Genomic DNA, 44334 nt, shown 5'->3' with positions numbered 1-44334 from the left:
GAGGCTTTCATAAATATGGTTGCCAAAGAATGAACCGTTGGCTCGGCCCTTTTTGCTCATATCAGCTCCAGAAAAATTATTTCCTTGATATTACCATAGGTTAAGCATTTTGGGAGTCTTTTTTGTATTAATTTTTAGTAATATTTACGTATCGTTTTGCAACAGTCTCAATTTGAGGGGAGGGCGGGGGACCGCCGACCACCCTCTCCATACCGCTGTTTTTTTCTAACCCAAATTCATTCATTTTATGACCTGAGTAATAGTTAATAAAAAACCCCGAGATTAAGGATGCAGGTCTTGCATTTTTGAAGATGGTGATTAACCTATAATCAAAGCAGCCCGAGGACCGGAAAACCTGTCCCGGCACGCCTTAAGCAATCCATCCAGGGGCCATTGATGTGGAGTTAAAACAGTCCCACCGGGCTGCTTGAATATATGAAAAGCCATGCGCCAGGCATGGCTTTTTTAGGTTAGAACGTGGGTCTACCATGATGGGGAAAATTTTATGGCCTATCTGAAAGGGATAAAGTTCAACGGCCTGCTCGGATTTTTTATATTGGCCCTGTCAGCCGATCTGGCACAGGCCGGTAATTAGCAGCACAGCAAGTATTGTATTCCCCCCGTTCCAGGTGTAACGATAGTCTTTAAGCCCGCCAGTCAAGCAGAACTCCTTCAGGCCCTGGGTCAGACCCGGGACCTTCCCAAGACCTTGCAAATAGCTTTTCATTTCAGCAAGGAATTTCACACCATGCCTTCCCCCCAACCAGAAGTGCGGATTTGAGTCCGAAGCCCAGTGGGTAGAAAGGCGTTTGGAACAGATAGCCGCCGACAAATAAGCCAGTCTAAGGAATTAAATAATCACTAATCCTGACCGGCTTAAAATCGCGGTCTAGCTAATGGTCATCCGGGCATCGAGGACCAGCATTCCCTGTCCCTGCGGGAAAACCCGGATCGGATTGAGATCCAGCTCCTCAATCTGAGGAAAGTGAAGCATCAATGATGATAGCAACATTAATCCCTGGATTATGCTTTCCCGGTCTGCCGGGGGTTGACCCCGCCGGCCCTGCAGCATGGCGCTGATCCGGGTCTGGTCGATCAGCCGCCCGGCCTGGGCTTCGCCCAGGGGAGCGATGCCCAAGGCCACGTCTTCCAGAATTTCTACCCAGATGCCGCCGGCGCCGAATACTACCAGGGGGCCAAAGGTGTGATCCCGCCGCGCCCCCAACAGGATTTCCACCCCACCGGCTACCATGGGCATGAGCAGGGCTTGCCAGTCCTCCCCGCACGGAAGCCGATTTTGGGCCACCTGGGCCAGCTGATCAAATGCCTGGGCCACGGCCGCAGGGGTCTCCAGGTCGAGGACCACCCCTCCCAGATCAGATTTATGCACGGCACTGGGGGCCACCAATTTCAGGCATACCGGACAGCCCAGGCCAGACGCCGCACTAATTGCCGCGGCTTCCGAGGTTACCAGATGCCACTCTGGCACTGCCATTCCCAGACTCTGAAAAACCTCTAAGGCCACCGGCATCGGCAAGGGGCCGGGGGTAGCGAGGTAGGGGGCCAGCACCTTTTCTACCCCGGCTAGCTGAGGGGGCGAGCCCACCGAAGCCGAAACCACGGCTGGCGGTCGGGAGGCTTGCCGGGCCAGGGCCAGGCCCTGAATGGCCTCTTCGGGGAAATCAAACACTGGCACCCCCATTTGCCGCCGAAGGAATTGTCGTTCCTCTAGTTCGCCGATGACCGCGATCACCAGAGGTTTCTGGTAGTGCTGAGCCAACCTGATCTGATCCTGCACCGTATCCCGGGCGACGGCCTTCTCTTCATCGGATAACGGCTCATAATTCAATAACACGGCGTCAAAAACCGGATCCCGACAGAACTCCAGCATCAGGTCCCGATATAGCGAGAAGTCATAAACATCACCCAAATCCACCGGATTAATAGGTTCAATAATTCCGGCCCGGGAGCGACTGCGGATTAAATTCTGGATGCGCTCCGACAAGGGCGGCAACTCAAAACCCCAGCGCTGGCAGGCATCGGCCACCAGCACTGCCTGGCCGCCCGACCGCGACATTACTGCTAACCGGTTCCCTTTTAAGGGCGGCTGTTCCAGGGCCTTGGCAGCCAGCAGAAAATCGGCCTGGGTATGTACCCGACACAGCCCGGCCTGGGCACAGGCGGCATCCACTACCCGATCATCCACCGTCAAAGCCGCGGTGTGGCTGCGGGCGATAGCAGCGCTGGCGCTGCCAATATTGGCTTTGTGCAGCAGGATCGGTTTGGTGGCCGATTGCCCCAGGTCCATTAATCGGCGGCCGTCGACGATGTCTTCCAGGTACAGGTAAATGACGTGGGTCCCATCATCCTCCAGGAGATAGGCCAGGACATCGGTTTCGTTAATATTTAATTTATTGCCCAGGCTGATGAACTTATTCATCCCCAGCCCTTCCTGGGCCAACCAGGAAATCAAATTAGCGCCCACTCCGCCGCTCTGGGCCACAATGGATACCCCTCCCAGCCGAGGCCGCAAGGGAATCTGGGCGAACGGCAGGCAAAGCCCGACTTCCAGATTAATCAGGCCCAGACCGTTAGGCCCTACCAGGCGGATGCCATAATCCTGCAAGCGCTGGCGGACCTCTTCTTCCAGAACCCGGCCGGCCTCGCTGCACTCGGAGAATCCGCCCGACTCTACCACCACCCGGGTAATTCCCCGTTGGGCGCAGTGGTCCAAGACCTTGGGGACTACCAGCGCCGGTGCCAAAACTGTCACCAGGTCGACCGGCTGCGGCAGTTCCAGCAAGGATGGCAAGATTTCCAGGCCCCGCACCTGTCCGCCCCGTGGTCCGATAGGAAAGATCGGGCCTTGGAAGCCGAACGCGAGCAGGTTATTAACAATAACCCGACCCAAATTAGTGGGATATTCTGAGACCCCCACTACCGCCACACTACGGGGATAAAAAAATTGTTTCATCGGCTAGGGTTGCTCCTTGATCAATTTGGTTATATTTATATGATAAAAGTTCTTTCGAGATCAACACCTAGGCCTTTACAGGACTAGATTTATCAGGAAGATGACAGCTATTAGGAAAAAACCATGGCAGATTGTAAAGGCGATATTGCTACCGACCCGGAAGCCAATGTCTTATACGAGAAATGCTCAGATGTCGATGCCTACTTCTGGCAGGACTTGCTTGCTCGTCCTTACGAAGAGGTTACCGGTCGGACCGGGGCCTCGTTCATTAACGGCACTTATCAGTTGCCTTTTCTGAACCGGAGGCTGGTGATTGCTCCGGCTCAGCACCGAGCGTCCTACATTGGCGAAGAAGACCGGGACCCTGGATTTCAGCTCTGTTTAGTAGCTCTGCTTTTCCTGTTGCGGGTAAACCCCGCCGCCCTGCCCGGCTCTCAGGTCAGTCCCCGCGAATTCAAGGGTGGTACCACCTTTTTCCAGGGTCCCCACGCCCTGCCGGTAACCGGCCTGGAAGAGCGTTTTGGTCGAGATGCCACGGGTTTTCTGCGAGTCGGACAGCAACTCGGCGGTCAGTCACAGGATTTGGGTGACGCGGCCCTCACCCTGCCGGTATTTCCTGGTTTGTCGGTAGGTGTCATCCTGTGGGAGGCGGATGACGAGTTCCCGGCCCAGGTCAGTTTAACTGTCCCTGCAGGGCTAGATCAGTACTGGCCCCTAGACGCGGTCTGGGCACTGTTAAACGTAGTCACCCGGGAACTGTGGTGCGCCGGCCTTTCCACCTTCAGCCCCTGAGGATCACCTACCCTCCCACGGCACTGGCTTTTTGATAAATTGGACTAAATTCCTGAGTGACTGTCAAAAACCGAGGACCATGGTCAGGGGTTTGGCTTGTTTATGTCATGTTAAAAACTTATTATATCCTATCGTCTTAATCAATTAAATACAATTGATATAATGCGAGGCGTCTGAGATTCGGATATATTATCAATCGGAGCATTTAAAAGGTTAATTTACGGGGAGGGCGTAGGGCCTTTTGATCCCCCTTGCCCCTCTCCCAAGAGCCGTTTTCTTTGACCTAAGAATATTTAGTGTTCCGCGGTCAGGCCATTGCTCTGGCCGCTATGCTGAAGGCAAGCCCTCTGTTTTGGAGCATGAAATGCAAAAATTAACCATTGTTGAGGCCATAGAACTGGCCATTGCCCAGGAATTACAAGCCCAGTATAGTTATCTGGAGATGAGCAAACAGACCGATGACCCAGAGTTAAGGAATATCCTAATTGAGATCGCCAACGAGGAAGCCGGACACGAGGCCTCCCTCCGGAGTCGCCTGCGCTTATACAAAGAGAAGAATCAGTTGCGGGAGACTATCTCTCGCTATGTCAGCCCGGCGGTATGTGATGAACTCATCAAAAACCCGGATTTGTTGCAGTTAGGGGGGCGACGCCGCCAAGTAACGGTACTGTTTGCTGATATCTGGGGATTCACCGCCATTTCCGAGCAACTACCTCCCGAATCTGTGGTCGACATACTCAACCGGTATTTTACCGCCATGGTGGATCTGGTCTTTGAGCATCAGGGCACCCTGGATAAGTATCTGGGAGATAACCTGATGGCAGTTTTTGGAGCGCCGCTGGAGCTCCCCCAGGCGTCCCATCGAGCGGTTGAATGTGCCCTGGCCATGCACCGCCGCTTGGTGGAGATGCAGGAACAGGGAGAATTTCCGATTCGCCGCATCGGCATCGGCATTAATACCGGGGAAGCGATCGTGGGTAACATCGGCTCCGCCCGGCGGATGGATTATACGGTAATCGGGGATACGGTCAATGTGGCGGCTCGGCTCCAGGAACTGACCAGGGAACTGGAAGCTGATACCATAATTGGACCCTTGACTTACCAGGAGGTGGCCAGGAACTTTCAGGTGAAGGCCTGTACCCCGGTTATCCTGCGCGGCCGCCGCGCCCCCACTCCGATTTATCAATTGCTAGACTCCAAGGGTTAAGCCAATCGATGAGGTGTGATCCATGGAATATTATGAACTCCGGCCCATAGGCTGGGTCCGCAAAATAGATACTCAACCGGCCATCGAGGTCGATCCCAAATACGCCCCAGCTTTGGACGGCCTGGCTGGTTTTTCGCACCTCTGGGTGCTCTATTGGTTTCACGAACATGATGATCCCCAGAGCCGCAGTCTTCTCAAAGTTCATCCCCGCAATAATCCCGCTAATCCCCTGACCGGAGTCTTTGGAACCCGCTCTCCCCGGCGGCCCAATCTGATCGGTCTCAGCGCCGCCCGGATATTGGCAATTGATAACAACTTAATTCGAATCGATAAACTCGACGCCCGGGAGGGGACCCCGGTAGTGGACCTGAAGCCCTATTTGCCTGGCATCGATCTGCACCCCGAGGCCACCACCCCGGAATGGATCAGCCGCCAGAGTCCTTCCTCAGGGAAAACTCTGACTGGCTGAGACAGCACAACAGGCTGGCCGCGGCCCGCAGTCCTATTGCCAGCGCTCCTTCGTCCGGGTTTAGATCAGGGGTATGTAAGGGGCGCCCTTTAGTCCCTGGCGTCCGAGCCCCCAGGAAAAAATAGAAGGCGGGGACGCGTTGGGCAAAATAGGAAAAATCTTCGCTGCCCATCACCGGACGCATCCGATAAAGACGGGTCGGACCCAAAATGTGTTTGAGGACGGTGAGGGCTTTAGCAGTCAACTCGGGTTCATTCTTGAGGATCGGGTAAATCGGCTGGCTAATCAGACAATATTGGGCACCATAGCCTTTAGTAAGGCCAGATATTAGAGCATGTATGCGGGTCAATAAATTGTCCCGGACCGCCTGATCATGAAACCGCAGAGTGCCCTCCAGTTGCACCCGATCAGCCAGGATATTGAAACGCTGTCCCCCGGCGATGGTGGTAAACACCAGCACCGCCGGCTCTCGGGCATCCTTCCCATGGACTAGCAGACTCTGGAGCTGAATGAGCGCCATGGCCGCCACCAGAATGGCATCGACCCCTTTGTGGGGGGTACCGGCATGGACCGGCTGGCCGATGATCTCCAGCCTGAGGCGGTCGGCCCCGGCGGTGACCACCTCGGGACAATAACCGATCACACCAAGTTCTATCAGCGGCGACAGATGCAGAGCCAGGATGGCGTCCACCGGGGGATTCTCCAGCACCCCGGCCTCAACCATTATCTGGGCCCCGCCTTGTTCTCCCAGGGGGAGACCCTCCTCGGCAGGCTGAAAGATAAACCGGATCTGACCCCGCAGCTGATCCTTAAGTTCGGTCAGCACCCGGGCCGTGACCAGGGCAATACTTAAATGAAAATCATGGCCGCAGGCGTGCATGACCCCGGGGACCTGGGACCGCCAGGGACAATCCACCGTCTCGCTAATCGGCAGGGCGTCCATATCAGCCCGATAGGCAATAACCTTTCCTGGGGCGGCTCCGGTTAAGGTTCCCACTACCCCATGGCCGGCGATACCGTTAGTGACCTCCAGGCCTAAGTCCCGGAGATAATCCCCTACCACCCGCCCGGTGCGGACCTCGTGGTTGGAAAGCTCGGGATATTGGTGAAAATCCCGCCGCAGCCGCTTAAGTTCGGGAATCAGATTCAGGGCACGAGACTCGATGGTGCTCAGCAATTGGTCCACTCCGGCCATAATGATACTCTCCGGTAGAAATACACTTCATAAAAAAGAAAGATATGGGGTTACCGGAGGGGCTGCATGCCCGGGAACCCGGATTTCCGTTAAACGACCGGCTTGCAGCCGTAAGAGGCGGTCGGCCAAGGGCCGGGCCGCTTGCAGGTCTGGGCCGGCCAGTAATACGGCACCTCGATGCTGCTCCCGGTAATCCCTTAACAGCGATAGAATTAGATGATTATTTTTTAGGGTAATGGGCGAGCTGAAGGGTGCCGCCAGGATTAATTCTGGTTTCTTGATCAAGGCACAGGCCCACAGTACCCGGGAATAAATATCGGCCGGGAGTTCCGCCGGGTAACAGGAAAAATAAGGCGTCAACTCCAGCCGCTCAATCAGATCGGAGTAATCCCGGACAATTTCTTTCATAGTCCGCTGCTGAAAATAGCGCGCCGGCAGCGTAATATTTTCTACTACGGTCAGACGCCCCAGCAGAACCTGTCCCGGACTGATATAAGCGATCCGGCGGCGCAGTCGATAGAGTTCAGGCCTGGAACCCTGGGCTGGCTCCTGTCCCCAATACCGGACCCGGCCCTGGGTGGGGAACTGCAAAGTGGCGGCCAGGGATAGCAATTCCTGGGCTCCTGCTGGGGTCAAACCTTCAATTATTAAAAATTCTTTCAACCCCAAGGTCAGGTTCAGAGGAATCGGCCAATCGGGCGGGTGCCGGGGTAAAATCACCTGGTCCAGCAGCAGGCTGTGTTGAATCAAGGATTCAGTCCCTATCCGAAGTGATTTGGTCTTCATAAGTAAAAAACCGAGCTCAGAAAGGCGTCCACGGCCCCGCAGAACAGCAGGCTCAATACTGCCCCTTGAGATGTCTGACGAACCACCGAATTTAGTTGCCTCCCGGCCTGGAGACCGCAATACAGCGAGACCGTGGCGATCAGCATACCAAACAGGATGACTTTAGCCAGGCCTACCATCAGGTCCAGCCAGCCCAGGGCATTGAGCAAAGATAGCCAAAATCCCTCCCAATAGATTTCGGCGAATATTTGCGCGAAGATAAAACCGCCTAATACCGCGGTAATAGCAGAAAGGATAAACAAGGCCACCATGCTGGCGGTTAAACCCCAAAACCGGGGCAAGCCCAAAAAGCGTTGGGGGTCAATGCCCATGATCTGAAGAGCCTCCAGTTCCCGGCCAACCGCCATGATGCCGATTTCGACAATGATGGCAGTGCCCGAACGCAGTAAGACAAAAAAGGCAGTGAGCACCGGCCCCACCTCCCGGATGACAATGATTACCAGAAGTTGCCCAATAAATTCCTCTCCCTGGATTTCGATCAGGTGTGGCGTGGTGTGGACAATCACCAGCAGCCCTAAAATGAGGGCGGTAAGACCTACCAAGAAACCACCCTTGACCGCAGTAAGATAAACCTGCCTTGCGCTTTCCCGCAGGAGCAAAGGAAAACCGGTGCGGCTGGAAAAGGTGGCCAGCAATAAGCGGTAAAACAAAGCAAAGATCTCCAGTATTACGCTCAGATGACGGCGTAATCCGGTCCACCAGCGGGCCAGCGGTTCAATCGGCACATAACGTCTTTTGGAGGCGGTGGCGGTTAGGCTCATTCTGCACCGGCAACTGGAAGTTCAACCCAAAAAGTCACCCCGCCGGTCTCCCGGAGCTTAATGGCAAGGTCTCCGCGGTGCTGGCGGAAGATGGCTGCGGCCAGTGCCGGACCCAGGTGAGTTGGGGGTGGGGTACCGGTCTGGAAAGGAGCTAACAGTCGGTTGATATCGACTTCGGATTTGGGCGGCCCCGAGAACGCCAGGCTGAATTGCACCAGATGCGGTGAGGGCTGGTTAGCCTGGATATTTAACTCCCCGCCCGGCTCCAGTTCTTGGCTGGCATAATCCAACAGAAAAAGAAAGGCCTGGGCTAGGTCAGCCTGGCAGCCCCAAATCGATGGCAACCTTCCCAGCTCTCGGCTGATTGTTACTCCCGGCGGCAAGGCCGGCGCAATCAGATGCAAGGCCTGAGTCAGACTAACTTCAGGGCGGAAGGGTTTCCATACCGTCTCCGGCGGCTTCAGAAAGCGCCCTAAATCCTGGAGTTGGGAATCGAGGGTATGCAGGCCGGTGGCTAGATCGCGCCATTTTTGGAGTGAGAGTCGGTCGCCGCGAACCTCCAGTTGCTCCCGCACCTGACGCATTTCCTCCCGCTGGCTGGCGCTCAAAGAGGGTAGGGATTCGTAAACCTTTAATAGATTGATCAGGATCTGGGATTTTTCCATTAACATAGCCTGAAGTTCCAGGCAGTCCTGGCTCTGGGCCTTTAACGTCGGAAAAATTCCGGTTGTTACTCGCCCCAGGCAAGCCTGACGTTCAGCCGTGACCAATTGCTGGCCCAGTTTCTGGATTGCCTGGGCCAGGCGCATCAACACCTGACGCAGATTGGTCACTTCAACCTGCCCCTGAGGATCGACCCGTTCCAGATTGGCAAGCCATAAATCCAGATCCGCACTCCGGTCGGTATCCAGGGCATAAGCCACCCGGCTGAGGTGGGACAGCGGTTCGGTTATCTTGCGGGTCCAAAAATAGACTACTATCAGGGCCAGCAGGCCGGAGCTCAGCAGGCTCAGCATAATCTCCAACGCCACAGTATTACGGATCTTACTTCCCTCCTGGCTCTGAAAAAGTTTCAGGCGACGTAGACTATCGACCTCAACGCCGATTTTAGCTACCCCCCAGTAGAGTGCTCCCCGGTCTGGGAGAGGCACATATATGGGGAAGTAGCGGAGCAACATTTCTCCTTCCTTTTTCGGACCGCGGTTGACTGATTCCAAGAGGTTTTTATCGACCCATTGTTGATCATTAATCTTATCGATCAATTTTCTTTCCGATCCCGAGAATTTTTTCAAACCTCTTTCGGGACCAGTCATGGGCTGCAATTCCGGCTCTTCCCGGCGATAATACCAGTAAGTCAAATGACGGCCTTCGGCATCCCCTGGACCATGAATAAGTTCAATTCCTTCGATGACCTCATTGAAGGTGACTTTTTCCCATAACAGCCTTTTAACCAGCTGATCAATCTGTTGTTCCCCCCCAGGTTTGACTTTTAACAATTCCCTCAGGTGAGAAAACTCCAGCACCATGAGCCGGGCAATAGTAGTAGCCTCATTCTCTTTCTCTTCCTCAATGGATTTGATGGTGCGGTCCAACAGACCCTTAAGGGTAAAATGCAGCAAAGGAAAAAACAACAGCATGACGCCGAGGTAGATAATAAAGGCGGCAGCGCCTAACGACAGGAGACGGTAACCAAGGGACTCCCGGGGAGGAAGCAAAGGTTTGGCCATTTTACTCTTTCCTCACCACCCCTTGAAGTTCAACGCTGGCGGCGGTCAGAGCTGCCTCAGGAGAACTCTGGCCATGCAGGGCCTCTAACAGATATTTTTCCAAGATATTATTGACTATCCGGCTCTGGGGCCGGGGACGCAGCACTAAATCGACAAGGGCAAAGGTCGCCTGGTATACTTGCCAGACCTCTTTGTTTTTGACCTGCGTCAAGGCACTCTGCAGAGCTGGAATCTGACCCAGGGTCTCAGCCGCCAGCACCTGAAAGCGGTCATTGGTCACCAGGTTAATAAACTGCCTGGCGGTGGCCATGATCAGGTGATTGGTGATGGCAAATCGATTGATGCCCCAGCCAAAGGAACCGACATTAGAATAACGGTGGGGATGACCGGCGCGACAAGGAATGGGGGCTACTCCCACCTGGTTGAGATCGGTTAAGGAGTAAGGGGTTGGCCTGTCGCCTTGCTGGATAATCTCCTTCAGGTCTTGCATGCGGGTGTTCCAGTTAATCATGAACAACGCCTCACCCCGATAAAAGGCCTGACGCAGGCTTTGGGGAGCCTCAAATTCTTTTAACTCCCTGATACTGGGGGCCAGAGTTCCTGACATTTTACAGATTTCCTGGAGGGCCTCGATGCCGGCAGCCAGGACTTCAGGCCGATTGAGGACCAAATGACCCTGGCCGTCCAGGATGGCACCGCCAAACCCCCAGAGGATCGGATAGAAATCATTGATAAAATTTGTCGCATGGAAGATTAACCCATATTTCAGCGATGGTTCCTGCGGCAGAATTTTCTGGCAAACGGCCTTTAGCCCGGCCCAGTCTCGGGGGGGCTCCTGGTGGTAGCGACTCAGCAGATCCTGTCGGTAAAACAGAATATTGCCCTTTATGGAAATGGGAACTGCCATCAACTCCGCTTTCGACAGGCCGGTGATTTCGGGCACTGAGACCGAAAAGGCTTCAGCTACGGCCGGGACCAGGTCGTCTTTGGAAAAAACCCCGGTCCGCTCCATTTCATAAAGCCATCCGGCCATAGCGTAACGACGAACCCAGGGGGCATCCAATAAAAGCACGGTGGGAATCTTGCTTTCGGTAGACAGAGCCAGCACAAAAGGCTCGTAGGGGAGCAGATTTTCAGGCACGAACAGCCCTTTAAAGCGGCGATCAAAATCCTGATAAGCCGGAATCTGATGCTCTTGGGCCAGATGGCAGATCAATTTCTGGATCTGATTATCAAAGGTATAAGTGATCGTCTCCCGCGAGCCAGGAGCTTGGGGAGTTTTACAACCCAGGAAGCAAAGGATGATTATCAGGAGGAGCCGAAACATTCGGTCACCGCTGATGTTCAGGATTTTTGGTGATTTTGGCAAACTCGGTAAAATTATCCGGTTTATTAGACCGGCTGGCAACCAAAAACGTGTAGCGTTGCCAGTACCTTTCTCGATTTAAGGGAATTAACAGGGCTAAACAACTCAGCAGTCCGACTCCTTCCAACAGGAAAACCAGGCCATAAGCCCAGTGGACACTTCCCAACCTCTGCACACCCTGGTCTCTCAAAATCCCTCCGGCCATTTCCCCACCTGCCAGTCCAAGGCCGCTTACCAGATTCCATAAACCCATGAAAACCCCGCTGCAAGCAGCCGGGGCCAGACTCATGGTCAGGTAAGAAATGCCCACGTTAAACAACCCCCGGGCCAACCCCAGCAGCCACAAAGAATAGATCCCCAGACTCAACTCCGGCCAGAAAGAGGTCAGGCTAAGCAGGCCAAAAGCCAAGCTGCTCAAGATCAGACCGCCGGCCAGGATGGTCTTATCTCCCAGGCTCTGCCAGCGACGCATTAGCAGGTTAATTCCCACCATCCCGATGAGGATGCCATAGGAGGTATAGATCCCGAATCTGGTGGTTTCGGCCACCGGCAGCTCCAATACCTCACCGCCGTAAGAGGTTATTATAAAACTTTGGATGGCCAGGAAAAAGACTGAGGCCCACAAGAAGGCAAAGAAAATCAGCGCCTGGCCATTGCCGGCCAAAAGTTGCAGCGTGGGCCATAGTCGGGGAAAGCTCGGCGGTTGGGGTTGAGTAACCCCACCCTGGCCTTCCACTCCCCAGGTTCCCCAGAGGGTTATGAGCAGGGCCAGGAAGGTGACGAATCCAAAGACCTCATCCAGATAGGCCGGGTTATACAGGGGCAACAAATGTTGCAACAGGGATGAACCGACAATAAACCCGGCCAGGGTCATGATCCACACCAGGGTAAGCGCCGCTCCACGTTCTGCTTCCGGGATCTGGTCCACCAGCAGGGCATTGATAGCCGTGGCCGACACCGTGGTGCCGACTCCAAATAGGGAAAACAGCAGCACCCCTTGGTACAGCACCACCCAACTATGAGGCGCTACCGCCAGGGCCCGGCCCCAGAGTGGGAAAAAGGGCATGACGAACAGGGCCAAAGCCATCCCGCCCCAAATATAAGGCAGACGCCGCCAACCCCAGATCGCCCGGGTATCAGAAAAATAACCGGCTGCCAGGCCGACGGGGGTCATCAGGTGCTGGAAGGCAAAACTAAAGGTAACCACAGAGGCCGACACCTGAAGTTCAACAATCAATACCCGATTGAGGACATTGGCTAACATTACCACCAATAATGAGGTGGCAAAACGAACCATCCCTAATTTCAGCACCAGGGGAGAAATTATCATCTAGTATTTTGGAGAGAGGGGGCTTTTGGTCCTCCCCTTAAATTAACCTTTTAGATACTTGGAGTAATAAGTCATTGCATCTGTTCATAGAGGGATAGATAGGCCTCTACCATTTGTTCTAAAGAAAATTTTTGACTCACATGTTCCCGACAACGGAAAGGGTCTAATTCTGCTAATCGGCGGCAACCGTCCCGTAATTCCCCATAGGTCCGGACTACAAAGCCGGTTTCGCCATGGGCTACCACTTCGGAAACCGCGCCGCGATCATAGGCTAAAACCGGAGTGCCACAAGCCATAGCCTCTAACAGCACTAGTCCAAAGGCCTCATCCACCTCCAGGGGCAGCACCAACCCGCGGGCCTGGCCCAGCAGGGCTACCTTCTGGGTAAAATTCGCCGGACCCAGGTAGATAATCTGCTCCCCATCCACCCGGGGCCGGATCTCCTGGTCAAAATAAGGCTGGTCAGGACCAAATACCGGCCCGGCAATCACCAGCCGCACGCCGATCTCTTGGGTCAGTCGGATGGCGGTGTGCAACCCTTTATCAGGATATATGCGGCCTAAAAACAAAAGAAAATCCTGTTTTTGCGCCTCAAAGGGATAGTCACCCACGTCTAGGCCGTGCGGGATCAGATGCCGCCGGGGGTGTCCCAGAAGTTGGCGATATTGAAAATTACTGACAGCCACCAGGTGGACTTGGGGAAAATGCAGCAGATAATCTTGCTTGACCGGGGTCAGGGGCGTGTGAAGGGTAATTGCCAGAGGGGCCGGAGGCGGTCCCGCGGCCCAAAAGCCGGCGGCATTTTCCAGGTGGGAATGAATCACCTGAGGAGGCTCGGACCGCAAATGGGCCCAGGAATAAGAAAGATGCAGATTTTCAGAAAATTTATCTGGAGGCCAGAAAGCTTCTGGATAAGGACCGTGATGGGGCAGGGGAAATAAGGAATCCCCCGAGCAGAACAGCTGCACCTCTTGTCCGCATCCCAGTAAACCGCGGCTTAATAGCGCCACCATTAACTCCGTGCCCCCGTAGGTTGGAGGCGGTACTGGAATCCAGGGCGGCGCGATCTGAGCGATGTGCATCACCTGCCTCCGTGCCCTAAAATGGCCTGAATTTCCGGTCGGGTGGCTAACGGCGGCAGGGTCAGGTCAGCCATTGGGACCTGGAGCCAGTCAGGCGGAGCCTCGACTTGTGACTGCGGCACCGGAAGGTTGAGCATGGGCTCGGGTAGAGGACTTGGCTGCCAATTAAGGATTCCAGCCTCCACCAGAATTTCTTCCAGGGTATGAAAAACATTGCCGGCCATCTGATCCAGCCCCCGTTTCTTTGCCGTAGAGTTGAGGGGAGCATGGCGATGGTCCATCTGACCCAGATAAATTTGCACCAGGTGCTCTAGGTCATCGGTTCCGGGAACCAAATTTAAACGATTTAGGGCCAGAGACAGCAGGATCACGGTCTCGATCCCGTAGCCGCTTTTGAACGGCAAGGCGGTCCAGAATTTTAAGGTTCCAGCTATCTCCCCGGAGAGCAGATAGATTAATTTTTGTAAGGCCTGCACCCCCGGATGCGGACATAGAGCCAAAAATGACCGGTAGATGGCGTTCAACCGGCCTCCGCGGGGCCGCTGATAGACTACCTTGGCTACTTCCACAGCATCAAACCAGAGAATCGCTCCGACCGGATCGATCACCCAGCGGTGATTAAAATATCGCGGGCGGATATCGGCATCGATAAACTCTACTACTGCCTGCGACGGGCTGACCCCTTCCTGAGTGATCAGGTAGTAAAGGAAGGCTCGCATGACAGCCCCTTTGCCCAGCCGATCCAGATGTTGATCAGGGGGCAAAAACTTCCGGGCCTGGAACAATCGAACCCCTGGGAAGGTCTGATTCAGTCGTGCTAAGTTACCAGGCCGTTGTCCTCCGAAGGCAATCCAGACCTGATCGATCAGGGTTTGTTGGAGGGGTTCCAGAATTGCCACCAGACGGGCTAAATTAGCTGCTTCCCGGGCCGTCCCGACCGGGAAGACGACGTGCACCGGAACTTTTCTGGTCTGCTTGGTGGCGATCAGCTCCTTCCGGTCAATGCTTCCCACCGGCAACAGCCCCAAGGCCGGCAAGGTCGCGGACCGCTCCCAGTCCCCTGGTTTGATCAGCCTTGGGCCGCGGCTCAAGGAGTCCCCCACAGCACTTGGCGCGCCGCGGCCGCCACCTCCGGCCGGGCCAGCCAGGACTGGAGGGCCTGCCAGTCAGAGACTACCTCTAAATAAGCCTGCAAGGCGTTGGAGGGGGGCCGGTCGACCTCGGAAATCAGCGCCAGGTTTTCCAGGGTGAGTTGGGCCGCCTGCAGCATACCCTGGGCCAGATATTCCAGGGCCAACAGGGTATGACTCTGAAAGGCCCGGTGTTCCAAATCGTCCTCCAGGAAATTGCCCGGATAGGGTTTAAGTTCGGCCGCGGTTACCCGGGCCATGCCCGGTCGCGGCTCCTGGTCCCGCAACTTACGCCGGGTATAGAGGAATCGGGCCAGGTCCTGGCGCAGGCGCAGCCATTCGGGATGTGGTTGATCAGGCGGGATATGGATGACTGTCAAAGTATTATCTAAAAAAAACGGTATCTTAAACATACGCGCATTTAGCACATAGTCGATGTCTTCTCCTCTAGGGATGGCTGGATCAAAGGGAAGTTGTCGGAACAGTCTGGCGCTCAGAGCGAGATTGCCACCGAGGGCCAAAGGGCTGGGTTTGAGTCGGGACCCAGCCAGAATCAAGTCCTGAAATGCCGCGTTCATCCAGCGGATTTTGGGCCAATAAATGGTCCAGGCCGCGTCAGGTTCCGGCAACAAGACACCGCCGTCCGGATTTTGATAAATCCCGGCCAGGCCAAACACCGGATGCTCTGAAGACAGTAAGGCAAAATCTTCTGCGATTTTGGCTAAAAAATTGGCATCAGCAATGATTTCATCGTCATCCAGGCTGACCAGGACCTCGGCCTCCAAAATATTGGCCAGAATCAGGGTCAGATTGCGGACCTGGGAGTACCCCGATAAAGACAGCAAACCGACCCAATGCTCCTGCCCATGGGAATGGAGGAAATCCTTCAAGGCGGCCAGCTCAGTTGCGGTAAAGGTGACCACCCGGTAGGGAAGCGGTGGAGATTCCAGGATTTCCTGGAGTTGAGCGGCCATCGCGGCCTCGAGCCGGGGAGAAGTGGCGGTAGCCACAACCACTACCTGGACCGAGTCCGATACCAGAGGGGTAAGGCTATCCAGGGCCCGCCGCAAAGTTCCGCGGTTATAAAGCGGGGTCGGATGGTCGTAAATAATCTCTCCGGGCCCGGTCCCGAAGGGATGGGTCCAAAAAGTGGGGATAGCTATACAGTAGCGCATAATTTTGACAAGGTTAACCCTTTGGGTCCGATGAGTCAAGGGGATTATGCAGCGACAATGGGCTTGCGATTTCTTAATAGGTCTGCTAAGTTACCTAATTGGGTGCAGAGCGGTTTCCGCGGTCTCCATTTTATGTTGTTGCTCAGTTCTTAACATACCTAAAATTAATTCTTTAAATGCTTGTAGTAATAACTAGGGAAGGGTTAAACAAAATGTCCGAGTGGCTTCCGCTAATCAAAGATCATACTTATCTGGTCACCGGCAGTGCCGGGTTTATCGGCTATCATGTCAGTCACTATCTTCTGAGCCAGGGGGCACAGGTGATCGGCCTGGACAATTATAACGATTACTACTCTCCCATCTTAAAGCAAGATCGGGATCGACAGTTGCGTCGGTTCCCGCAATTTAACTCAATAAAGGCTGATCTCACTGATCTGACCACCCTGGACCAACTCTTTCGAGCTTACCAACCGCAGAAAATCTGCCATATGGCCGCGCAGGCCGGGGTCCGCTATTCCCTGATCAACCCCTTTGCTTATCAAAAGGCTAATCTGGAGGGTTTCCTCAACCTATTGGAACTTTGCAAACGTTACACAGTTGAGCGCTTAGTCTATGCCTCCAGTTCTAGTGTCTATGGTGGTCAAACCGATCTCCCGTACCGTGAAGAGCAGCGGGTTGATACGCCTATCAGTCTGTACGCGGCCACCAAAAAAGCCAACGAACTGATGGCCCATGTCTATTCCCATCTTTATAGCCTGCCTACCGTGGGTTTGCGGTTCTTTACGGTATATGGTCCCTGGGGCCGGCCGGATATGGCCATGTGGCTTTTCACCGAGGCGATGTTGGCCGGCAGACCCATTAAAGTCTTCAACTACGGGCATATGCGCCGCGATTTTACTTATATCGACGATATCGTCCAGGGAGTTGTGGCGGCTCTGCTGGTCCCCGACCTGGAGTTGTACGAAATCTTTAACCTGGGTAACCATCAGGCTGAAGAACTCCAGCGGGTTATCACCTTGTTGGAAAATGAACTAAAAATCAAGGCCATCCAGGAACTCCTGCCTATTCAACCCGGTGATGTCCCGGCTACTTTTGCCGAGATCCGCCGGGCCCAAGCCAAACTGGCATTTCAACCTGCCACCGCCATCGAAACCGGGATTCCTCGGTTTGTCCAATGGTATCTGACCTATCATAACTTATCCCAACGTCAATAAAATTAATCAAATAATGTTTCAGCCATTGAACATTCGATCAATGTTCCAAATATTAACCATATATAATTATATTTATTGACACTATTACGTTTTTATATTATAAATGAATAATCTCAGAACTAGTTCTAGCGGGTTTGAAGCCAGGAGGGCCGCTTTCCGGTCGGATTGTGCCAACTTAATTGGGACCCGCACCTTTTCCAAGGATGGAAAAGACTAAGGAGGCGGCCAGTTTCAAACCCGCCCAATCATCTTAAGAGACAATCCTTCACTTTATTCCCCTTTACCTCCTTGCCTGGACCTCTTAATTACTGACTGGTCTGAGCGGTTATGCGGAGCTTTTCCATTTATGGCAGAATACTTTGAACATTAAAGTTAAAATAGATTGACAAAAAAATTTAACCTATAGTAATGTAAATTTTAATTATTTTTTTGGTTCAGGAACTGCCGATTATTGGCTAACTGGCCAAAAGGCAGGCTTTTGACAATGACTCTTGTCAGGCAAAATTTCCTTTTCTAAGCGACTGCCACGCGGAGGGTAACCTAGGCTTAGGTATTACGGCGCTCCTAATAATCTTCGGAGATTTATGCCATGGAAGGCAACTCGATTGAGATTTCTTGGGCTGACTGGCGTCAAAACTTGGCTTATCAGCGTTACCTCGCCATTAAAGACCGTTCCCGAAGATTGCGGGCCCAATTCTTTTCGGTGCTTACCTTGGTCAGCGGCTGTGTTTACCTGTGCTGGCTGGCCGGGCAAACCTACTGGAGCGGACAACTTCATGCATATATCTTCCTAGCCGCAGAGAGCCTGGCCTATTTCTTATTATTTCTTTTGGGCTTCAATATCTGGCGGCTTTGCTTCCATCGCCCCGAAGGTCTGAAAGCGCCGGGGAGCTATTCGGTCGATGTCTTTATTACCTGTTGTGGCGAACCTCTGCCGGTCATTCAGACCACTCTGGCCGCGGTTAAAAATCTCGACTATGAGTCCTACCAGGTTTATGTTCTGGATGACAGTGGCCTTCCCGCCCTAGCTACCCTGGCCCAAGCTCTGGGTTTCCATTATCATTCACGCCTACTGGAGGGCTGGCCGATAACCGATAGTAAGAGCGGTAATCTTAATTTCGGCCTCAGCCTCAGTAAGGGAGAGATCATCCTGGTCCTCGATGCTGATCAGGTGCCTAGGCCTGATATCATCAGCCGTATGATTGGATTTTTTACCCTCCCCCGGGTGGCTTATGTCCAAAGTCAGCAAAGTTTCTTTCTGCCCGAGGATGATCCCTTCTTCAATCGGGATGAAATCTTTTATGAAATCATCCAAGTGAGCAACGATCAGGCTAACGCCGTGATCTCCTGTGGCTCTGGAGTCCTTTATCGCCGCCAGGCCCTGGAAGAGCTGGGCGGCTTTGCAACCTGGAACATAGTAGAAGATTTGACCACTGCTTATGAATTAGTAAGCCGCGGTTGGAAGGGCATCTACTTTCCCTATATTCTTTCCCGAGGTCTGGCTCCCGAGACCTTGAGAGGGGTATATCGGCAGCGCTTCCAGTGGTGTCTGGATGCCATGCGGGTCTTTTTCTGGGACAACCCTTTAATCAAAAAAGGTCTCAATCTGACCCAACGCCTCCATTTCCTCATCATCATGGTCACTTATCTAATCAGCGGTTTGGTATTGCCGATTTTTTATGCCATCCCCCTTTATTGCTATTACAAGGGTATTTCTTTTCTCCAGGGACAGGAGTGGGCTTTTCTCCTGATTCGAGGGGGATATCTCCTGCTAACCATCTTGAGCTTCCGTTATCTGTTTTTTAAAAAGGCGGCCTTAAAACAGTTTAAAATTCTCTGCGGACTTTTCCCCGTTTATGCCTTGGGCATCCTGGCGGCGCTATGGTATCTACCGGGACGCAAGCCGCTTTATCGACCCAATAATGTTACCCCCGGCACTGCGTCTGGCAGTGCCATATGTATCTTACCTCATCTGGGGATAATTTTCTTACACCTGGCTTTGCCATTTATCTCCATTTATTATGGCTGGGCTCCACTGCGGTTGATCGCCACGAACGCTCTTTTCTCAGCCTTTACCATCTGGGTCCTGGGGGAGATGGTAATCCTGGGACTTCGGAAACCCCAGTGGAGTCCCAGCATGGATCCACGGTTGGTGTATGGGTTTGAATCCTAGACTCATCTGGCTGTCAGGCATCGCCGTTTTCTTGGGCCTGTTGTTGACGTTGATTTGGCATCAGGATCCAGATTTCTGGCGCTCGGCGCATGCCTTATTTCAATCAGCGCAGCAAGCCGCTCAGCGGGGGGAACTGCAACCAGCCCTCAAGTACGCTCAAAAAGCCTATAAACGGCAGCCGGCCAACACCGGCTATGGAACCTTTTTGGGCTGGCTTTATCTAAAAGCCGGCCAGCCCCAAGAGGCCTTGGAGGTCTTTCGCCAAGTCTGCTCTCAGCAGGCCACTGCTACTGATGCTCTCAAGGGACAGGCCGAGGCCTTGAAACAACTGGGTAAGCATGCGGCGGCCCTGAACCTGTTGGATACTTACCTCACCAATTATCCCGAAGATACCAGTACCTTACAATTTGCGGCCAATTTCGTCGGTCGCTACCAGTCTTACCGCCCCCAGGCCCTGAATTATTACCGCCGCCTGTACCAGCTCAATCCGCATGATCCTTTGATACGGCGGCAATTGTTGGATCTGCTGGTGGAGCTGAACCATTATGAGGAAGCCATTCCCATTCAAGAGGCCGAAGTAGCAGAGTTCCCCAATAATCCCCAGGCCTTGCATCAGCTGGCCTTGCTCCATTATTGGAACCGGGACTATCAGGCCGCGGTGCCGATCTATCAGCGGTTACTGGAAATCGAAGCGGACAACCAGGCACTGCGTTTGGAAGCGGCTCAGGTGGCTGACGCCGCCCAGGAGGTGGACCAGGCCATCACCCATTATCTGCGGTTATATGCTCAGGAACGCGGCAAAACCGAATATGCCCTGGCCTTGGCCCGACTCTGGTCGCAAAAAGGCAACCATGCCGAAGCCGCCGCGGTGTTGGCTCCCTTGATGCGGGGCCAACCGGAGCCTAAACTGCTCCGCTGGCGTGCCTTGGAGCTGTTGCTGGCCGGGGATCATGCCCAAGCCCTGAAGGCCTATAAAGCCGCCTGGGATGGCGGCGATACGCACCAGGAGACCATTGTTAATCTGGCCCGGCTTTATGCCGAACAGCGGCAGTTTGCCAAAGCTGCGGCCATGTGGGAGGAGGCCGAACGCCGCCAGCTGATTCGAGGAGAGCAGCGCTGGGAGGCGGCCCTGACTTATTCCTATGCTCATCGCTATCGGGAGGCGGTCAAGATTCTTGGTCCGGTGGATCGCCAAAAAAATCCCCAACGACTGTTATTTCTGGGACAGATGCATTTCTATCAGAAACACTGGGATAAGGCAGCTCAATATTATGAAGCTTACCTAGAGAGGCATCCACAGGATGTGGCGGTTCGGGTGCAACTGGCGGAGGTTCTGTCATACGATTCTGACACCCTGGATAAATCTGCCCAGCAATACCAGGAGGCCTTGAAACTCAAAGATGACCCCCAGCTGCGATTGAGGCGGGCCGGGGTTCTGTTGCAGCAGGCGCAGAGCTGGGGCGCTGAGCGGGATAAGCACAAACGAGAGATCGCCCAGCAAAAATGGGCTGAAGCTGAAGCTGAACTGGAGCGCTGTTCCCCTAATCCGTCGGAACCGGAACTGCTCCGGGAACAGGCCCGGCTTTATCTCTGGTCGGGGAATCTGGATAATGCTTTAGCCCAATACGAACGGTATCTGGCTCAGGTGCCCAACGACCGTCAGGCGCAGATAGAGAAGGCCCGGGTGCTGATCTATCTCCAACGCGGCCCAGAGGCCATGGAAGTGCTACGCCGCGTTCCATCAAAGCCTCCTCCTGAGGTCGCAGGGGAAGGGAAGGAAAAATCAAACCCGGAATTGTTTGATCAATCAAAGTTATTGTGGGATCGAGAGCTGCAAACCGCCTTTATCGAGGCTGCCCTGGCCAACAAGGACTGGGGTGAGGCCAACCGCCTGGCCTTGCGCCTTTATAGCTCCCAATTCCCTAATCGGCACCGGCTGGCCAATGACTGGGCCGAGGCCCGGCGCTGGTCGCAGGAGGCCCAGCATCGGGGCAAACTCAGCCTGGAAGAACGCACTTGGGTGGCGCGGGCCTTGTGTCACCATCCTGATCTGGAGACCACCCCTGCCGTTAGCCGAGAGGCGGTGGATCTGTTGATTGATAATCTCTATACCAAGGGCATCACCCGCAGCCGCCATTACCATGCGACACTGTTGATGCTAGCCTACCTAATGCCCCGCCTCACCCACTATGATGACCTTCGCGCCCTAATTTATCGTATCCCTCGTATTCGGGTCGGGTCTCCGGAATATATCGCCTCGCTCTGTTTTTTCACCAGCAAACTGGGCCGTCACGGAGGCAGACTCGATTATTTGCAGAATGTCCTGAAAGAACGGCGTCGCCGACATCGGCCTCGCAATCCAGCCGACCTGGTCTATCTGGCCAATCTGGCTATAGATTTAGGGGATCCCCGCAGTGCAGAATATTATTATCGCCAGGCCCTGAAGCTGCGCCCCCAGGATCAGCGCCTGGCCGCCCTGCGGATGCAGAACCTGATGGCCATGCAGGATTTTGGCAAGGTTTTGAAGGTCCTGGAATCTCAACCACAGAGACCCGAAACCAGGCTGGAGATGGCGCAGGTCTATCTTTACCGCCGCCAGTACGAGGGGGCTATCGCTATGCTCAGTGATTTTCCCGCCTCGCATTCGGATCGGCCCAGGGCCCTGCTCATGCTGGCCCAAGCCTATCGAAGTCAGGGGAATTATCAGCAGGCTCTCCAAACCCTGGAGCTGTTAGAAACCCAAGACTACCGGAAAATTAAAAATCCCGCCGTAGCTAGCCTGGCCCAAGGCGGGGATCATAGTACGTCTCTTTTTAATAAAACGGGCTCGCCGGTCAAGTCCACCTCTGGTAAGGGGGGTGGCCAAGGGATTTCTCAAGCCCAGCTATTAATGGAAAAGGCTCAGACGCTGGAGGCGATGGCTGACCAGGGGGCGGCTCGGGCCGCTTACCAACAGATCATCCATGGCGTCCCCGATTCCCAGGTAGTTCGGGTGGCCCAGGCCCGGCTGGCCCGCCTTAATGGCAACTGGTCCGCAGCCTATAAAAAATTCGCGGCGGCCTTGCAGCAAGCACCCCAGGATCGTCAGCTTTTAAACGAGCTGGAAGATATCCGGCAGCGGATGCGGCCCCAGATCGCCTCCCGGGGTTTTTCTTTTGCCCGAGGCCAACGTCGCCCCGAAGAGGCCATGCGGCCTGCACAATTTTCCCGTTTTGACCGGGAGCCCAGAGTTTCTGGCCGATTTTACTGGTGGCCGCCGATGCTCCAGCGCTGGAGCTGGCGGCCAGAAGGCTTGGGCCTGAGCAATTACCTGCCCGGCTTTCTGGTAGATATGGGTCTGCCGGTGGTGCCCCAATTATTGTGGTTCGAGGACAGCAACAAAATTTATGGTGGAATGACCCGGCTTTCTGGAAGCTTTTGGATTTCCAAGGTGCTGCCCCTGGAATTGGCCGCCGAATATCGAGAGTACAATCAAAATATTGACCGGGTTCGTCCCGGCGATGTGGGGCCGGGGGTCATCTTGACGCCAGACGAGCTCCGCCAAGTGGCCGAAAAGAACTGCCGCTGGCGGCGGGCTGAAGTCTCTTTGGGCCTCGGTCCACTGCCAGTGGGAGAGCGGGTTCAGATCAGCGGTGAAATCATCGCCAGGCGCTATTGGAAGCGGATAGACCGGACCATGGTGCGCAAGGAATTTATCGGCCCGGGGGTAAGCGTCAACAAGTTTTATGAAATAACCGAAAAAGATCATCGTGACCGCCTGTTCGGTTCTTTGGAGGTAAACTTTCCGGTCGGAGCAAGCATCGATTTTAATATCAAATATTCCCGGCGAGACCTGTTCGACCAGGAGGCTCATGTCTATCCGCGGCTTTACCAATCTGTCCTCGATTTGCAGCAGTTCCAGCTTACTACCCTGCACCAGGCGGAAATATCGCATGATTACCGCTTCCGTCCGGGTTGGGCCTGGCGGGGCAATCTGGGTGCTGCCCAGTTCTCCGACCATAACCAGCGTCTGACCCTGTATCAAGGGCTTTCCTGGCAGGCGGTCCACCAGCCGCGCATGCATTTAGAACTTACCCCCCATCTGTACGTGGCAGCTTATCGCCGGGGTAAAGAAGCCTATTTCAGTCCCGGCACCTATCGGGCTTTTGGTCTGGGGCTGGATTTTGACCGTCAGATTTTCCGCCTGCCGACTTTGATCCTGCAGGGAACCGGGCAGGCAGTCGGTCAGCACTCGGAGTGGGGCCCCGCCTTACAAGGTCTGGCTGCTTTGGAATGGGAATTCCTCCAGAACTTTTATACCAATGTCCACGTCTTTTATTTTAAGGAATGGGTAGACAATTATCGCCTGTTAAACGTCGGTTTTGCCCTTGGTTGCCGTTTTTGAAGCTATCTATCCGGATATGGCTCTGCTTTTTCCTCTGTTTGCCGGTTGCTTGCGCCGAGGTCACCCGCCCCACCCCTACCGGCCATGAAGTAGAAACTTGCCAACTGGCGGCAACCCTGCGTCATCCTTACAAAAACTGGTCTATGGAGAGAGTATCCCAAACCTTTCTGCGAGTCCTGGCCACCGCTCCCCAGATGCATGGCCAAACCTACCCCTTCCTGGGCTTTGATTGGTGGGTCACTGCCACCCAAAAAATTATCATTGATAATATCTGGCATCCTTCTCCTGCCGCGCAAGCCGGGCTTCGACAAGGAGATATCATCTTGGCCATTAATAATTGGCCATTGTTCTCTACTGCCGAGGAGTGGGATAGATTCATTAAAGTCACCGGTGATCTTTTGCGCAATGTCTATATAAGCATTGGATTTCAGGAAGTTCTGGGTCGAGACTTTATTTATTGGGCCGATAAATACCTTTATACTAATCTCTATTCTTACCTTTATCCTTGGTCGACCAGATTTTATGCTCCCTGGTCCGAAGAACGCATTCCTCTGAGAGGAAATTTCGAAATCGGTTTTTCAGCCGGGGAAGTATTGGTGGCGCTTCTTATGGATGTGAAACACATCGCCATGGAAGCCAGGGGATCCTATCTCACCGGGGCGGTAGAGCTGTTAATCCAACGAGGTGACCAAAAATTCAAAAAAATTCTCTACCCCCAGCACCTGCCGGCCGAATATGCGATTTTTGTCAATACCAGAAGCAACGCCATCAATGCTTGGGCCGAGCCGGGGCAGATCATCCTGTCATCGGGTCTGGTAAACCTCTGTATCAACGACGATGAACTGGCATTTGTCATCGGACATGAGTTGGCTCACCAGATTTTGGGTCATCTTTTAATAGCCACTGGTCAGAGACAATTGGGCGAGTTGATCGGCAGGGTGGTCAGCGGTGTGGCCACCTTCCATCTGAACCGCCTCTTAAATTTAGAAACCTACCGGATTTATCCTTCCCCGTTCTTCATTCTGACCGCACGCCGGGTCACGGTTAGCGTGTTTTCCCCCGACCTGGAACGGGAGGCCGACACCTACGGTTTGTGGTTCGCCTACCAGGCCGGATACGATATAGATAAAGCCCTGGCGCTTTTTGAACGGATGACGGCCCGGGGGCACGATCCCTTTGAACGGACCTATTTCCTGGCCTCGCATCCGGCCCCTCTGGAACGTATGGCCCGGCTAAAAAAGGTGGCCCAGTATTTCAAGGTCGGAAGGGCGGCCGAGGTCTTTTTACAGTCCCCCGATCTGGGTAGGGTTCCGATAGAAACGCAATAATCAACAGCCCGGCAGATGATTGGCACCCAGTCAGACCTCGGTCCCGGGTCGGAGAGTAACTTGCTGTCCTTACGGTAAAATAACCGTGAACCAGGTGTTGCCGGGGGAGCTTTGGACCTGAATGCGGCCATGGTAAGGGGCCAGCAGCCGTTTGGCCATATACAGGCCCAATCCCGCTCGGGGATTTTGGGGGGTGTCCTTGGTGGTGAAAAACGGCTCAAAAATTTGAGGCAGAACCTCGGGTGCAATCCCTGGCCCGGTATCGCCGACTCTAATAATCCGGTCCCTTCCCTCTACAACGGTTTCCACTGTCAAAACCCGCAATTCGACGCTTTCCATAGCCTCCAGAGCATTATCAACCAGCAGGCGAAAACTTTGGCTAATATCAATGTAATAGCCCGACAGCGACGGTAGGTTTTCATCAAAACGGAACCGCTTTTCTACCATATGCTTAAAAAAGCGGTCAGCCTGGAAGAGTTCCAGTTCCTCTTGAATAATGGCGTTGAGATTGAGTAACTGACGCCCGGGTTGATCCTCGTGTAACCCCTGATTGACAATTAGTTGGGCCAGATGGTGCAGTTTTCTGATTTCCTCTTTAAAAAGCAGGAGCTTGTCTTCCCGATATTGAAACAATTTTTCCCATTCGGGGCGTAACTCTGGTGGTAACCGAGGTGAAAGTTCGGCCTGTTCCTCGACCGCCTTACGCTGCAGCAACTCACAGTTTAGAGAAAGCACCTGCAAAGGGGTATTGAAGTTATGCACAATGCCGGTGCACCGTTGTCCTACTGCGGAATGTCGATAATATCGAACTAATTCCCGTAGCAGACGCTCTCGCTCATCCATCTAAAACTCCCAAGTTCGCCAACGCCAAGGTTTGAAACCGTTATGCCACTTCCCTGCTAGAAGGTTCATCGGCCGGAATCTCTGGCGACATTAACCCCAAAATTTTTATAGTCCGGTCCGGCACAATTTTTTCAGAAAAAATTTTGCACAAAACATGCCATATATTGGGTCGGCGGGTTCTTCAACATGAAATAAAAGATTAATCTGTGGGGAGGGCCGGGGGACCGCCGAGGGAGCCCTGCCCCCCTCTCCCAAGAGCTTTTTTCTAACCCCCATTCATTGACCCGAGTAATAAATGTTCCGAGTGATAACTGATTGCCAGCAGGGGATTATTAAAGTTTAATAGATCCGGGAGGGAACAACCAGCCCGGCCATAAGATTTCGTCTAGCCGGAGTTGTTTTACCGACGGATTTATTTAGTCCCTCATGGATCTGCGAGAAAAGTCCTTGGGTGTCTGGGTATGGGGGGATTTAGGGGTGGGAAAGGGCTTTTCCATTATTTGGACAAAGATGCGGGTCAGTTCAGGGTCGAATTGGCTGCCAGCATTAGCCAGGATTTCGGTCAGAGCGTCTTTATGAGGCCAAGGGTCGCGGTACGGTCGGTTGGAAGTAAGGGCATCATAGGTATCAGCTAAGGCCACGATCCGGGAAAGTAAAGGGATTTCCTTACCGGCCAGCTGGCACGGATAACCGCACCCATCCCAGCGTTCATGGTGGTAGAGAATAATGGCCTTCTCGATTGGGAGCAACCCCAGAGGTTCGACGATCCGTTCCCCTACCAGAGGATGGGTCTGGATGATCGACCGCTCTTCCGGGGTAAGTTTCCCTGGTTTGAGCAAAATGGCGTCTCTGATCCCGACCTTGCCGATATCGTGTAGTAAACCAGCAACTTGAATGGCATCCTGCTGATCCGGTGGCAGTTTTAACTCTTGGGCAAACCGCAGGGCTAACTGGGTGACCCGTTCGGAGTGGTGGTAACTATAGGGATCGCGGGCTTCCAAAGAATTAACCAGGGCCCGCAAGGTTTCATAATGGTTGGAAAATGCACTTTCATAGAGGGCCATATTCTCTATTGCCAGGGAAGAGCGCTCTGCCAACAAGTTTAACATCAACATATCATCAGAGTCAAAATTTCGGTTCACCTTATGGCTGACCACCAAAACCCCGAATAGTTCGCCTCGCACCCGGAGGGGTAGGGCCAAGCCGATCCTTCCCATTTCCCGGCCTTGATAATTGTTGCTCCGGCCCTGGATAAAAACGGGATTATGATCGCCGGCTACCTGTTGTGCTGCTTCCCGGAAAGCCGGGGTTAATTCACCGTTTCCCAAACTGACTATTGGCTCCAACCGCTGATGCTCCTGGTCAAACAACAAAAAATGGGCCTGACGGGCATCGGTAAGGTTGAGGGCCATCTCCAGAATCTTGGTGTAAAGCTCCTCAGTCTGGCGCACCTGTCCCAGACTGGTAAAGGTTTCGATGAGAATATGTTGTTCCCGGGTTAACCGGTCTATCTGACCATGGAGATTTTCAATCAGCTCGGTTCCTGGACCCGAATGGATGAGAGTCAAGGTCTGGGTGCGGGAGGATTTCTGGGATTTTAACTTTTCTATCACGGCCTTAAGGTCTGCTAACCTGACCGGCTTGAGCAGGAAATCGGAGGCCTGATGGCGCCAGGCCTCCAGGACCAGTGAATAGGAGGGTTGGCCGGTGATCAATACTACTTGCACATTCTGGTAGCGCTGGCGTATCTTTTCCAAGAGTTCCAGGCCACTGATTTCGGCCATATGCTGGTCCAGAAAGGCAAAATCAATCGGAGTCTGCTTTAAGATCTTCAAAGCTTCAAAGCCGTTAGCCGACAGGAAAACATTATATTCTCGACCCAAAGCCTGCACTAAATTTCCCAACATGGCCAGGACTTCCGGCTCGTCATCAGCAACCAGAATGTTAAATTTTTCTTCCATAACGCTTGGCTAACTACTAATGGCAAATAAACAGCAAATTGATAACCTTCTCGGTTTTACAAGGAAGTTTTGGAGATGCTAAGAGAATTACCTGGTTATCTTTTGGGCTACTGGTTTCAGGCAGGTCTTAAGACAGTATCATCCCAATATTACCTCAAGCACTTTAAAGGTTAATTCGGGAGGAGGGCCGGGGCCGCCAGCCCCTCTCCCAAGATCAGTTTTTATCTGCTCCCAATTCAGTGATTTTATGAACTGAATAAAAGATTATACTTTTTATCGGCATTTTCGCTGCTCATCTTTAAAACATTCGACTTGATGTAACTCGCCAGCCCAAAGGGTCGACTGTTGACCCAAGTGTTCCACTCTGCCAGGTACAGATGAATCATTGCTATCGATTCTGGTTGACGATGGCAGGGCTATTCCATGGGAAGCCTGATAATGCACCGGGTGCCGCGCCGGACCTCGCTCTCAATAGTAATATCCCCTTGATGTTGCTCAATTATCTGTCGGGAAATGGCTAGCCCCAACCCCGTTCCTTTATCTTTAGTGGTGAAAAACGGGTTAAAAAGTTCCTTCTGGACCTGGGGCGGGATTCCCTGACCGGTGTCCGCAACAATCAAATGCAGATCATGATCAACAGTTTCTACCTGAACCCTGAGCTCTCCTCCGGTGGGCATAGCCTCTAAGGCATTTTTAAAGAGGTTTAAAAACACCTGCCGCAGTTGACCCGAATCAAAGGAAAAAATCGGCACCTCGGAAGGCTGCTGGAGGGAGAATTCCACCTCTTGCTCCTTGAAGCTAGGTTCCATCATTTCAGCGACATCATGGATTATAGCAATAATCTCGCCGGGCTTTTTGTGAGGCGCACTGACCCTGGTAAAACTGCCTAAATCAGTGAGAAATCTTTCTAATCGCTCGGTTTCTTCCTGGATGATTTGCAGCTTGCGTTGGTCTTTTTCGTCCAGGGAGGCGGAACGTTGTACCTGCCGAGCAAAACCGCCGATCAGCATTAGGGGATTTTTGATTTCGTGCCCAATGTGGGCCGCCATTTTCCCCACTGTGGCCAGGCGTTCATTTTGCAGCAATTTTTCTTCCATTCGCTTGCGTTCGGAGATATCCCGGAAGAACCCTACCACCCCAACTTCTTGATCATCCTCATAAATCAGGCAGGCCGACAGCCAGACCGGCACTAAAATTTCGTCTTTACCCTTCAAAACGGTCTCAAAATTTTCCAGTTTCCCCGGGCCGCCATAGTCTTCGGAATAAATCTTCTTTTTGATCTCCCGGGCTAAACCAGGGGGATATAACTGGGCCACATTGAGTTTGCCGATCACCTCATCCGGGCGATATCCTAAAATTTTTTGGGCACCTTCATTGTAAATCAGGATATTGCCTTGACGGTCATTGGCGATGATGCCATCGATGGAAATCCGTATGAGGCGGCTCTCAAATTCGTGCCGATGGCGCAGTTCCTGTTCCAGTTGTCGTTTGGTAGTAATATCTCGAAAAACCCCGACCACCATAGGGCCTACCAGCCCCTCGTCCTGTAGGGGATAGAACATGGCTTCGTAGGATAACCTTTGACCATGCCATATCCGGGTCAGGATGGTCGTTTGGGGTTTACCCAGTGATAAGGTTTTGTCCAGAGGACATTGACCCTGAGCCGCAGTGCAAGGCTCATGGAAAGGGCGGGACATCTCGTGACAGAGCTTGCCGACGATCTCTTCCCGGCGGTAGCCGAAGTGCTCCAGAAAAGGGGTATTGACATAGACAATGCGCCGTTCCTGGTTGACCACTAGGATATAGTCATCTCTGATGCTATCCAAAATGCGGCAAATGAGCCGGGTTCCTTCACTCATGGTCAGACCTTAAGCTTAGGGGTTTGGATTGGAAAATCAGCACGAACAAACCAATCGACCTGTAACCTGTACCCCTTCATGCCTCCCCAGGAGCAATTAATCAATCCTCTTAAATTATATACTATTCTTAAAGATTTTCATTAATAAGAGGAAAATCCCGCCGTCCTCTGACCCGTTTATCAGATCGTGTAGCAGCCCTCATAAGAAGTCAGTTATATAAGGGTTGTCTTCCTTTTCTTCCCGTAAAGTGGAGGTCGGGGTCTCCCCGTAATCATGTCCGGGCCAGATGATGGTGTCCTCCGGCAATGGCAGGATTTTTTCTTGGATAGATCGGATAAGCAATTGCAAGGAGGCTCCCGGCAAGTCGGTCCGTCCCGCCGCGCCCACAAAGAGGGTGTCGCCGGTGAACAGGTGGCCAGGGGTATAAAGACAGATAGAGCCAGGCGTATGTCCGGGAGTATGGAGTACGGTAAATTCCACTTCTCCTATGGTCAGCCGATCACCGTCGCCAACCTTAAGATCAATTGCGGTCAAGGGCAAAAAGCCCTCCTGCTGAGCCGCTTGTTGCATTTCCGGGGTGGTAAAGAAATCCCAATCCAGGTGATGGATCACCGTCTGGGCCCCGGTCCGGGAGGCCCAATATTCATTACCGGCAGTATGATCGGGATGGCCATGAGTATTGACAATCCAGCGGATATGGAGGCGATGCCGTTGAATCGCTTCCGCAATAGCGTCCGATGCCGCGGCCGGATCGATCAACAGCCCTTCCCGGCGGCGGTCACAGCCTAATACATAACATAAGACGTGCATGGGCCCTACTTCGACGGCCTCGATAATCAGCCCCATGAATCCACCTCTGATTTTAGACTAAGCATCGAATGATTTTGGTAAAATCAAGCTGTTCTGTCAACGCTTTTCTTGATCTTTATCTTACTGTCCTCGAGGCTGAGTCAAAATAATAACCTTTTGGTTATCTGATCCATCTGAAATTTTTACCGGACTCACCGGAATAGATACAATTATTGAAGAAAAATGATATATTAAAATAAACCGCGGAAAACCCGAATTGCCAGGACCCCATTTTATGTCTATTTGTCATATCCAGCCTCACTGCCCTGAACCCAAAATTATTCCCCGGGCGGACCATTCCATCTCCCGGGCTCAGATTGATCTAGAAGCTCTCAAGGTCTTATATCGTCTTCACCACCAGGGTTACAAGGCCTTTCTGGTCGGAGGGAGCGTACGGGATCTGTTGCTGGGTAAAAAGCCCAAGGACTTTGATGTAGTTACCGACGCTCATCCTGGAACCATCCGCCGCCTGTTCCGCAATAGCCGGATTATTGGTCGCCGTTTCCGGCTAGTCCAGGTTTTCTTCCGCGGCGGCAAGGTAGTAGAGGTTTCTACTTTTCGCCAACAATCCGAATTTGACTCGGCCGAAGAGGTGTTGGCCCCCAACAATACCTTTGGGACTCCGGCTGAAGATGCCCGACGTCGGGACCTCACCATCAATGGTCTTTTTTATAATATTGCCGACTTTTCCGTGGTGGATTACGTCGGCGGTCTGGATGACCTCCGCCAGGGCCGCATTCGGGTAATCGGCCCGCCCGAAGTCCGTTTAAGACGCGATCCGGTACGCATGGTGCGAGTCCTGCGTCACGCCGCTCGGACCGGCTTCGTTATTGATTCCGAGGTTTGGGCGGAGATCCAGAACCAGCGCCATCTGATCCGGGTCTGTGCCCCGGCCCGGGTGCGGGATGAATTACTCAAGGACTTTCGGAGCGGCGCGGCTCGGCAATTCATCGAATTAATGATCGATAGCGGCCTATTGGAAGCGATCTTTCCGGCCTGGGAACCAGATCTTGCTTCGCAACCATCCAAGTCTCAGGCCCGGCAAGGTTGGCTGCATCTTTTTAACCAGGTGGATAAATTAACCCAGGCTGAATATCCTCTCAGTGAGGCTTTCTTCTGGGCCGTTATATTTACCCCTTACCTGGATCTCTTACCCTTTTCTTCGGAAGCCGGGGATTATCGCACCTGGGTTCAGGAAAAGGTCATGGATTCGCTGAGCAGCCTGGAATTCTCCCGCGGTCGTCGAGAGGAGGTCTGCCTGTTGCTGGCTACGGAAAAGTCTCTGACTCAGAGTCTGGATCAGGGAAGCCGTATTTCCCCCAAGCTCAAGAGACGGGCCTGCTTTGGGGAAGCCTGGTTGCTGCACAGCATCAAAAAGGCCTCCCCCCGCGCCACCCTGGAGGAACTTTTCCCCAGCCAAAGTAAGCTCCAGTTGCACACTAAACGGCCTCCACGAAAGCGCCGTCGACGACGTAATGCTCGTCCGCCTTTCCGCAAAAAGCCAGGTCCCTCGGTCAAGACTTGAAGTGGCGCCACCATAAATCCAGCCATCAACCTGACTTAAATTATTTATTTCAGATTAGAATATTATTCCCTATCCGGATTATAATATAATGTCGGGGGCGACATTTATTAGGGCTGGAAGGGTTTGATTATTTTTAACAAGTTATCATTCGGAGAATTTAAAAGGTTAATTTGCGGGGAGGGCGGGGGCCGCCGGCCCTTCGCCCTCTCCCTCAATCTCCCCTCCCAACCCGTCTTTAAGGGTTTGGGGAAGGGGGTTGGGAAGAGGGGCCGCTTTTTGCCCCCGATTCAGTTATTTTTTGACCTAATAATACTAGGTTAAATTTTTAACCTAAGTATTACTAATGGGGACGCCTTTAATATTTTGCTCCCCTGACAAGAAAATTTGGTCTTTAAGTTTCTCAAGGCCACTTATGACTGGCATAAAATTTGCTCGTATTTAGTCGCAAGTTTAATTTTTATCTGTTTAACTAGTTGAATTATATTGATTCTATAAAGCAGACATGGCTAGCTTAATACCGTTGCTTTGATCGAAAATGTTCGATTAATCAAACATTAGGTTTAAAATTTAGAATAGGTGAGTTATTGGGGCATCTAGGCTTATAAAAGTATAGCTCAAAAGACGACACCAACTTTAAACTTGTTAATGCTAGTTTTTAGTGGTATATATTTTTATGGCCAAATAAGGTTAAGGATGTTGATGAAATCACTTAACTAATATCAAACCAATAAGAGGGAGGGCAAAGCATGGCCAAGAAATCACTTCCGCTGATTGTAATGATGACGCTGGGGCTAATCCTGTTAGGTGCAGTAGATGGGCTCCAGGCCAAAACCAAGGCCAAGGTAAACACAGGCTGGCAACCGGCCAAAGCATCAGTAAAGTTTGCTCCGGGGGAAGTCTTGGTTAAGTTCAAACAGGTCTCCCCCCGAAAAACTGTGGGCCCGGCCAGCGACGCCAGTTTTCTAGCCATGCTGCCCGAACAAGCCCATCAGGCCCTGCACCAGATTCAGGGTACGGTGGAGGAAGTCTATCCCTTTATCGCCTGTCTGAAGGTGAAAATTCCCCAGACCATGGCGGTGGGAGAGGCCATCGAGTCCCTGTACCGCAGCGGCGCAGTGGATTATGCTGAGCCCAACTATGAGGTTTATGCTGATCAGGTGCAGATTCGGCCTTTTCCGGATAAGCAATTTATCAATAAAACCCCCAACGATCCCCGTTTTAATGATTTATGGGGGATGCATAATACCGGTCAGACCGGTGGAACCACCGATGCTGATATCGATGCCCCGGAAGCCTGGAACAAAAAGACCTGGGCCGGTAATGTCATAGTCGGGGTCATCGATACCGGGGTGGATTACAACCATGAGGACCTGAAGGTCAACATGTGGAAAAACCCCAAGGAAATCCCCGCCAACGGTAAAGATGATGACGGCAACGGCTATATCGACGACGTCTATGGGATTGATACTTACAATAATGATGCCGATCCCATGGACGACCATTATCACGGGACCCACTGTGCCGGCACCATCGGGGCGGTCGGTAATAATCAGACCGGGGTGGTCGGCGTCTGCTGGAGGGTCAAGATCATGGCCCTCAAGTTTTTGAGCAGCGGCGGCAGCGGCTATACTGACGATGCCATCGAGTGCATCAATTACGCCCTGGCCATGAAGACCCGGGAAAAATACGCGCGCATGGTGCTGAGCAATAGCTGGGGCGGCGGCGGCTATTCCACGGCCCTGTTTGATGCCATTAAAGCGGCCCGCAATAAAGGGGTGCTGTTTGTGGCGGCCAGCGGCAATTCCAACCGTGATACCGATGTCTATCCTCATTATCCCTCGTCCTACAACTCGGTGCTGCACAACATCATTGCGGTCAATGCCTCGGATCATAATGACAAGAAGGCCTCGTTCAGCAACTATGGCTGTTACAGCACGGACCTGTTTGCCCCCGGGGTGGACATCTGGAGTACCTTTCCCATGCGTTACTCCACCCCCTATGGCAAGCTCAGCGGCACTTCCATGGCTACCCCGCATGTCGCCGGGGCCTGTGCCTTGGTCTGGGCCCGCCGGCCTACCCTTAATTATAAGAAGATCAAAGGCCTGATCTTGAACGGCGCCGAGAGTGGCAAAGGGGCCGACTTCGGCCAGCGCTGCCTTACTGAAGGACGTCTGAATGTCAACAGGTCCATGTGGAGTGGGAAAGTTAATGATCCGGCCATCTTCCAGGTGACCCCCAACAAAGCCTGCATCGGCGATAAAATTACCATCGTTGGGATCAGTTTTGGCGCCACCAAAGGGACTTTGAAGTTTAAGGGGACCGCCTTCCCAGGTAGTGCCATTGTCAGCTGGACCAATACCAAGATCGTCGCCAAGATGCCGAGCGGCCTTCCCAAGGGATTCGGGCGCTTGCAGGTGACCACCTCCGGGGGAACGTCGCGGGGGGCCTGTTTCGGCAACATCAATATAGGGAAAATTGCCGGCCATACCATCCTGGGGCATGGCTGGAGCTGCAGCGCTCAGGTGGGCCAAAATGTGTGGATCATCAGCGGCGGCACCTACTGGGGCCAGACCGGCTTAGTAGAGCGCTACAACCTGAAGACCAAACGGGCAGTGATCGATTCCGGCTGGATGATCCCCACTACGGTGACCAATGCCGGGGCCGCGGCGATCGGCAACAAGATTTACGTACTCGGCGGGTTGGACTGGGATACTGGTGAAGTCTATAAAAAATTGCAGGTTTTCGATACCACCACCGGCAAATGGACCAGTCGCCGTAATTTCCCGTTCGAGGTAATGCAGCCCGCGATGGCCAGCTACAATGGCAAGCTCTATGTCTTTGGCGGCCAGGATAAAAATGGTGCTGTAATAAAGACCACCTATGTCTATAATCCGGCCACCAATACCTGGGCCAAAAAAGCTGATCTCCCCAATAAAGCTGCCTATGCCGCCGGGGTGCGCTTAGGCAAAAACCTCTGGGTCCTGGGCGGCTTTACCAGTAAATACTTTGGATCTGAGCAAAATCTGGTACAGGTGTATAACGCCGACACCAATACCTGGTCTTCCAAAGCCAACATGAATAATGAGCGTGGTGGGGCGGCAGGCATACTGTCCGGCAAGGTCTGCTGCTTACACGGGGCCGGTGATGGCTATTACGGCCGCAACGACGGGGAGTATATAGCAGCCGGCAAATGGACCACGGAGTTCTATGGCCAGCAAGGGCTCTATACCCCGCTGGCCGGGAAGTATTTGGGCAAAATCTATGTCCTGGGCGGATATGATTGGCAGGTCTGGAACTTTTCTAATAATGTCTGGTCCTATCGGAAGCCTTAACCCTGGGGGCAAGGCCTCTTAACCCAGGACTAAAATTCAGCTTTAATTTTAGCGCACCTGCCATCCCGCCCGCGGGATGGCAGGTTTTTTTCTCGCAACGGAATCGCTCCGGGTGGCAAGGAGGTAAACCTTAACGGTATAATGCCTGCCCTGGAGGGAGACACTGATATAACCATTTTCAATTATTTCATCACAAGAACAAATGGATTGGGGCTAAAAACAATTGGTTGTTAAGGATTGAGAGCGGTTTGACCCAGTTCCTGGGCCCGCCGGGTGGCGGCCTCTACCGCGCTCATCACCAGCCCCCGAAAGGCCCCCTGTTCCAGCACGTGCAAGCCGGCAATGGTAGTACCGCCTGGCGAAGTCACCGAGTCTTTTAACTGGGCGGGATGCCTCTGGGATTGCAACACGAGTTGGGCGGCGCCCAGCAAGGTCTGGCCTGCCAGCAGCAGGGCGGTCTCCCGAGTCAGACCCATTTTGACCCCGCCATCCGCCAGGGCTTCCAAAAACACCAGAACATAGGCCGGGCCGCTGCCGCTCAGGCCGGTAACCGCGTCCAGGTGTTTTTCTTCCACCACCACGGCCTCCCCTACTGCTTGAAAAAGCTTCAGTGCCAGTTGCAAGTCATCAGCGGTGGCCCGGCTTCCCGGGGCCAGGGCCGCCATCCCGGCCTGCACCATGGTGGGGGTGTTGGGCATCACCCGGATAATCCTGGCTGTGGGGAGAAATTCTTCCAAAAAACTGATGGGGATGCCGGCGGCGATGGAGATGACCAGATGGCTCTTCTTAACCTGGGGGCGGATTTCGGCCAATACCTGGGCCAACCCCTGGGGCTTGACGGCCAGCAGTAAGATCTCCGCCGTGCGAACCAGATCGAGGTTGTCGGTGGCAATCTGCACCCCGTATTGCTGCCGGGCCATTTTCCGGCGCTCCGAGGAGAGATCAAAAACCCTAATCAGCTCCGGCTCGGTCAGACCGGCCTTGAGCCAGCCCTTGAGCAGCGATTCCCCCATATTCCCCACCCCGATAATCCCTAACCTTTTTTCTGTTTCCATGACATCATCCCTCCCGGCTGGGGCGCTCTGGTCGATTTGTTCCCCCACGCGGCTATATTATTAATTACCTTTGCAGGTGGCAAGGTGAATTTCATTTTCTGCCAAGATAACCCAACGCTATTAAGGTTATGACCAGGCTCGACATGGTTTAGACCAGAATTTTTTTTATGGAGGGAGAGATCTAAGCTATAATTAAACCTTAATATTTCTCAAGAGGTCAAACATGCTCATCAAACTTTACCGGTGTCCGGGGGCCGAAGTTGTCCAGTCGTGGGGGGATAAGTCATGAACTCTAGATCGCGGCCGCGGCTAGCTATCACCATGGGAGATGTGACCGGCATCGGGCCGGAGATCATCGTCAAGACCTTGAGGCAGGCGGAAATTTACCAGATCTGTCAACCGCTGGTGATCGGCGATCTCCTGGCCCTGGAACGAGCCTTGTCCCTGTGCGCTCCTCGTCTGCGCCGGCGGACCGTGGGCCACCCCCGGGAGGGGCAATATCAGCCTGGAGTCATCGACGTTTTGGCCCTGTCGCAGTTGTCCCCGACGGATCTAGTATACGGGCATCCAACTCCGGCCGGCGGGGCCCGAATGGTAGAGTTCATCCTGCGGGCCGTTGATCTGGCCCAGAGCGGTGCGGTGGCCGGGATAGTTACCGGGCCGATCAGCAAGGCGGCCATGCATCTGGCCGGTTATGATTATCCGGGCCACACTGAGTTATTGGCCGAGCGCACCGGGGCTCAAGACATGGCCATGATGCTGGCCGGGGACGGCTTCCGGGTGGTGCTGGCCACCATCCACTGCCCGCTGGTGGAGGTTGCTTCCCGGCTGAATATCAATGATTTAATTCGCCTGATGGCGCTGACTTACCGGAGTCTGAAGACCGATTTCGCCCTGACCGAGCCCCGGATCGGGGTGGCAGCCTTAAATCCCCATGCCAGCGAGGGCGGCCTCTTTGGCACTGAAGAGGCGGCCATTATCACTCCGGCTATCCGTCAGGCCCAGGCCGCAGGAATCCCAGCCAGCGGCCCCTTCCCGGCCGATACCCTGTTCGTCCGGCAACAGCGGGGCGAATTTGATGCGGTGGTGGCGATGTATCACGATCAGGGCCTGATCCCTCTGAAATTATTGTATTTTGGCAAAGCGGTAAATATCACCCTGGGGCTGCCAATAATCCGGACCTCAGTAGATCACGGCACTGCCTATGATCTGGCCGGCACTGGCCGGGCCGATCCTGGCAGTCTACAGGCAGCCATCCGCCTGGCGGCCCTGATTGCCCGTAACCGGGCAAAGATGGAAGGCACTCAAAGAAGTGAACCGTCGAGAAGCTGAGGCCATAAAAACCTGAGAATTTCTAAAAAGGCAAGGAGACTAACATTATGTGGAAAAAAGTCCTGTTGGTTTTGGGTGGTTGTCTAATCCTTACCGGCCTATCCACTACAATGGGCAATGCCCAAGAAATCAAAAACGATCGCCGTACCGCCCGGATTCACAGTATAGGACATGTTCTGGCCCGACCGGATGTGGCCACTCTGGTATTGACGATCGAGACCGAGGCCCCCAAGGCTCAGGAAGCCGCCCAGGAAAATGCCCGTCGGGCCGAAAAATTTCTGTCTGTGATGAAAAACGCTCTGACCGGGGAGGAATCAGTCCAGAGTATGAGTTATGGCGTGAGTCCGATCTATACTTACCCCAAGCGCGAGGAGCCCTCCAAAATTACCGGTTATCGGGCCCGGCACTGCTTTCGGGTTAAATTAAAAAATGTTAACCGGATCGGGGAAATCATTGATTTAGGCCTACAAAATGAAGTTACCAGCATGCGCGGCCCTTATTGGGAGTACTCCCGGTTGGAAGAGTTAACCCGGGAGGCGGCACTCCAGGCCTTGGCTCAGGCCCGGCGCCTGGCTGAGGCCTTGGCCCAGGCCGAACACCTCAAGGTTAAACGCCTTTACCAGGTATCCACCGAAGTATCAGGGCGACCCTCGCCAATGCCCCGCCAGGCCATTGCCTATGCTGAGAAGGCCGCCCCCAAAACCCCCATTGAAGTCGGCGAAGAGGAAATTTGCGCCCGGATCCAGGCCATTTATGAGTTGGAATAACTTTTTCTGGTTAAAAAAAGTGATGGCCCCTGGGGTTTACATTTCTAAAAATCGTGGTTATGTTAAAAGTCAATTTTTTTTAAAGAAGTTTCCAGGAGGAACCAGTTAGTGAGAGAGCTAGTTGAAAAGGCTTTGGCCAAAGTGCGGCCCTTACTGCAGCGGGACGGCGGCGATGTCGAATTCATCGATGTCAATGACGGGATTGTCAAAGTCCGCCTCACCGGCGCTTGCAAAGGCTGTCCGATGTCCCAGATGACCCTGAAGCATGGGATTGAGAGGCTGTTGGTCCAGGAAGTTCCAGGGGTCAAAGCCGTAGAGGCAGTTTGATCTCCGGGGGCTTCTAAGTCAGAATCTTGGCAGCCCCCTCTAAAAAATTTACAGGTGGTAAGGATGCCCACGCCGGATGGTCATGGCCCGGTAGAGTTGCTCCAGAAGCAGGAGACGACTTAGTTCATGGGTAAAAGTGAAGCGGGACAGGGAAAGGCGGTGATCAACCGCCGCTACTACGGCCGGTGATAACCCCAGGTGCCCGCCTAACACAAAGACCACGGGGGCGGAAGAATCCTGTTCATGGGCCGTCAGCCAATTAGCCAGGCCCTCGGAAGTCATCAGCTCCCCTTCTACTTCCAGGGTCACGACCCGGGCCGGCCGGGGTATTTTGGCCAACAGCCGCGCCCCTTCCCGTTCGCGGACCAGATCAGCGGCCAAGCCGGCATACGGCTTTTCTTCTCGCACCGTCACCAGCGATAGTTTAAGATAGGGGCGGAGTCGCCTCAGGTACAGAGCCATCCCTTCCTGTACAAAACCGGTTCGAGTTTTGCCGACCATCAGGATAACCACCTGAAGCATAAGTCCTAGCCCCCAGGAGAATGTTCTTGCCGCCCTTGGTGCGGCGCTGCCGATTTCTTTTCTCAAAAGGAGGCCGGAAACGGACCCCCCGTCCCCCGTCCCTCCTCTCAAAATAATGTATCTCTGATTATAGGATAAAAGTCAAATAAACCCTGAAAGCTTGCAGCAGGCTAATATCCTGCCCAAAACCTGGTCAATGCTTTTCTAACTAGTAATATTACTTTTAGCTTAATATTAAAATCGTACTATAATCTAATTCTATACTAAACAACCAGAGTTATAATTAATATTACTTGTTTTTAGTTAATTTTCAGTTTGCCCGACAACAATTTTGTAGATAACAAGGTTATAATACTATAATGAATGTTACCAATATGGGCCTGGCCAGCCCATATTTTATCAGGCTGCAAAGCCTGTGGCATAACATTCCGAGTTAATTGAAGATCTATGCATTAACCTTGACAAACATTCTTTATTATGTTATCAGAAAAAATGCAACTTTGCTTGTCAGTGTGGTTGTTTTTCTGACGATATTCCAGGAGGTTAGGTATCGTGGAAACGGAAGGCCAATTTCCCCTTCCAGGGAAGGGGGCTATGCCGGGGGTAAAAATATGTAATTTGTTATTTTGAATTTTTTTTCTAACTCCTTGCCTTCTCCTCGCCAGGGGAGATGAACGAAGGTGATTAGAATTTCCATCCCTGTCGTAGCCTTCTTTATAACCAAAAGTTTACTATAATTACAATAACTTAATAATAACCCAAAATGTTCCTTAGGTTGTGCGTCATGCCGGTAAATGGCACAACCTGCTAATATTACTGGTAAAATTGTTTAAAAGGAAAAACCGGAGAAGCTAAGCTATTGCTAACCAAAAAACGTTATGTACTTTGGTTTAAGTTAAATCTGGCTGCCGTTTAACATTGCGCTTACCGCCGTTCTGCTTCGGGCTACAGAACGCCAAACGCCTCCTGGAAAAAAAGAATATCGATTCTTATCCCTGGTTCAGGATCACAGGGGGGAGAGGTCAAAAAGGAGGGTTTATGCCTTTGATAGAAATTCAACCAAATCTGGAACCGGCTGAATTGGCCAGACTTTTGGGCAGCCGCCAAGGTCGTATTTCTTCACACTCGCTCACCAAAAAATTGAAGCACTGGAAGAAAAGAAGCCGGCAGATTATCAAACCCCGATTAGTTTACCAGAAACATAGGTTGAAAAAGGTGTCCACCGGGGTCGTTCATCTGGACGGACATTACCGGCTGAGGAGTCCCAAACTTTCCCGAACTCTCCGCCACAGCAAAGAAATTGTTTGTTTTCTGGCTACTATCGGCTCTGGCATTGAGAAGGAGATCAACCGACTGATGGGACAAAAACGCCTGGCCGAGGCCTACCTGTTGGACGCCATGGGTTCGGTCATGGTGGAGAACCTGGTGGAGCAGTTCCAATCCCACATGGGTGAGCATTATCAGGCACAGGATAAATTGGTAACCCTGAGATTCAGCCCGGGCTATTGCGACTGGCCGGTAACCGAACAGAAAAAGCTTTTTAAGCTGTTAGATTTCAAGAAAATCGGCGTAGAATTATCTGACTCCTGTCTGATGCAACCCCGCAAGTCGATTTCCGGGGTGTTTGGACTGTATCCCTGCCCCGACGGCAAAGATCGAAGCGCGTACAATCCTTGTCTGGAGTGCAACAAATTTGATTGTCCGAACCGCAGAATCTAACAGCCAGAGAGGAAGGTGACATTGAAAGTAAGAAGGGGATTATTAGGAGGTCAGTACAAGCCCTTAAGTGATAACGACATTGAACAGATTCACCAAACCATTTTAAAGGTTTTTGCCAAAATCGGCGTGCAGGTCAATTTTCCTGAGGCCCGGAAACTTTTTAAAAAAGCAGGGGCCGCGGTTGATGAATCAAGCCGGGTGGTAAAAATACCTCCTGACTTGGTGGAGGACCTAATTGCCCAGGCTCCATCGGTAGTCAAACTTTGTGGTCGAGACGCAAGCGGCGATTTAGACTGTGAAATCGGCGGCCATAGAGTTTATCTGGGAACCGGGGGCACTGCTCTGAATGTGCAGGACCCCGGAGACAACGGCTGCCGCCGGTCTCAATTAACCGACGTCATGCATATGGCCCGCTTGGTGGAGGCCCTGGACAATATCCATTTCTATATGCTCAATGTCTATCCCAATGATCTGCCGGTGGAAGAGGTAGACGTCAACCGTTTCGGAGCTGCTCTTAACCACACCCGCAAGCATGTCATGGGCGGGGTCTACACCGTTGCCGGGGTCAGAGATGTCATTAAAATGGCCGGAATCATCGCCGGTTCCCATACCAAACTCCAGGAGCGGCCTTTTATCTCCATGGTGACCTGTCCGATCAGCCCTTTTAAACTGGATGAAAGCTATGGTCAACTTACCATGGAGATCGCCCGCCAGGGCATTCCGGTGGTGGTGCCCACCGAACCGCTGTGTGGGGCCACCGCACCGATTACCCTGGCCGGTAATCTGGTGGTCCAGAGTGTCGATACCCTGGCCGGGGTTATGCTTACCCAACTGGTAAATCCCGGTACCCCAGTGCTTTATGGCTGCATCTCATCCATAACTGATCTGCGCGACATGAAGTATCTTTCCGGAGCTATTGAGATGGGGCTGATGAACGCCGCGGCGGCGCAAATGGCCCGATTTTACAAGCTACCGTTATATTCCACCGCCGGAATGTCGGACGCCAAGGTCAATGATGCCCAGGCGGGCTATGAATCGGCCCTGACCAGCCTGATGGTGGCTTTGGCCGGCGGCAATTTAATCCATGACGCGGCAGGATTCCTGGAATTTTGTATGACAGCCTCTTACGACAAGTTGGCGGTCGATAACGAAATCATCGGCATGGTGATGCGGGCTGTGGAAGGAATCCGGGTTGATGATGAAACCCTGGCCTTTGATTTGCTCAAGAAAGTGGGGCCAGGAGGTCATTTTGTCTCCACCCGTCATACCCGGCGTCATATGCGGAACGAGCAATATCACCCCAGGCTGAGCAATCGCGACAGCCGGGAACAGTGGCAAGCGGCCGGGGCGAAAACTACCCAGGCTCGGGCTACTGAAAAGGTCCGGGAGATTCTCGATCAGCCGGTGCAATCTGTTTTGCCACCCGAAATAAAGGAACAGATCAGGAAAGAGACACCCGGCCTGCGGGCGGAGATCATGGCTTAAAGTCTGGAGGAATATAATTAATATGATAATCATTGGCGAGAAGATTAATGCTACCCTGCCGGCCATTAAAGAGATTATCCAGCAGCGCGATACAGAAGCTCTGGTCGCCCTGGCTCAGAAACAAGCCGCGGCCGGAGCCGATTTTATTGATATCAACGTGGGTACTGGGGTTGGCTCTCAGGCCGACGAAGTGCAATCGATTAAATGGGCGGTAACCGCCATTCAGGAACAGGTGGACAGGCCGCTATGCCTGGACAGTGCTGACCCCATGGTCCTGGAAGCCGGTCTGCAGGCCTTAAACCATGCTCCGGGGATGATCAATTCCACCAAGGCCGAAAAGGCCAGTCTGGAAAAAATCGTGCCGCTGGCGGCTCAATATGGGGCGTTGCTGGTCGCCTTGACCATGGATGAATCGGGTATCCCCCGGACAGTGGAGGATCGATTGCAGGCTGCGGCGAAGATCGTGGCCGCCTGCGACCAGAACGGCGTGCCGCAGCAAAACATATTCTTTGACCCCCTGGTCATGCCAATCAGCACCGATATCAGCTATGGCTTGACCACCCTCAATACGGTGCGAGCGATCAAAGAAAAGTATCCGGCGGCCAAGACGGTGGTGGGGCTGTCCAATATCTCTTTTGGCCTGCCGGCCCGCAGTCGTATTAACGCTGCTTTTATGCATATGTGCCTCTATGCCGGAATGGATGCCGCCATTGTCGATCCTCTGGATCAGGCCTTGAGGGAAGCAGTTATCACCGGAGAGGTATTAGTGGGCCGGGATCGGCGCTGCCGCCGCTATCTGCGGGCCTTTCGGGACTAATCAGCTATTTTAATTGTCAAAACTCGTTGATAAGCGGGCCCACCATAATCATTTACCCAGGAGGTTTTAAGTGATCGACACATTCCGCGCCGGGGTTCTAGTCAAACCATATGAGCGTCTTAGTCTGGAGCAGGTGAAACGCCTGGATGAGGCTTCATTGCATATTCTCGCCGACCCGGGGGTCTGGTGCTATAACGAACGGGCCACCCAGCTTTTTAAGGGCCATGGGGCCAAGGTTTGGGAAGAACAAACCACCGGCCATCGGTGCTGGCGCATAAGTTTTCCGGCCGGCCTGATCAAGGAGGCCAGAGCCATGGCGCCGTCGGCGCTGGTATTGGGGGCCCGAAAGTCGGAGAACCGGCTAATGCTCGATGCCGAAGTGCCCCGGGTCTATTTCGGCTCTGGTTCGGAGTCCAATGTCTGGATCGAAACCGAAGTGGAAGAATTTGTCAGCCTCAAGGACAACCATACCAAGGTGCGGGTACCTCGCTATCAGGAACTCCGGGGCACCACCGAGCTGCTCGGTCGGGCGGCCAGTCTGTGCGATAAATTAGAGCATCTGGATTTTTTCATCCGGCCTTTAAATATTCAAGATCCGGGGATTACTACCACCAACCATGATGTCAACAAGTTTTTTGCCAGCCTCAATAATATTACCAAACACGTGCAGGCGGGACTGACTGACCTAGGAGCCTTGAAGAATGTAGTGCGGATGGCGGAAATCATCGCCGGGGGTCAACAGGAACTGCGGGAAAACCCTCTCATTTCCTTTATCGCCTGTGTGTTCA

33 protein-coding genes (1 of these 33 cut by a window edge) are annotated in these 44334 nt (G+C 53.1%); 16 read left to right on the top strand and 17 right to left on the bottom strand.

All coding sequences use genetic code 11. From position 1 onward, the window contains the following. Window positions 1-565 precede the first annotated feature (565 nt). Together JRG72_01650 and JRG72_01645 are read right to left on the bottom strand one after the other, a co-directional pair. Window positions 566-745 carry a hypothetical protein gene (locus tag JRG72_01650; GenBank protein ID MBW2133926.1) on the bottom strand — a complete coding sequence of 60 codons (180 nt, stop codon included), beginning with the start codon at window positions 743-745 and terminating at the stop codon, window positions 566-568. A 144-nt stretch (window positions 746-889) separates the two neighbouring features. After that, window positions 890-2974: an acetate--CoA ligase family protein gene (locus JRG72_01645; GenBank protein MBW2133925.1), complete on the bottom strand. Its 2085-nt coding sequence runs from the start codon at window positions 2972-2974 to the stop codon at window positions 890-892. Window positions 2975-3097: 123 nt separating this feature from the next. Here JRG72_01645 and JRG72_01640 point away from each other — a divergent pair, with 123 nt between their 5' ends. The 3 genes from JRG72_01640 to tsaA all read left to right on the top strand — a co-directional run bounded on the left by JRG72_01640 (window position 3098) and on the right by tsaA (window position 5442). Continuing rightward, window positions 3098-3766: a DUF3786 domain-containing protein gene (locus JRG72_01640; protein MBW2133924.1), complete on the top strand. Its 669-nt coding sequence runs from the start codon at window positions 3098-3100 to the stop codon at window positions 3764-3766. A gap of 364 nt (window positions 3767-4130) precedes the next feature. After that, on the top strand, window positions 4131-4973 hold the full coding sequence (locus tag JRG72_01635; protein MBW2133923.1) for an adenylate/guanylate cyclase domain-containing protein: 843 nt from the start codon (window positions 4131-4133) through the stop codon (window positions 4971-4973). Between the two features lie 22 nt (window positions 4974-4995). After that, a complete protein-coding gene (gene tsaA / locus JRG72_01630; protein ID MBW2133922.1) occupies window positions 4996-5442 on the top strand; it encodes a tRNA (N6-threonylcarbamoyladenosine(37)-N6)-methyltransferase TrmO in 447 nt (148 codons plus the stop codon). On the opposite strand, the gene JRG72_01625 is transcribed toward tsaA, so the two are convergent. The 9 genes from JRG72_01625 to JRG72_01585 all read right to left on the bottom strand — a co-directional run bounded on the left by JRG72_01625 (window position 5399) and on the right by JRG72_01585 (window position 16054). Next, window positions 5399-6637: an amidohydrolase gene (locus JRG72_01625; GenBank protein ID MBW2133921.1), complete on the bottom strand. Its 1239-nt coding sequence runs from the start codon at window positions 6635-6637 to the stop codon at window positions 5399-5401. The two genes, tsaA and JRG72_01625, sit on opposite strands and share 44 nt — an antisense overlap. Window positions 6638-6664: 27 nt before the next feature. Next, window positions 6665-7423, bottom strand: coding sequence for a hypothetical protein (locus tag JRG72_01620; GenBank protein MBW2133920.1), 759 nt, complete (start codon window positions 7421-7423; stop codon window positions 6665-6667). Then, entirely contained in the window at window positions 7420-8244 is an 825-nt protein-coding gene (locus JRG72_01615; protein MBW2133919.1) for an ABC transporter permease, read from the bottom strand. Before JRG72_01615 ends, JRG72_01620 begins: the two co-directional genes overlap by 4 nt. Then, the gene (locus JRG72_01610) at window positions 8241-9971 is read right to left on the bottom strand and encodes a hypothetical protein (protein MBW2133918.1); all 1731 of its coding nucleotides are present in this window, start codon (window positions 9969-9971) and stop codon (window positions 8241-8243) included. Before JRG72_01610 ends, JRG72_01615 begins: the two co-directional genes overlap by 4 nt. A 1-nt stretch (window position 9972) precedes the next feature. Beyond that, window positions 9973-11298, bottom strand: a complete 1326-nt coding sequence (locus JRG72_01605) for an extracellular solute-binding protein (GenBank protein ID MBW2133917.1) — start codon at window positions 11296-11298, stop codon at window positions 9973-9975. 4 nt (window positions 11299-11302) lie between these two features. Beyond that, complete coding sequence (locus JRG72_01600) at window positions 11303-12667, bottom strand: BCD family MFS transporter (protein ID MBW2133916.1); 1365 nt, start codon at window positions 12665-12667, stop codon at window positions 11303-11305. 71 nt (window positions 12668-12738) lie between these two features. Then, on the bottom strand, window positions 12739-13749 hold the full coding sequence (locus tag JRG72_01595; GenBank protein ID MBW2133915.1) for a glycosyltransferase family 4 protein: 1011 nt from the start codon (window positions 13747-13749) through the stop codon (window positions 12739-12741). Beyond that, window positions 13749-14840 carry a hypothetical protein gene (locus JRG72_01590; protein ID MBW2133914.1) on the bottom strand — a complete coding sequence of 364 codons (1092 nt, stop codon included), beginning with the start codon at window positions 14838-14840 and terminating at the stop codon, window positions 13749-13751. Before JRG72_01590 ends, JRG72_01595 begins: the two co-directional genes overlap by 1 nt. Continuing rightward, the gene (locus JRG72_01585; protein ID MBW2133913.1) at window positions 14837-16054 is read right to left on the bottom strand and encodes a hypothetical protein; all 1218 of its coding nucleotides are present in this window, start codon (window positions 16052-16054) and stop codon (window positions 14837-14839) included. Before JRG72_01585 ends, JRG72_01590 begins: the two co-directional genes overlap by 4 nt. Window positions 16055-16266: 212 nt before the next feature. On the opposite strand from JRG72_01585, the gene JRG72_01580 reads away from it, so the two are divergent. The 4 genes from JRG72_01580 to JRG72_01565 all read left to right on the top strand — a co-directional run bounded on the left by JRG72_01580 (window position 16267) and on the right by JRG72_01565 (window position 25153). Further along, a complete protein-coding gene (locus tag JRG72_01580) occupies window positions 16267-17268 on the top strand; it encodes an NAD-dependent epimerase/dehydratase family protein (protein MBW2133912.1) in 1002 nt (333 codons plus the stop codon). Between the two features lie 589 nt (window positions 17269-17857). Beyond that, window positions 17858-19441 carry a glycosyltransferase gene (locus JRG72_01575; protein MBW2133911.1) on the top strand — a complete coding sequence of 528 codons (1584 nt, stop codon included), beginning with the start codon at window positions 17858-17860 and terminating at the stop codon, window positions 19439-19441. Next, window positions 19431-23825, top strand: a complete 4395-nt coding sequence (locus tag JRG72_01570) for a tetratricopeptide repeat protein (GenBank protein ID MBW2133910.1) — start codon at window positions 19431-19433, stop codon at window positions 23823-23825. Before JRG72_01575 ends, JRG72_01570 begins: the two co-directional genes overlap by 11 nt. Further along, window positions 23822-25153 carry a M48 family metalloprotease gene (locus tag JRG72_01565; GenBank protein MBW2133909.1) on the top strand — a complete coding sequence of 444 codons (1332 nt, stop codon included), beginning with the start codon at window positions 23822-23824 and terminating at the stop codon, window positions 25151-25153. Before JRG72_01570 ends, JRG72_01565 begins: the two co-directional genes overlap by 4 nt. 69 nt (window positions 25154-25222) lie before the next feature. On the opposite strand, the gene JRG72_01560 is transcribed toward JRG72_01565, so the two are convergent. The 4 genes from JRG72_01560 to JRG72_01545 form a co-directional block, all read right to left on the bottom strand. Beyond that, window positions 25223-25996: a GHKL domain-containing protein gene (locus tag JRG72_01560; GenBank protein ID MBW2133908.1), complete on the bottom strand. Its 774-nt coding sequence runs from the start codon at window positions 25994-25996 to the stop codon at window positions 25223-25225. Window positions 25997-26412: 416 nt separating this feature from the next. Beyond that, window positions 26413-27957, bottom strand: coding sequence for a response regulator (locus tag JRG72_01555; protein MBW2133907.1), 1545 nt, complete (start codon window positions 27955-27957; stop codon window positions 26413-26415). A gap of 416 nt (window positions 27958-28373) precedes the next feature. Beyond that, window positions 28374-29816, bottom strand: a complete 1443-nt coding sequence (locus tag JRG72_01550) for a PAS domain S-box protein (protein MBW2133906.1) — start codon at window positions 29814-29816, stop codon at window positions 28374-28376. 198 nt (window positions 29817-30014) lie between these two features. Continuing rightward, window positions 30015-30656 (bottom strand): MBL fold metallo-hydrolase, encoded by a 642-nt coding sequence (locus tag JRG72_01545; GenBank protein MBW2133905.1) that lies wholly within the window; start codon window positions 30654-30656, stop codon window positions 30015-30017. A 244-nt stretch (window positions 30657-30900) separates the two neighbouring features. Between JRG72_01545 and JRG72_01540 the strand changes: the two genes are divergently transcribed. Then, the gene (locus JRG72_01540; protein ID MBW2133904.1) at window positions 30901-32190 is read left to right on the top strand and encodes a poly(A) polymerase; all 1290 of its coding nucleotides are present in this window, start codon (window positions 30901-30903) and stop codon (window positions 32188-32190) included. Between the two features lie 746 nt (window positions 32191-32936). Next, the gene (locus JRG72_01535; GenBank protein MBW2133903.1) at window positions 32937-35522 is read left to right on the top strand and encodes a S8 family serine peptidase; all 2586 of its coding nucleotides are present in this window, start codon (window positions 32937-32939) and stop codon (window positions 35520-35522) included. Window positions 35523-35752: 230 nt separating this feature from the next. On the opposite strand, the gene proC is transcribed toward JRG72_01535, so the two are convergent. After that, entirely contained in the window at window positions 35753-36577 is an 825-nt protein-coding gene (gene proC, locus JRG72_01530; GenBank protein ID MBW2133902.1) for a pyrroline-5-carboxylate reductase, read from the bottom strand. Between the two features lie 285 nt (window positions 36578-36862). Here proC and pdxA point away from each other — a divergent pair, with 285 nt between their 5' ends. The 3 genes from pdxA (at window position 36863) to JRG72_01515 (ending at window position 39003) form a co-directional block, all read left to right on the top strand. Then, window positions 36863-37909 carry a 4-hydroxythreonine-4-phosphate dehydrogenase PdxA gene (gene pdxA / locus JRG72_01525; protein MBW2133901.1) on the top strand — a complete coding sequence of 349 codons (1047 nt, stop codon included), beginning with the start codon at window positions 36863-36865 and terminating at the stop codon, window positions 37907-37909. 47 nt (window positions 37910-37956) lie between these two features. Then, window positions 37957-38676, top strand: a complete 720-nt coding sequence (locus JRG72_01520) for an SIMPL domain-containing protein (GenBank protein ID MBW2133900.1) — start codon at window positions 37957-37959, stop codon at window positions 38674-38676. A gap of 108 nt (window positions 38677-38784) precedes the next feature. Then, a complete protein-coding gene (locus tag JRG72_01515) occupies window positions 38785-39003 on the top strand; it encodes a NifU family protein (GenBank protein MBW2133899.1) in 219 nt (72 codons plus the stop codon). A 48-nt stretch (window positions 39004-39051) separates the two neighbouring features. On the opposite strand, the gene JRG72_01510 is transcribed toward JRG72_01515, so the two are convergent. Continuing rightward, window positions 39052-39525 carry a 23S rRNA (pseudouridine(1915)-N(3))-methyltransferase RlmH gene (locus tag JRG72_01510; GenBank protein MBW2133898.1) on the bottom strand — a complete coding sequence of 158 codons (474 nt, stop codon included), beginning with the start codon at window positions 39523-39525 and terminating at the stop codon, window positions 39052-39054. A gap of 1038 nt (window positions 39526-40563) precedes the next feature. On the opposite strand from JRG72_01510, the gene JRG72_01505 reads away from it, so the two are divergent. The 4 genes from JRG72_01505 to JRG72_01490 all read left to right on the top strand — a co-directional run. Continuing rightward, on the top strand, window positions 40564-41244 hold the full coding sequence (locus JRG72_01505; GenBank protein MBW2133897.1) for a hypothetical protein: 681 nt from the start codon (window positions 40564-40566) through the stop codon (window positions 41242-41244). A 21-nt stretch (window positions 41245-41265) separates the two neighbouring features. Then, on the top strand, window positions 41266-42729 hold the full coding sequence (locus JRG72_01500; protein MBW2133896.1) for a trimethylamine methyltransferase family protein: 1464 nt from the start codon (window positions 41266-41268) through the stop codon (window positions 42727-42729). A 22-nt stretch (window positions 42730-42751) separates the two neighbouring features. Then, on the top strand, window positions 42752-43546 hold the full coding sequence (locus JRG72_01495) for a dihydropteroate synthase (protein ID MBW2133895.1): 795 nt from the start codon (window positions 42752-42754) through the stop codon (window positions 43544-43546). A 70-nt stretch (window positions 43547-43616) separates the two neighbouring features. Then, window positions 43617-44334: the beginning of a trimethylamine methyltransferase family protein gene (locus JRG72_01490; protein ID MBW2133894.1), read on the top strand. It continues 827 nt past the right edge of the window; only the first 718 of its 1545 coding nucleotides appear in the window; its start codon is at window positions 43617-43619; the stop codon falls past the right edge of the window.

The sequence above is a fragment of the Deltaproteobacteria bacterium genome (assembly GCA_019309545.1).
GTDB lineage: Bacteria > Desulfobacterota > Desulfobaccia > Desulfobaccales > Desulfobaccaceae > Desulfobacca_B.
The sequence above is the reverse complement of the archived record's forward strand: the minus strand, read 5'-3'. Positions and strand labels throughout refer to the sequence as shown.

Coding starts and splice junctions, on each gene's coding strand:
- JRG72_01555 (MBW2133907.1), bottom strand. CDS start 27,957: ATGGAAGAAAAATTTAACATTCTGGTTGCTGATGACGAGCCGGAAGTC.
- JRG72_01610 (MBW2133918.1), bottom strand. CDS start 9,971: ATGGCCAAACCTTTGCTTCCTCCCCGGGAGTCCCTTGGTTACCGTCTC.
- JRG72_01595 (MBW2133915.1), bottom strand. CDS start 13,749: ATGCACATCGCTCAGATCGCGCCGCCCTGGATTCCAGTACCGCCTCCA.
- JRG72_01625 (MBW2133921.1), bottom strand. CDS start 6,637: ATGGCCGGAGTGGACCAATTGCTGAGCACCATCGAGTCTCGTGCCCTG.
- JRG72_01550 (MBW2133906.1), bottom strand. CDS start 29,816: ATGAGTGAAGGAACCCGGCTCATTTGCCGCATTTTGGATAGCATCAGA.
- JRG72_01580 (MBW2133912.1), top strand. CDS start 16,267: ATGTCCGAGTGGCTTCCGCTAATCAAAGATCATACTTATCTGGTCACC.
- JRG72_01645 (MBW2133925.1), bottom strand. CDS start 2,974: ATGAAACAATTTTTTTATCCCCGTAGTGTGGCGGTAGTGGGGGTCTCA.
- JRG72_01620 (MBW2133920.1), bottom strand. CDS start 7,423: ATGAAGACCAAATCACTTCGGATAGGGACTGAATCCTTGATTCAACAC.
- pdxA (MBW2133901.1), top strand. CDS start 36,863: ATGAACTCTAGATCGCGGCCGCGGCTAGCTATCACCATGGGAGATGTG.
- JRG72_01540 (MBW2133904.1), top strand. CDS start 30,901: ATGTCTATTTGTCATATCCAGCCTCACTGCCCTGAACCCAAAATTATT.
- JRG72_01505 (MBW2133897.1), top strand. CDS start 40,564: ATGCCTTTGATAGAAATTCAACCAAATCTGGAACCGGCTGAATTGGCC.
- JRG72_01615 (MBW2133919.1), bottom strand. CDS start 8,244: ATGAGCCTAACCGCCACCGCCTCCAAAAGACGTTATGTGCCGATTGAA.
- proC (MBW2133902.1), bottom strand. CDS start 36,577: ATGGAAACAGAAAAAAGGTTAGGGATTATCGGGGTGGGGAATATGGGG.
- JRG72_01585 (MBW2133913.1), bottom strand. CDS start 16,054: ATGCGCTACTGTATAGCTATCCCCACTTTTTGGACCCATCCCTTCGGG.
- JRG72_01635 (MBW2133923.1), top strand. CDS start 4,131: ATGCAAAAATTAACCATTGTTGAGGCCATAGAACTGGCCATTGCCCAG.
- JRG72_01600 (MBW2133916.1), bottom strand. CDS start 12,667: ATGATAATTTCTCCCCTGGTGCTGAAATTAGGGATGGTTCGTTTTGCC.
- JRG72_01605 (MBW2133917.1), bottom strand. CDS start 11,298: ATGTTTCGGCTCCTCCTGATAATCATCCTTTGCTTCCTGGGTTGTAAA.
- JRG72_01495 (MBW2133895.1), top strand. CDS start 42,752: ATGATAATCATTGGCGAGAAGATTAATGCTACCCTGCCGGCCATTAAA.
- JRG72_01640 (MBW2133924.1), top strand. CDS start 3,098: ATGGCAGATTGTAAAGGCGATATTGCTACCGACCCGGAAGCCAATGTC.
- JRG72_01535 (MBW2133903.1), top strand. CDS start 32,937: ATGGCCAAGAAATCACTTCCGCTGATTGTAATGATGACGCTGGGGCTA.
- JRG72_01575 (MBW2133911.1), top strand. CDS start 17,858: ATGGAAGGCAACTCGATTGAGATTTCTTGGGCTGACTGGCGTCAAAAC.
- JRG72_01560 (MBW2133908.1), bottom strand. CDS start 25,996: ATGGATGAGCGAGAGCGTCTGCTACGGGAATTAGTTCGATATTATCGA.
- tsaA (MBW2133922.1), top strand. CDS start 4,996: ATGGAATATTATGAACTCCGGCCCATAGGCTGGGTCCGCAAAATAGAT.
- JRG72_01510 (MBW2133898.1), bottom strand. CDS start 39,525: ATGCTTCAGGTGGTTATCCTGATGGTCGGCAAAACTCGAACCGGTTTT.
- JRG72_01520 (MBW2133900.1), top strand. CDS start 37,957: ATGTGGAAAAAAGTCCTGTTGGTTTTGGGTGGTTGTCTAATCCTTACC.